General features: G+C 68.6%; 52 protein-coding genes and 2 pseudogenes (2 of these 54 cut by a window edge). 21 read left to right on the top strand and 33 right to left on the bottom strand.

Annotation, left to right across the window (positions count from 1 at the left end):
• The 3 genes in view from C6V83_RS11345 to cobG are tightly spaced (at most 32 nt apart) and all read right to left on the bottom strand, a layout consistent with a single transcriptional unit that may run on beyond the window.
• A protein-coding gene (locus C6V83_RS11345) for a precorrin-2 C(20)-methyltransferase (RefSeq protein ID WP_105942485.1) crosses the window boundary here: on the bottom strand, positions 1-26 show its beginning. The gene continues 1648 nt to the left of window position 1, outside the view; the window shows 26 of its 1674 coding nt (coding positions 1-26); its start codon is at positions 24-26; its stop codon lies beyond the left edge, outside the window.
• A gap of 4 nt (positions 27-30) precedes the next feature.
• A complete protein-coding gene (locus tag C6V83_RS11340) occupies positions 31-654 on the bottom strand; it encodes a precorrin-8X methylmutase (RefSeq protein WP_105942484.1) in 624 nt (207 codons plus the stop codon).
• 32 nt (positions 655-686) lie between these two features.
• The gene (gene cobG, locus C6V83_RS11335) at positions 687-1814 is read right to left on the bottom strand and encodes a precorrin-3B synthase (protein ID WP_105942483.1); all 1128 of its coding nucleotides are present in this window, start codon (positions 1812-1814) and stop codon (positions 687-689) included.
• 44 nt (positions 1815-1858) lie between these two features.
• On the opposite strand from cobG, the gene C6V83_RS11330 reads away from it, so the two are divergent.
• Entirely contained in the window at positions 1859-2140 is a 282-nt protein-coding gene (locus C6V83_RS11330; protein ID WP_105942482.1) for a hypothetical protein, read from the top strand.
• Positions 2141-2234: 94 nt separating this feature from the next.
• Complete coding sequence (locus tag C6V83_RS11325; protein ID WP_105942481.1) at positions 2235-3164, top strand: hypothetical protein; 930 nt, start codon at positions 2235-2237, stop codon at positions 3162-3164.
• A gap of 77 nt (positions 3165-3241) precedes the next feature.
• Here the strand turns inward: C6V83_RS11325 and C6V83_RS11320 are convergent, their stop codons facing one another.
• Positions 3242-5143 carry an HNH endonuclease signature motif containing protein gene (locus C6V83_RS11320; RefSeq protein WP_159067505.1) on the bottom strand — a complete coding sequence of 634 codons (1902 nt, stop codon included), beginning with the start codon at positions 5141-5143 and terminating at the stop codon, positions 3242-3244.
• A gap of 366 nt (positions 5144-5509) precedes the next feature.
• Positions 5510-5857, bottom strand: a complete 348-nt coding sequence (locus C6V83_RS11315; protein ID WP_267893988.1) for an SRPBCC family protein — start codon at positions 5855-5857, stop codon at positions 5510-5512.
• Between the two features lie 294 nt (positions 5858-6151).
• Here C6V83_RS11315 and cobN point away from each other — a divergent pair, with 294 nt between their 5' ends.
• The 6 genes from cobN (at position 6152) to C6V83_RS11285 (ending at position 15574) form a co-directional block, all read left to right on the top strand.
• Positions 6152-9955: a cobaltochelatase subunit CobN gene (cobN, locus tag C6V83_RS11310; protein WP_105942479.1), complete on the top strand. Its 3804-nt coding sequence runs from the start codon at positions 6152-6154 to the stop codon at positions 9953-9955.
• Between the two features lie 100 nt (positions 9956-10055).
• A complete protein-coding gene (locus C6V83_RS11305; protein ID WP_105942478.1) occupies positions 10056-10616 on the top strand; it encodes an FxsA family protein in 561 nt (186 codons plus the stop codon).
• Positions 10617-10701: 85 nt separating this feature from the next.
• The gene (locus tag C6V83_RS11300) at positions 10702-11448 is read left to right on the top strand and encodes an SMP-30/gluconolactonase/LRE family protein (RefSeq protein WP_105942477.1); all 747 of its coding nucleotides are present in this window, start codon (positions 10702-10704) and stop codon (positions 11446-11448) included.
• A 49-nt stretch (positions 11449-11497) separates the two neighbouring features.
• Complete coding sequence (locus tag C6V83_RS11295; protein WP_105942476.1) at positions 11498-13123, top strand: amidohydrolase; 1626 nt, start codon at positions 11498-11500, stop codon at positions 13121-13123.
• A 92-nt stretch (positions 13124-13215) separates the two neighbouring features.
• A complete protein-coding gene (lnt, locus tag C6V83_RS11290) occupies positions 13216-14808 on the top strand; it encodes an apolipoprotein N-acyltransferase (protein WP_105943884.1) in 1593 nt (530 codons plus the stop codon).
• The gene (locus C6V83_RS11285) at positions 14798-15574 is read left to right on the top strand and encodes a polyprenol monophosphomannose synthase (protein ID WP_105942475.1); all 777 of its coding nucleotides are present in this window, start codon (positions 14798-14800) and stop codon (positions 15572-15574) included. Before lnt ends, C6V83_RS11285 begins: the two co-directional genes overlap by 11 nt.
• Positions 15575-15664: 90 nt before the next feature.
• On the opposite strand, the gene C6V83_RS11280 is transcribed toward C6V83_RS11285, so the two are convergent.
• Positions 15665-16009 (bottom strand): RNA polymerase-binding protein RbpA, encoded by a 345-nt coding sequence (locus C6V83_RS11280; protein WP_105942474.1) that lies wholly within the window; start codon positions 16007-16009, stop codon positions 15665-15667.
• A gap of 188 nt (positions 16010-16197) precedes the next feature.
• On the opposite strand from C6V83_RS11280, the gene C6V83_RS11275 reads away from it, so the two are divergent.
• The 4 genes from C6V83_RS11275 (at position 16198) to C6V83_RS11260 (ending at position 18774) form a co-directional block, all read left to right on the top strand.
• On the top strand, positions 16198-16479 hold the full coding sequence (locus C6V83_RS11275) for a hypothetical protein (RefSeq protein ID WP_105942473.1): 282 nt from the start codon (positions 16198-16200) through the stop codon (positions 16477-16479).
• Entirely contained in the window at positions 16479-17627 is a 1149-nt protein-coding gene (locus tag C6V83_RS11270; protein ID WP_105942472.1) for a DUF475 domain-containing protein, read from the top strand. Before C6V83_RS11275 ends, C6V83_RS11270 begins: the two co-directional genes overlap by 1 nt.
• A 71-nt stretch (positions 17628-17698) precedes the next feature.
• Positions 17699-18502, top strand: coding sequence for an adenylate/guanylate cyclase domain-containing protein (locus tag C6V83_RS11265; RefSeq protein WP_105943883.1), 804 nt, complete (start codon positions 17699-17701; stop codon positions 18500-18502).
• Positions 18499-18774: a hypothetical protein gene (locus C6V83_RS11260; protein ID WP_105942471.1), complete on the top strand. Its 276-nt coding sequence runs from the start codon at positions 18499-18501 to the stop codon at positions 18772-18774. The genes C6V83_RS11265 and C6V83_RS11260 overlap by 4 nt, the downstream gene beginning before the upstream one ends.
• A 95-nt stretch (positions 18775-18869) precedes the next feature.
• On the opposite strand, the gene C6V83_RS18355 is transcribed toward C6V83_RS11260, so the two are convergent.
• The 8 genes from C6V83_RS18355 to C6V83_RS11225 form a co-directional block, all read right to left on the bottom strand.
• Positions 18870-19025, bottom strand: coding sequence for a hypothetical protein (locus C6V83_RS18355; RefSeq protein ID WP_159067504.1), 156 nt, complete (start codon positions 19023-19025; stop codon positions 18870-18872).
• Between the two features lie 84 nt (positions 19026-19109).
• Positions 19110-19961 (bottom strand): ABC transporter ATP-binding protein, encoded by an 852-nt coding sequence (locus C6V83_RS11255; RefSeq protein WP_105942470.1) that lies wholly within the window; start codon positions 19959-19961, stop codon positions 19110-19112.
• A gap of 25 nt (positions 19962-19986) precedes the next feature.
• Complete coding sequence (locus tag C6V83_RS11250; RefSeq protein ID WP_199832498.1) at positions 19987-21066, bottom strand: FecCD family ABC transporter permease; 1080 nt, start codon at positions 21064-21066, stop codon at positions 19987-19989.
• On the bottom strand, positions 21063-22262 hold the full coding sequence (locus tag C6V83_RS11245; protein WP_105942469.1) for an ABC transporter substrate-binding protein: 1200 nt from the start codon (positions 22260-22262) through the stop codon (positions 21063-21065). The genes C6V83_RS11250 and C6V83_RS11245 overlap by 4 nt, the downstream gene beginning before the upstream one ends.
• Positions 22259-23296, bottom strand: coding sequence for an LLM class F420-dependent oxidoreductase (locus C6V83_RS11240; RefSeq protein ID WP_105942468.1), 1038 nt, complete (start codon positions 23294-23296; stop codon positions 22259-22261). Before C6V83_RS11240 ends, C6V83_RS11245 begins: the two co-directional genes overlap by 4 nt.
• Positions 23297-23406: 110 nt before the next feature.
• Complete coding sequence (gene katG, locus C6V83_RS11235) at positions 23407-25641, bottom strand: catalase/peroxidase HPI (protein ID WP_199832497.1); 2235 nt, start codon at positions 25639-25641, stop codon at positions 23407-23409.
• Between the two features lie 83 nt (positions 25642-25724).
• A complete protein-coding gene (locus C6V83_RS11230; protein ID WP_105942467.1) occupies positions 25725-26207 on the bottom strand; it encodes a Fur family transcriptional regulator in 483 nt (160 codons plus the stop codon).
• A gap of 14 nt (positions 26208-26221) precedes the next feature.
• Positions 26222-27256 (bottom strand): phosphotriesterase family protein, encoded by a 1035-nt coding sequence (locus C6V83_RS11225; RefSeq protein ID WP_105942466.1) that lies wholly within the window; start codon positions 27254-27256, stop codon positions 26222-26224.
• Positions 27257-27381: 125 nt separating this feature from the next.
• Here C6V83_RS11225 and C6V83_RS18350 point away from each other — a divergent pair, with 125 nt between their 5' ends.
• Positions 27382-29274: a serine/threonine-protein kinase gene (locus C6V83_RS18350; RefSeq protein ID WP_159067503.1), complete on the top strand. Its 1893-nt coding sequence runs from the start codon at positions 27382-27384 to the stop codon at positions 29272-29274.
• Here the strand turns inward: C6V83_RS18350 and C6V83_RS11205 are convergent.
• Positions 29243-30148 (bottom strand): hypothetical protein, encoded by a 906-nt coding sequence (locus tag C6V83_RS11205; protein ID WP_105942463.1) that lies wholly within the window; start codon positions 30146-30148, stop codon positions 29243-29245. The genes C6V83_RS18350 and C6V83_RS11205 overlap by 32 nt on opposite strands.
• A 54-nt stretch (positions 30149-30202) precedes the next feature.
• Here C6V83_RS11205 and C6V83_RS11200 point away from each other — a divergent pair, with 54 nt between their 5' ends.
• The gene (locus C6V83_RS11200; protein ID WP_105943880.1) at positions 30203-32581 is read left to right on the top strand and encodes an ATP-binding cassette domain-containing protein; all 2379 of its coding nucleotides are present in this window, start codon (positions 30203-30205) and stop codon (positions 32579-32581) included.
• A gap of 36 nt (positions 32582-32617) precedes the next feature.
• Here C6V83_RS11200 and C6V83_RS11195 read toward each other — a convergent pair whose 3' ends face one another.
• Positions 32618-33307, bottom strand: coding sequence for a DUF6629 family protein (locus C6V83_RS11195; protein WP_105942462.1), 690 nt, complete (start codon positions 33305-33307; stop codon positions 32618-32620).
• A 126-nt stretch (positions 33308-33433) separates the two neighbouring features.
• Between C6V83_RS11195 and C6V83_RS11190 the strand changes: the two genes are divergently transcribed.
• Together C6V83_RS11190 and C6V83_RS11185 are read left to right on the top strand one after the other, a co-directional pair.
• Positions 33434-34459 carry a bile acid:sodium symporter gene (locus C6V83_RS11190; RefSeq protein ID WP_325027314.1) on the top strand — a complete coding sequence of 342 codons (1026 nt, stop codon included), beginning with the start codon at positions 33434-33436 and terminating at the stop codon, positions 34457-34459.
• 37 nt (positions 34460-34496) lie between these two features.
• The gene (locus C6V83_RS11185) at positions 34497-34889 is read left to right on the top strand and encodes a tautomerase family protein (protein ID WP_105942460.1); all 393 of its coding nucleotides are present in this window, start codon (positions 34497-34499) and stop codon (positions 34887-34889) included.
• A 42-nt stretch (positions 34890-34931) separates the two neighbouring features.
• Here the strand turns inward: C6V83_RS11185 and C6V83_RS11180 are convergent, their stop codons facing one another.
• Positions 34932-36380: a catalase gene (locus tag C6V83_RS11180; RefSeq protein WP_105942459.1), complete on the bottom strand. Its 1449-nt coding sequence runs from the start codon at positions 36378-36380 to the stop codon at positions 34932-34934.
• A 247-nt stretch (positions 36381-36627) separates the two neighbouring features.
• Here C6V83_RS11180 and C6V83_RS11175 point away from each other — a divergent pair, with 247 nt between their 5' ends.
• Positions 36628-37290, top strand: a complete 663-nt coding sequence (locus tag C6V83_RS11175) for a hypothetical protein (RefSeq protein ID WP_105942458.1) — start codon at positions 36628-36630, stop codon at positions 37288-37290.
• Positions 37291-37296: 6 nt separating this feature from the next.
• Here the strand turns inward: C6V83_RS11175 and C6V83_RS11170 are convergent, their stop codons facing one another.
• Entirely contained in the window at positions 37297-38568 is a 1272-nt protein-coding gene (locus C6V83_RS11170; RefSeq protein ID WP_105942457.1) for a competence/damage-inducible protein A, read from the bottom strand.
• 225 nt (positions 38569-38793) lie between these two features.
• Here C6V83_RS11170 and C6V83_RS11165 point away from each other — a divergent pair, with 225 nt between their 5' ends.
• Entirely contained in the window at positions 38794-39651 is an 858-nt protein-coding gene (locus C6V83_RS11165; protein WP_105942456.1) for a universal stress protein, read from the top strand.
• A gap of 15 nt (positions 39652-39666) precedes the next feature.
• Here C6V83_RS11165 and urtE read toward each other — a convergent pair whose 3' ends face one another.
• The 11 genes and pseudogenes from urtE to C6V83_RS11110 all read right to left on the bottom strand — a co-directional run bounded on the left by urtE (position 39667) and on the right by C6V83_RS11110 (position 49141).
• A complete protein-coding gene (gene urtE / locus C6V83_RS11160; protein ID WP_105942455.1) occupies positions 39667-40359 on the bottom strand; it encodes an urea ABC transporter ATP-binding subunit UrtE in 693 nt (230 codons plus the stop codon).
• Positions 40360-40361: 2 nt separating this feature from the next.
• Complete coding sequence (urtD, locus tag C6V83_RS11155) at positions 40362-41219, bottom strand: urea ABC transporter ATP-binding protein UrtD (RefSeq protein WP_234353692.1); 858 nt, start codon at positions 41217-41219, stop codon at positions 40362-40364.
• Positions 41216-42349: an urea ABC transporter permease subunit UrtC gene (gene urtC / locus C6V83_RS11150; protein WP_105942454.1), complete on the bottom strand. Its 1134-nt coding sequence runs from the start codon at positions 42347-42349 to the stop codon at positions 41216-41218. The genes urtD and urtC overlap by 4 nt, the downstream gene beginning before the upstream one ends.
• Positions 42346-43233 carry an urea ABC transporter permease subunit UrtB gene (urtB, locus tag C6V83_RS11145; RefSeq protein ID WP_105942453.1) on the bottom strand — a complete coding sequence of 296 codons (888 nt, stop codon included), beginning with the start codon at positions 43231-43233 and terminating at the stop codon, positions 42346-42348. The genes urtC and urtB overlap by 4 nt, the downstream gene beginning before the upstream one ends.
• A 167-nt stretch (positions 43234-43400) precedes the next feature.
• Positions 43401-44666, bottom strand: a complete 1266-nt coding sequence (gene urtA, locus C6V83_RS11140) for an urea ABC transporter substrate-binding protein (RefSeq protein ID WP_105942452.1) — start codon at positions 44664-44666, stop codon at positions 43401-43403.
• Between the two features lie 143 nt (positions 44667-44809).
• Positions 44810-45674, bottom strand: a pseudogene (locus tag C6V83_RS11135) (SDR family NAD(P)-dependent oxidoreductase).
• Positions 45675-45739: 65 nt separating this feature from the next.
• A complete protein-coding gene (locus C6V83_RS18740) occupies positions 45740-46246 on the bottom strand; it encodes a glycoside hydrolase family 16 protein (RefSeq protein ID WP_234353691.1) in 507 nt (168 codons plus the stop codon).
• A gap of 510 nt (positions 46247-46756) precedes the next feature.
• Positions 46757-47158: an arsenate-mycothiol transferase ArsC gene (locus tag C6V83_RS11125; protein WP_105942450.1), complete on the bottom strand. Its 402-nt coding sequence runs from the start codon at positions 47156-47158 to the stop codon at positions 46757-46759.
• Positions 47155-48246, bottom strand: coding sequence for an ACR3 family arsenite efflux transporter (gene arsB, locus C6V83_RS11120; RefSeq protein ID WP_105942449.1), 1092 nt, complete (start codon positions 48244-48246; stop codon positions 47155-47157). The genes C6V83_RS11125 and arsB overlap by 4 nt, the downstream gene beginning before the upstream one ends.
• Positions 48243-48605, bottom strand: coding sequence for an ArsR/SmtB family transcription factor (locus tag C6V83_RS11115; RefSeq protein ID WP_105942448.1), 363 nt, complete (start codon positions 48603-48605; stop codon positions 48243-48245). Before C6V83_RS11115 ends, arsB begins: the two co-directional genes overlap by 4 nt.
• A 63-nt stretch (positions 48606-48668) precedes the next feature.
• Positions 48669-49141 (bottom strand): annotated as a pseudogene (locus C6V83_RS11110) (ArsI/CadI family heavy metal resistance metalloenzyme).
• A 97-nt stretch (positions 49142-49238) separates the two neighbouring features.
• Between C6V83_RS11110 and C6V83_RS11105 the strand changes: the two are divergent.
• Positions 49239-49592: an Rv2640c family ArsR-like transcriptional regulator gene (locus C6V83_RS11105; protein ID WP_105942447.1), complete on the top strand. Its 354-nt coding sequence runs from the start codon at positions 49239-49241 to the stop codon at positions 49590-49592.
• Between the two features lie 416 nt (positions 49593-50008).
• Here C6V83_RS11105 and C6V83_RS11100 read toward each other — a convergent pair whose 3' ends face one another.
• Together C6V83_RS11100 and C6V83_RS11090 are read right to left on the bottom strand one after the other, a co-directional pair.
• Entirely contained in the window at positions 50009-50908 is a 900-nt protein-coding gene (locus C6V83_RS11100) for a DUF6414 family protein (protein WP_105942446.1), read from the bottom strand.
• Between the two features lie 555 nt (positions 50909-51463).
• A protein-coding gene (locus tag C6V83_RS11090) for an IS3 family transposase (RefSeq protein ID WP_105942444.1) occupies positions 51464-52641 on the bottom strand; the annotation gives its coding sequence in 2 pieces (ribosomal slippage) (positions 51464-52345 and positions 52348-52641; 1176 coding nt in all).
• Between the two features lie 637 nt (positions 52642-53278).
• Here C6V83_RS11090 and C6V83_RS11085 point away from each other — a divergent pair.
• Together C6V83_RS11085 and C6V83_RS11080 are read left to right on the top strand one after the other, a co-directional pair.
• On the top strand, positions 53279-53983 hold the full coding sequence (locus C6V83_RS11085; protein WP_325027302.1) for a TlpA family protein disulfide reductase: 705 nt from the start codon (positions 53279-53281) through the stop codon (positions 53981-53983).
• Positions 53983-54786 carry a cytochrome c biogenesis CcdA family protein gene (locus C6V83_RS11080; RefSeq protein WP_105942443.1) on the top strand — a complete coding sequence of 268 codons (804 nt, stop codon included), beginning with the start codon at positions 53983-53985 and terminating at the stop codon, positions 54784-54786. The genes C6V83_RS11085 and C6V83_RS11080 overlap by 1 nt, the downstream gene beginning before the upstream one ends.
• A gap of 103 nt (positions 54787-54889) precedes the next feature.
• Here C6V83_RS11080 and C6V83_RS11075 read toward each other — a convergent pair whose 3' ends face one another.
• Both C6V83_RS11075 and C6V83_RS11070 read right to left on the bottom strand, forming a co-directional pair.
• Complete coding sequence (locus C6V83_RS11075) at positions 54890-56968, bottom strand: cytochrome c oxidase assembly protein (protein ID WP_105942442.1); 2079 nt, start codon at positions 56966-56968, stop codon at positions 54890-54892.
• Between the two features lie 167 nt (positions 56969-57135).
• A protein-coding gene (locus tag C6V83_RS11070; protein WP_199832496.1) for a copper resistance CopC family protein crosses the window boundary here: on the bottom strand, positions 57136-57157 show its final stretch. The gene runs 521 nt beyond the window's last position; only the last 22 of its 543 coding nucleotides appear in the window; its start codon lies off the right edge, out of view — the gene reads right to left on this strand; it ends in the stop codon at positions 57136-57138.

Raw genomic sequence — 57157 nt, 5'->3', positions numbered from 1 at the left:
TTGCCCGCTCTCGCGTTTTCGGTCACGTGATCACTCCATCGGGCTCGCGAGCGCGTTGACCGCTGCCGCGGTGATCGCGGAACCGCCACGGCGGCCGGTCACGGTGATGAACTCGAGGTCGTTTCGCTCGGCCAGCGCCGCGCACGACTCGGCGGCGCCGACGAATCCGACCGGAGCGCCGATGATCGCGGCGGGGCGGGGCCACCCGTCGTCGATCAGGTCGAGCAAAGCGAATAGGGCGGTCGGGGCGTTCCCGATGGCGACCACCGAACGGGCCAGATCGTCGCGCCAGAACTGCAGCGCCGCCGCCGTTCTCGTGGTTCCGAATCGTTCGGCGAGTTCGGCGAGGCCGGGCTCGCCCAGATGGCAGCGGACGGGATTGTCGGCGGGCAGCCGTTTGCGGGTGATTCCCGAGGCGACCATGTTCGCGTCGCAGAGGATCGGACCGCCGGCAGCGAGTGCGGCACGCGCGGCGGCCACGACTCCCGGAGTGGCGACGACGTCCCGTGTCAGATCGGTCTGGCCGCTCGCGTGGATCATGCGGACCACGACGGGTTCGAGGTCGGCGGGGAAGGCAGCGAGGTCGGACTCGGCCCGGATGGTGGCAAAGGACTGGCGGTAGATGGCCGCACCGTCACGCAGATAGTCGCTCATGGCGTGCCCCAGCCTACTGCGGCCGCCGGCCGCTACCGCGACTGGTCGTCCGGGAGCGGAGCGATGCGGACCACGTTGTCCGGGCCGGCGCCGCACGACCGCTCGCATCCGACCCAGTGCTCGTGGCCGTCGAACTCCGCGCCGGCTTCGACGTGCTCGACGAGCAGGCGCCGGACGTCCGCGCGGCTCTTGGCGCAACCAGGCGAGCCGGTGCAGGCGCTGACTCGCGTCCACGGCGAGGTCGCATCGAAGACGAAGCCCATCGGGGCCAGGACACGCACGACGGTTTCCGCGACGCCCTCGGTCAGATCGGTGATGAGAAGTTCCCGGTCGGGCGTCACGATCAGCGGTGAGCCGATCGCCGCAGCGAATTGCGCCTGACGCGCCGACAGTCGGCCGAACGGCGTCACGGTGCCGAGCAGCACTCGGCCGTCATCCTGCTCGAACCAACCCACTCGAGGCCCAGTCGCCGGTTCTGCGGCCCCCGGCGCTGAGCCGGACGCGCCGACGGCGGAGAGTCCGTCGCGCAGACGCTCCTGCGCGTCGACCGGCAGGTCGGCGATGCGCCACTCGTCGCGGCGTTGCGCCAGGAACCTGCGTGCGACGTCGAGCAGCGCTCCGGGCACTGCGTCCAATGGAACGACGCGGCCGGTCCGGTGTCCGCCGACGACCAGCTCGGCGGCGTCGTCGCCGGTCCACACGCCCACCACGTCGGGCGTGCGGGACAAGACGTCTCCGCGGCCGTCGTCGAGTCCGAACCAGAATCGGCCAGACAGCTCTCCGGCCCAGTCGGCCTCGGTGAGCGCGGCGTGCAGCCGGTCGGCGACGTCCCACAGTGCGTCGGTCCCGCCGATCCGGCCGGTCAACGGCGAGACGACGACGTTGCGAACGCGGTCGTGCGTCCGGGCGCGTGCCAGCCCGGCCGTGACCATCCGGTCGGCGAACTCCGGCACCGCTTCGGGACCGATTCCGCGGACCTGAACGTTGGCCCGGCTGGTGAACTCGAGGTGGCCGTCGCCCAGTTCCTCGGCGGCGGCGGCGAGCGCGTCGAGCTGCGCGGGTTCAATCCGCCCGCCGGGCAACCGGAGCCGCGCGAGCCGGCCGTCGGCGGCCTCATGGGTCGCGAAGACGCCCGGGCATCTGTCGGCGGGTCTGCTCACGTTCTCCAGGGTAGAGACCGGCGACGTGGCCTACCCTCAAGCCCGTGGAAGCAGCGGCGACGAGCCTCGATCCGGCTGCGGCGCGTCCTCGCGTCGACGCGCTCGCGGACCTGGCCGTCGCGCTGATCGGCTCGGGGTTCGGCAGCGGCGAAGCCTTCTACCTCGTCGAGCTCGCCGCGCAGGGATTGGGCATCGGCGACGCGGCCGTCCTCGACTTCGGGACCGCGGTCTCGATCGAGTACGTGGCCTCGGACGGATCGTCGATCGCCCGGACCCGGACCACCGGCCGCGTCGGCACCATCGACTGCCGCGCGATGAAACTCTGAGTCAGGTCGCCGAAGGTGCGGCGGCGGGAGTGGTCGATGCGGACGGCGTGCGGTCCGCGGTTGCGGCGATCCGGGCTCAGGGCGGACCTCGGGTGTGGGTCACCACTGCGGGGATGTCGTTGCGGGCTTTCGCATCGCTCTACAGGTCGGGATCGGCTGGCTGCCCGCGTTGGTCGCCGCTGCGGCTCAGGTCGTGGTGACGCTCTTCGCCGCGCTGCTGGGCAGGTTCGGCGTTCACCGCTTGTTCGCGTGCGCCGGTCAGGCCGTGCTTGCCGCAGCCCTCATCGGGGCGGCGCACTGGGCCGGTCTCATCCGGGGCATCGATGCCGCGGCTTCTCTCGGCGTGCCCTGGTTGCTCGCGATTCCGTTGCCGGTGCTCATCGCGATGGTCGTCGACGTCGTCTACGAACACCCCGCGGGAGCGATGGCGCGCTGCTTCGTGGTGCTACTCGGCGGAGGCGGGGTTGCGCTGGGAGCGTACGCGGTGCTGAGCGTCCTGGCCGCCCTCGATCCGCCAGAGCACCGGGACATCGTGTTGCCCAGCCTGCCGATCTGGTTGGGGCTGATCGCCGCGGTCGTCGGCGCGGTCGCGAATGCGATGGCCAACGGCGGCGGGCCGGATCTGCTGGCACCCGCCGCACTGATCGGTCTGTTCACCGCCGGAGTCAACCAGGCCCTGCTGCACGCAGCGCACGTACCGGCGTCGTGGGCGACATTCGGCGCTTCGGTGGTGCTGTGCTATGCGTGTGCGTTCTGGTCGCGTCGCAGTCCCTACCCGGTGAGCGTCCTGGCGCTGATGGGCATCACCGGTGCGATCATCCCCGGCCTGACGGTGTACGTGGGGGTGGCCGAGACCGTCTTCGGGCAATCGGGTACCGGTGCGTTCTCGCAGGCGGTCCTGACCGGCACCGGAATCGGCGTGGGGGTGGCCGCCGGGGTACTGCTGGCGACTCGTCGCCTGCGCGGACGCCGGCGGCACCGGATCGGCCGTGGCCGAGCGCGTCTGCTGTTTGCGGATCGCTGATCCGGTGACGGTGGGGACGACGTCGGCGGGTGGCGAGTCTCGGGCAGCCCCGGGCGGCCTGGCCGCGGGTGGTGCGGTCAGGATGCCTGTGCCAGGAGCCGGGTGAGGATCTGTTCGGCTCCCGAGGGCGGGTCCGGCGGGCCGTGTCCAGTCAGCGGGGACGGTCGGTGCACGACGATCATCGTCGGTCTCGGGCCGCTCGGCTCGTCGCCGGGTGGTCCGGTGTCGCCAAGTGACCCGGCGTCATCGGATGACCCGGTGTCGCCAAGTAGCGCGGCGTCGGGTGGCCCGAGATCGCCAAGTGGCTCGGCGTCGCCGGGTGGTCCGGTGTCGCCATATGGCCCGAGGGTTTCGGGTGGTCCGAGGTCGCCGTGCGGCCCGGCGTCGCCGGGTGGTCCGGGGTCTTCCGGTCCGGCTGCTGTGGTCGGGTGGCTGTGCCCGGGGTCGGGTGCGAGGCGTTCGGGGTGGAACAGGATGTTGCTCTGCCACCGACTGTCGCGCCCGACCGGGCGCCAGCCGACGCGTCCGGCGTCGGGACCGAAGGTGAGGACCGTCGACTCCCAATGCCCGGCAGTCTTGCCGTTCATCCGGTTATGACGTCCGCACGCCCCACCCAACCGGTCGATATCGGTCTGTCCGTTGTCGGTCCAGTCGGGCATATGGTGGGCTTGGGTGCGGATGAACGGCACGGTGCAGCCCGGCGCGGTGCAACCCCGGTCGCGGGCGAACAACGCCAACCGCTGTGCGGCCGTGGCGAAGCGGCTGGCCCGCCCCAAATACAAGACTTGTCCGGTGGCTTGAGAGAACACCGCCAGATACGGGACCGTATCCGCGGCGAACTGCACCAGATCCGTGACCGGGATGCGGGTGCCGGTCGCGGTCCAGGCGATCCCGGCCTGCCGCGCCAAATCCTCATCGGTCACGGTGACCACGGTCTGCGACGGAATCCGCGTCGGGGCGGGTTGGCCGGCCAGCGCTGACGCCCAGTCGCACAGGGCTTCGAGGGCGTCGTGTTGACGCTGCCCGAGCGTGCGGGTGTCCCGCTCGGCCGCGGCGGCCAGGACGGCGGGGTCGAGGCCGGGCTGGTCGGCGGCCCCGCGTGGGGAGTCCGGGTCGGCGGGATTGTTCATCCCCGCCGCAGCCCACTGATGCAAGACCACCTCCAGCTTGGCCCGCAGGACGGGGGTGAGCAGGGCCCGGACTTTGCTCATCAACTGCCGGTTCTGCGGCTGCAGATTGAACGTACGCCGCCGGGCCCGGTCGTGGTCGTCGGCCAGGGTGCCGTCGGGGTCGAGCCACGCCAGGATCCGGTTACCCACCACCGTCACCGCGGCAGGGTCCAGACGCCGCGCCGCATCAGCGAGCATGGCTTCGGCTTTCACCCGGTCATCGTGGGTGACCGCCGAGGGCAGCTTGTCCATGATCTCGGTGACCGCGGCCGCGTGGGCGGCGCCGGCCTCGCCGTCGGCGACCGCGGTGGCGGTGGCGGTCAGGTGTGGTTGGAGGCGTTCACCGGTCAGGGTGCCCATGGCGGCGATGCCTTCGGCGGTGATCCGGCGGCGGCGGGCCTCCCCGGGCCCCAGTCGCACCCCGTAGGCGTACAGCTGGTGGACCGAGATGTGTCCGGCGGTGCGGTACACGCCCCGATCGGAGATCTCCACGTACAGGGCGGCATCGAACACTTCGGCGCGGCGGCGGCACTGCTCACGCGCATCGAGCAACCCCAACAAACCGTCCTCGGACTCGGCAGCCAACAGAGAGGTCGCCTCCGTGGTGAGGCGCTTCTCGGCGGCGGTCTGCACCGCCAGCAGGTCCGCGGGCGACAGGTTCGCGACGAGCGCGGCCGGATCGAAACCAGCAGGATCGGCGCCACCACGATCGGCGCTGGCAGGGTCAGCACCGGCCGGAGCAGCCACCGAGCCATCGCGCGCACCCGCGGCAGCAGCGTCGTCGTCGTACGAGATGCTGTTGACGGCCACGATGTTCACCTCCCCCGAAGTTGCTGTTCCCGCTGGTAGAACCAGTGATTCTGGTTCTCTGTGTGTCTGACGTCACTTTACGACAGGGGTGTGACAAAACTAGTTCTCGACCACATGGTCGAGGGTCAACCGGAGAGAACGGTGGTGATCTCGACTCGTGGTTCCTGAGCCCGTCGAAGGGTGGTTCCTGAGCCCGTCGAAGGGTGGTTCCTGAGCCGTCGAAGGGTGGTTCGTGAGCTTGTCGAAGGGTGGTTCGTGAGCTTGTCGAAGGGCTGCGCTCGCTCAAACTCCGATGAGGTGTTCGCCCAGTCGGAGAGGAGGCTCGCTCAAACATCGATGCGACGCTCGCTCAATCGGCGTTGCTCGTTACGAATTCTCGGCGGCCCGCACGAGGTCGTCGAGGTCGGCGCGCATCATCTTCCGGGCGACCGCCGCACCCAGAGGCGCCGTCACCTTCCCGAGGAGCGCTTTGAATCCGGTGGCGGTCGAGTCGCCGGCGAATCGCATGGTGATCGTGGTGCTGGCCGGCGACACCGAGGTGAGCGTGAACTCGGTGCGGTAAGCGACTCCGCGCGAGAGCGAGGTGATGACGGTGCGGTGCGGAGCGTCGACCTCGGCGACGGTCATCTCCTCGGTCTCCTCGGCGCCCATGACGGTCCGCGTCTCTCGCCACACGACGCCGGGTGCGTACCCCTCGCCCTCGACGCGTTCGATCCGGGCGACGCCCTACAGCACGTCGGCGGCGGCGTCGAGGTCGGTGAGGACGGCCCAGACCCGTTCGACGGGAGCGGCGGCGGTGCGTTCGACGATGACGGTCTTCACCCGACTAGAGTGGCATCCGATTCGATGAGGCGGAAGCCGGTGTGAGGCCGGCACGGTCGCGCCACTGTGTGGCCCGGGTTCCCGGGCCGAGTCAGACCCGCCTCGTCGTCCGGCGTCCCGCCCCCTTTCGGGCCGCCGCACCGTCGACGCCGGGCGCGCCACCCGGCAGGGAGTAGGCATCTGCCCGTGATCACACTGCTGTCCACCTCGGACACCGACCTTCGCACCGCCGCCACCTGCGGCGCCGACTACACCGTCGCCAATCCGTCGCGACTGCTGCTCGACGAGGTGCCGGCGCTGATCGAGCACGCCGACCTGGTGGTGGTGCGGCTGCTCGGCGGCCGTCGCGCATGGGAGGAGGGGCTCGACGCGGTGCTCGCCGGCGCGGCGCCGGTGGTGGTGCTGTCCGGTGAGCTCAACCCCGATCCTGATCTGATGTCGCTGTCGACGGTCCCGGCCGGTGTCGCTGCACAGGCGCACAGCTATTTCGTCGCCGGCGGGCGGGAGAACTTCGCGCAGGTCCACCACTTCCTCTCCGACACCGTGCTGCTGACCGGGCTGGGCTTCGATCCGCCGGTCGAGACGCCGAACTGGGGTGCGCTGGAGCGGCCGGGGACCTTTCGACAAGCTCAAGGGGCGGCGGGTGCTCAAGGGGCGGCGGGGGTGCCCGAGCGGCCGGGGACCTTTCGACAAGCTCAAGGGGCGGCGGGTGCTCAAGGGGCGGCGGGTGCTCAAGGGGCGGCGGGTGCTCAAGGGGCGATGGGGGCGGGGGGTGCTCAGGGGGCGGCTGGGGCGGAGGCGCGAGACCGCGGACCGCGTCCCCGGATCGGGGTGCTGTACTACCGCGCCCAGCACCTCGCTGGCAACACCGAGTACATCGACGCGCTGTGCACGGCGCTGGAAGAGCGCGGGGCCGATGCCGAAGGCATCTTCTGCGCCTCGCTGCGCGCCGCCCCGGACGATCTGATCGCGCACCTCGGCACGTTCGACGCCCTCGTGGTGACCGTCCTGGCAGCCGGCGGAACCACCCCGGCCACGGCGAGCGCCGGTGGCGACGACGAGGCATGGAACGTCGAACGTCTTGCCGCCCTGGACATCCCGATTCTGCAAGGCCTGTGCCTCACCTCGTCGCGAGCCGACTGGGTGGACAGCGACGACGGCATGTCGCCACTGGACGTGGCGAGCCAGGTGGCTGTGCCCGAGTTCGACGGACGCATCATCACCGTGCCGTTCTCGTTCAAGGAGTTCGACGACAACGGGCTCCCGTACTACGCGCCGGACGCCGAGCGCTGCGCCCGCGTCGCGGGCATCGCGATCGCGCACGCGCGACTGCGGCACGTGGCCGCTCCCGACAAGCACGTCGCGCTGCTGCTCTCGGCGTACCCGACCAAGCACGCCCGCATCGGCAACGCTGTCGGCCTGGACACCCCCCGCTCGCTCATCCATCTCCTGCGGGCCCTCGGCGCCGCCGGCTACGACCTCGGTGACGGCTCGATTCCGGGCCTGGGATCCACGCCGGACGACGACGATCCCGACGCCCTGATGCATGCGCTGATCGACCAGGGCGGCCAGGACTCGGACTGGCTCACCGAGGAGGCGCTGGCCGCGAACCCGATCCGGGTGAGCGCGGCCGACTACACCGCGTGGTTCGACCGGCTCCCCGAGGGTCTGCGCGCCGACGTCGTCGAACACTGGGGCCCGCCGCCCGGCGAGTTGTTCGTGGACCGCAGTGCCGACCCCGCCGGGGAGATCGTGATCGCGGCGATGACGTTCGGCAAGATCGTGCTGCTGGTGCAGCCGCCCCGCGGATTCGGCGAGAACCCGGTCGCGATCTACCACGATCCGGATCTGCCGCCGAGCCACCACTACCTGGCGAGCTACCGCTGGCTGGCGTCCCGGTCCGGCGACGACGGCTGGGGTTTCGGCGCGGACGCGATCGTGCACATCGGCAAGCACGGCAACCTCGAGTGGTTGCCGGGTAAGACGATCGCGATGTCCGCGGAGTGCGGCACCGACGCCGCGCTCGGCGATCTGCCGCTGATCTACCCGTTCCTGGTGAACGATCCGGGCGAGGGCACGCAGGCCAAGCGCCGGGCGCACGCCGTGCTGGTGGACCATCTGATTCCGCCGATGGCCCGGGCCGAGACCTACGGCGACATCAACCGGCTGGAGCAGCTGCTCGACGAGCACGCCAGCATCTCGGCGCTCGACCCCGCCAAGCTGCCGGCCATCCGGCAGCAGATCTGGACGCTGCTGACGGCGGCCAAGATGGACCAGGATCTGGGCCTGACTGACCGGCCCGAGGAGGACGTGTTCGACGACATGCTCCTGCACGTCGACGGCTGGCTCTGCGAGATCAAAGACGCCGCCATCCGCGACGGGCTGCACGTGCTGGGTCAGGCACCGGATGCGGAGATGGAGATCGACCTGGTTCTCGCGATGCTCCGCGCACGACAGCTCTGGGGCGGCAGCCGCACGCTCCCCGGCCTGCGCGAGGCGCTCGGTCTCGATGAGGAGTCGACCGAGCGACGGGAGGTGGACCGGGTCGAGGCGGTCGCCCGGGAGCTGGTGACCGCCTGCGCGGCAGGCGACTGGTCGCCCGAGACGGTCGACGCGGCGGCTCAGGGACACCCGGAGGCAGTCGGGGAGATCCTGCACTTCGCCGGCGACGAGGTGTTGCCGCGACTGCGGGCGACGTCGTGCGAGATCGATCGCGTGCTGCACGCCCTGAACGGCGGCTTCATCCCGGCCGGCCCGAGCGGCTCGCCGCTGCGCGGCCTCATCAACGTGCTGCCCACCGGGCGCAACTTCTACTCGGTCGATCCGAAGGCGGTGCCGTCGCAGCTCGCCGCCGAGACCGGCCGGGCGCTGGCCGACTCGCTGGTGGAGCGTTACCTCACCGACCACGGCGAGTATCCGAAGTCGGTCGGCCTGTCGGTCTGGGGAACCAGCGCCATGCGGACCTCCGGCGACGACGTCGGCGAGGTGCTCGCGCTGCTGGGCGTGACTCCGGTCTGGGACGAGGCCTCGCGCCGCGTCACCGGCCTGGAACTGATTCCGCCGGGCGAGCTCGGCCGCCCGCGCATCGACGTGACGATCCGGATCTCCGGCTTCTTCCGGGATGCGTTCGCGCACGTCGTCACGATGCTCGACGACGCCGTGGCCCTGGCTGCGAACGCCGACGAGCCGGACGAACAGAACTACGTCGCCGCCCACGCCCGCGCGGCGCTCGCCGAGCACGGCGACGCCCGGCGCGCGACGACCCGGGTGTTCGGTTCCCGGCCGGGCACTTACGGCGCCGGCCTGCTGCAGCTGATCGACTCGCGTCAGTGGCGCACCGACGAGGACCTCGCGGCGGTCTACACCGAGTGGGGCGGCTACGCCTACGGGCGCGGTCTGGACGGCGTCCCCGCCGTCGACGACATGCGTGCGGCCTACCGCCGGATCGCCGTCGCCGCCAAGAACACCGACACCCGCGAGCACGACATCGCCGACTCCGACGACTACTTCCAGTTCCACGGCGGCATGGTGGCCACCGTCCGGGCGCTGACCGGCGAATCCCCCGAGGCCTACATCGGCGACTCGTCCCGCCCGGACACCGTGCGGACCCGGACGCTGTCGGAGGAGACCGCCCGGGTGTTCCGGGCGCGAGTGGTGAACCCGCGTTGGCTGGCAGCGATGCGCAAGCACGGGTACAAGGGCGCGTTCGAGATGGCGGCCACCGTCGACTACCTCTTCGGTTACGACGCCACCACCGACGTCGTCGCCGACTGGATGTACGAGAAGCTCACCGAGCAGTACGTGTTGGACGAGACCAACCGCGAGTTTCTGGAGAAGTCGAATCCGTGGGCGCTGCACGGCATCGCCGAGCGCCTGCTGGAGGCGAACGAGCGGGACATGTGGCAGGCGCCGCCGCCGGAACTGCTCGCCCAGCTGCGCCGGGTGTACGTCGAGGCCGAGGGCGAGATCGAGGGGCGCCGCGAAGAGTAGGGGCGCCGCGAAGAGTGGGGCCGGGAACGGAATCGCGCCGTCGTGCGTTCTACCGATAGGTAAGTCGCACACACGCCGCTCGGCGTGGGAAGGTCGGAAAATGAAGCGCTGGATCTTCGTCGGATATCTCGCGGTGGAGATCGCCGCCTTCTGGGCGATGGTGCATTTCCTCGGCTGGGCGTGGGCGTTCGTCATCACCATCGCTGCCGCGGCCGTCGGGTTCGCGGTGCTCGGCCGCCGGGCGCGCGACATCTTCGCTGGGGCCCGGAGCCCGGGCGCAGATCGCTCGTCCCCGCGCCAGGCGTTCACCGATTCAGCCCTCTTCGCCGGGGCGTCGGTCCTCACCGTGCTGCCGGGTGTGGTGAGCACCGTGGTCGGCCTGATCTTGCTGTCGCGTCCGGTCCGCCGTCGCCTGGAGCCGGTGGTCGCAGCCGCGGCGACCCGTAAGGTCTCGGCGCTCGCCGATCGGATCACCGTGGTCGGCATGACCCCGAACGGCTACGTCGACGGCACCGTCGTCGCCGAAGGCCGCGCCGAGGGCAGCGTGATCGTCGAGACCACGATCCGCAATCCGGACGGCAGCATCTTCTCCGAGCAGGCGGCCCTGCCCACGGTGATCGACGGCGAGACCACGGCAGAGCGATCCGACCGCCGGCGCTGAACTGTTCTCCGCCGTTCAGGCTTCCGTTCGGCAGATCGCCGCGTATCCGCCCCTGGAGAACCTGGGTTTCGACGGCCACGGCCGGATGCTGCTGTCCCAGCAGACGCCCGACGGAACCGGTGGTGCGATCGTCACCCGGTCACCGTCCGGCCGCACGGGCGTCCTGGCCCGCGATGTCGACGGCCCCGGGGGCATCGCCTCCTCCGGTGGGCACGTCTATTTCACGACCGGCAATTCACTGGTGTCCGGCCTGGTCGGTCGTACCGACGGTACCGTCTTCTCCGTCGATCCGGAGACCGGGTCGAGCCGGGTCGTCGCGCGCGGACTCACCCAGCCCAACGGGCTGGCGGTGCTTCCGGACGGCGACCTGGTCGTCAGTCGTGACGCCGGTGAGTACACCGGTCTCACGCTGGTGCGCACCAACGGGACCCGCGCACGCATCGCGCCCGGACTGACGTCGACCAACGGACTCTGGTGGGACGCCGTGCGGCAGCGTCTGCTGGTCACCACCACGTTCGATACGGTCACCCGGATCGCCGCGGTGGATCCCGCACGTCCCGAGCGCTGGCGCACGGTCGTCGCCCTCGACGGCTTCGGTCCGCTCAATGCGGCAGACGATCTCACGACCGATGCCGACGGGCACGTCTACGCGGCGCTCAACGCGTCCGCGAATGTGGTTCGGATCGATGCGAAGAACCGCGCCCGCTGCGTCATCGCAGACCGCGTGCCGTTGGTGTCCTCGGTGCGGTTCGGAGCGGGACCCGGCTGGGACTCGACGTCGCTGTACGCCACCAGCCTGCTCGGCGGCCTGTACCGGCTCTCGCCCCGCTGACTTGCGAGCCGCGGAGTCCGGGCGAACAGGACTCTGAGACACTGTCAGAGTGACCACGCAGCTCCTTCTCGGCGGCCTCGTCTACTCGTCTCCCGCAGTACCGGACGCTACGGCGTTCGCGGTCACCGACGGTGTCGTGGTCTGGGTCGGCTCCGACGAGGTCGGTCGCGCGCTGCACCCGGATGCGGAGATCGTCGATCTGCGCGGCCGCTTCGTCAGTCCGGCGTTCGTCGACTCCCATGTGCATCTGACCGACACCGGACTGGCCCTGGGCGGGCTGGATCTGTCGCGGACCACCAGCCGCACCGAGTGCCTGCGTGAGTTGGCGGCATATGTGGCGGCCCACCCCGATGAGGACGTGATCTGGGGGATGGGCTGGGACTCCTCGGCCTGGGTCGGCGCCGAGCAGGGCGATCGGCTGGCCCCCTCCACCGAGGACCTTGACGCCGTCGCCGGTGCCCGGCCGGTCTACCTGGCCCGCATCGACGAGCACTCGGCCGCGGCCTCGACCGCACTGCGCGAGCGCGTCGACGGTCTCGCCGGCGCGCAAGGGTACGACGCCCAGGCCCCGCTGTTCGCCGAGGCGCACCACCGGGTACGGGCTCACGCCCGCAGCCTCATCACTCCGGAGGGCCGTCGCCGGGCCCAGCTCCGTGCGCTCGATCACGCTGCGGCTCACGGGGTGGCGGCGGTGCACGAGAACGGTGGACCGGAGATCAGCGGCATCGACGACTTTCGGTCGATCGCCGACCTGGACCACGGAGTGCAGGTCCGCCGCTACTGGGGACAGTGTGTGTCTTCGGCCGACGAGGCGCGCACCGTCGTCGCCGAGACCGGCGCGCACGCGATCGGCGGCGACCTCTTCGTCGACGGCGCGTTCGGTTCGCACACCGCGCTGCTGACCGCGCCCTACAGCGATCGGCCGGGCACCCGGGGCGTCGCCTACTTGACACCGGAGCAGATCCGCGCGCACCTCCGGGCGACCACTGAGGCCGGAATCCAGGCGGGCTTCCATGTGATCGGCGACGCGGCCGCTGCGATGGTGGCCGAGGCCGTCGCCGAGCTCGCGGAAGAACTCGGAACCCCGGCCCTGGCACGGTGCGTGCACCGGCTGGAACACGCCGAGATGATCACCCCGGAGCAGGCCGCTCTGTTCGCGCGCTGCGGTGTGGTCGCCAGCATGCAGCCCCTGTTCGACGCGGCTTGGGGCGGATCCGATCAGTTGTACGCGCAGCGCCTGGGGGAGCGGGCGCACACGCTCAACGACTTCAGCGGTCTGGCGAAGGCGGGGGTCGCCCTCGCCTTCTCCAGCGACGCCCCGGTCTGCCCGATCGACCCGTGGGCGACGGTGCAGGCGGCCGCGCACCATCACAACCCGACCAGCGCCATCTCGCCGCGCGCGGCGTTCGCCGCGGCCACCCGGGGAGGCTGGCGGGCCGCAGGCGTCAACGACGGCGTCACCGGCACCCTGGTGCCCGGTGCGCCGGCGCACTACGCGATCTGGGAGATCTCCGACCTCGTCGTCGCCGCGTCACACGAGGGGGTGCAGCGCTGGTCCACCGACCCCCGGTCCCGGGTCCCGGCCCTGCCCGACGTGGCCCCCGGGGTCCGGTTGCCGCAGTGCGTGACCACGGCGGTGGCCGGTGAGGTGATCTACTCCCGGGATACGCAGTGACCGCGGGAGCTGCGCCGACCGTCGACCTCGGTCCTCTCACGCTGCCGCAGGCGGTGGTGCGCCTGCTGGCCGCGGCCGTCGCCGGGGTCTTGATGTATCTGGCGTTCCCGCCGATCGGTCTGTGGCTGCTGGCCCCGGTGTCTCTGGGCATCCTGTACGCGTGCCTCGCGCTCGGACGCCCGAGGGCCCGCAGTGCGGCGCTCACCGGCTTCGTCTTCGGCGTGGCGTTCTTCCTGCCGCTCCTGCCGTGGATCGGGGAGTTCGTGGGGGCCCTGCCGTGGATCGCGTTGTCGGTGGCGCTCTCGGCCTACCTGGCCCTCTTCGGCGCGATGGCGGCGGTGACGATGCGGCTCGCCCCGCCCGCCGCCGCACCGTTGTGGTTCGCCCTCTGCTGGGTGGTGATCGAATGGTTGCGGTCGTCGTTCCCGTTCGGCGGCTTCCCCTGGGGCGCAGCCGCATTCAGTCAGACCGAGGGGATCTTCTTGCCGATCGCGGGCTGGTTCGGGGTCCCCGGACTGAGCTTCGCGCTCGCCCTCGTCGGCGCAGGTGCGGCGGCGCTGCTCATCGTGCTGGCCAGATCCGCGGCGGAGGGATCCGGGAACAGGCGTTCACGGGACGAGTACCTGGCCCTCGTTGCCGCGGCGGCCTGCGTCGTCGTGCCGACGGGGCTGGCCGGGACGGCGCTGGGTACCGCGCCGTCGCCCACCGGCGGTCCGACACTGGCTGTGGCGGCCGTGCAGGGCAACGTGCCGCGGATGGGACTGGACTTCAACGCACAACGGCGCGCCGTGCTCGACAACCACTTCCGGGAGACCGTCCGGCTGGCCGAGGACGTCGACAGCGGCAAGCGGAAGCGGCCGCAGGTGGTGCTGTGGCCGGAGAACGCCTCGGACATCTCCCCGCTGGACAACGTAGACGCGGCCCGGGTGATCCAGGCCGCCGTCAACGCCACCGGCGTCCCGGTGGTCTTCGGCACCCTCCTGGCGGGCGAGCGCCCCGTGACCGGCGACGACGGGCCGACCAACACCGTGCTGGTCTGGGAGACCGAGAACGGTCTGGCCGCACCCGCACCGTCGGCCCGGTACGACAAGCACATCATCCAGCCGTTCGGCGAGTACCTGCCCTGGCGCAGCTTCTTCTCCGTCTTCTCGTCGTATGCCGACCGGGCCGGCAACTTCCGCGCAGGCACCGGACCGGCGGTGGTGCCGGTGAACACCGGAGAGGGCTCCGTGCTGCTCGGGGTCTCGACCTGCTGGGAGGTCGCCTTCGACCGCTCGCCCCGGCAGGCGGTGCGCGACGGGGCGCAACTGCTCTTCGTTCCCACCAACAACGCGACCTTCGGCCACACCGACATGACCTACCAGCAACTCGCCATGTCGCAGGTCCGGGCGGTCGAGACCGGACGCAGCGTCGCGGTGGTCGCCACCAGCGGCGTCAGCGCGCTCATCACCCCGGACGGGAAGATGCTCTCGAACAGCGAGATCTTCACCCCGGCGATCCTGACCGCCGACCTGCCGCTGCGTACCGGGAACACGCTCGCAGTGACGCTCGGACCGTGGCCCCAAGTGCTTATGGTGATCGCCGGAATCGGCGGATTTTTGGTCGCGGTGGCGCGACATACTAGGTTCGATACGTTCGGCGGACGCCGGGCGGGAGTAGACGAGGGGTCAGAGCATGACGGGTAGTCGACAGGGAGCCGAGCAGGTCGTCGGGCCGCAGGGCGCCGGTGGACTCGTTGTGATCCCCACGTTCAACGAGCGCGAGAACCTGCCGGTGATCATCGGCAGGCTCCTGGAGTCGCTGAGCGACATTCACGTGCTCGTGGTCGACGACTCCAGCCCCGACGGCACCGGCGACGTCGCCGAAGAACTCGCCGCGGCCGACGCGGCCCAGCGCATCCACGTGATGCATCGCACCGTCAAGGACGGTCTGGGCAAGGCCTACCTGGCCGGCTTCGCCTGGGGTCTGGAGCGGGACTACCCGGTCATCGTCGAGATGGACGCCGACGGCAGTCACGCGCCGGAGCAACTGCATCGACTTCTCGAGGGCATCAACGACGGCGCGGACCTGGTGATCGGGTCGCGCTACGTCCCGGGCGGGCGATTGGTGAATTGGCCCAAGCGCCGCGAGATCCTGTCCAAGGGCGCGAACACCTATGCGCGGCTCGCGCTCGGCACCGGCATCCGCGACATCACGGCCGGTTACCGCGCCTACCGCGCTCCGGTTCTGCGGGCGATCGGGCTCGACGACGTCGAGTCGGCCGGCTACTGTTTCCAGATCGACCTCGCCTGGCGCACACTCCAGCGCGGTTTCACGGTCAGAGAGGTGCCGATCACCTTCACCGAGCGCGAGATCGGCGAGTCCAAGATGGACGGCGGGGTGATCGCCGAGTCGTTCTTCAACGTCGCCCGCTGGGGCTGGCAGGGCCGGACCGCCCGCTTCCGCACGTAGCGACGCCGAGACGGCTCGATCAGAAGGCCGAAAGCGCCCGGACCGTATCGGTCCGGGCGCATCGTCGTCGGTCGAGCGGAGTCGCGACCCTCAGGCGGTGCCGCCGCGGCGGCGCTTCTGCAGCAGCGCCATTCGCTCCTTCAGGAGCTCCTCGAGCTCCTCCTCGGAGCGGCGCTCCAGCAGCATGTCCCAGTGGGTGCGCGGGGGCTTGACCTTCTTCTCGTCGGGCTCGGCGCCCTCCAGGATGGTGCCCTCCATGCCGTTCTTGCACGGCCACTTCGACGGGACCTCGGCGTCGTCGGCGAACGGGATGTCGAAGATCTCGCCGTTGTCCGTGCGGTACTGCACGATCCGGCGTGGCGCGAGGTCGTGATCGCGGTCGGTCTCGTAGCTCACCGCACCCATACGGCTTCCACGGAGTACTCGATCAGCCATGTAGCCCCTTTTCTCTCATCGTCAGGGTTTCCCTCACTTCAGGTCAACAGAACCATCGTACGCTCCGCGCCGGTGGGGGTCACCCGAGCGCCGCGTCCGGAACACGCCGGTGGGCGAGTAACGTCTCCCGTGTGCCCGAAACGACGACCCGAAGGCGCTCGTACTCCTGTGCGTGGTGCGGACGCGAGATGGTCGACTCCGACCGCGGACGCCGCCGCAAGTACTGCAAGCGCTCGTGCCGGCAACGCGCGTACGAACAGAGAACGCTCACCGAGGGCACCGGTATTCCCGCCGACGCGCTGATCCTCTCCCCGGAGGAGGCCGGCGCGCTCGGCGACCGGATGTTCGCATTGCGGTGCGCGGCGGAGGACCTGCACACCGCGTTGGCCGAGGGGGAGGACCGCGACGCCCTCGCCGAGATGGCGACCGACCTGATCGCGCTGGCCCGGGAGGCGGAGCGGCTGCGATGATGGCGGTCCGGACCTTCGCGCTCTCGGTGATCATCACCCTCGCCTCGCTGATCGTCGCGTATCTCTACGGCGGCCCGAGCGCCTTTCTGCTCTGCGCCATCCTCGGTGTTCTGGAGGTGTCACTCTCCTTCGACAACGCCGTGATGAACGCGACGATCCTGCAGCGGATGAGTCTGTTCTGGCAGCGGATGTTCCTGACCGTCGGCGTCCTGATCGCCGTGTTCGGGATGCGGGTGCTGTTTCCGCTCGTGATCGTATGGGCGACGGCGGGGCTGGCTCCGGCCGCCGCCCTGGAACTGGCGCTCAATCCGCCCGCACACGAGACGCCCGACAATCCCAGCTACGAGACCATCCTCACTGCTGCGCATCCGCAGATCGCTGCGCTGGGCGGCATGTTCCTGCTGATGATCTTCCTCGACTACCTGTTCGACGGCGATCGCGAGTTCTGGGGCCGGTTCGTCGAATACCGGCTCGCCCGGATCGGTCGCATCCGGCACGCCGCGGTGGTGGTCGCGTTGCTCGCGCTCCTGGGCGGCGCGGGGCTCGTCGGTCCCCACGAGCGGGCCACCGTGCTCACCGCAGGCCTCATCGGCATGCTGCTCTATCTGGTGATCCAGGGCTTGACCAGTCTCTTCGCCGAGGCGGGACAACAATCGACGGTCGGCGAGGAGACCGAGGTGTGGCCTGCCGCCGACGGCGGTGAGGAGCGTTCGCATCCGCGGCCCACGCCCGTTCCAGTGGCCGGCAAGGCCGCCTTCTTCCTGTTCCTCTACCTGGAGGTGCTGGATGCGTCGTTCTCCTTCGACGGCGTGATCGGCGCCTTCGCGATCACCTCCGATCCGATCATCATCGCGCTCGGCCTGGGATTCATCGGCGCGATGTTCGTTCGGTCGATCACGGTCTATTTGGTGCGCGCCGGCACGCTGGCCGAATACCGGTACCTGGCCAACGGTGCGCACTGGGCGATCGGGGCGCTGGCCACCATCCTCCTGGTCAGCCTGAAGTTCGAGGTGAACGAGGTGATCACCGGCCTGGTAGGGGTCACCTTCATCGGCGCCGCGATGATCTCCAGCGTTCGTGCGAACCGTGCCGAGGCCCGGGCACACACGGTCGCTTCGCATGAGTCGCGGGCCGGGGCCTCGGACTAGACTCTCTGTTCGTGAGGGCATCCGGTGAAGACGACGACGGCAGGGCTGCACGGACCGGTGCCGTGACGCCGATGACGCCCGACCTCGAGGCGCCGTCGCCGCTGCAGCGGGCCGGCGCACTGCTCGCGCGGACCGATGCCAGCGCGCCGATCGTGCGGGCCGCACAATTCGCCCGCCGCCTCGCCCCCGCCGAGCCGGTCACCGGGCGGATGACCTCGCTTGACCGCCTCTCCAGGGCGATCGAGGACGTCAACGGCGACCGACCGAGCGCGGTGCGGGAACTGGGCCTCGCGACCGTCGGGGTCTGGCGGTCGCTGACCGGGCGAAAGGCGCCGGATCCGTCGGAGCCCACCCCGGTGACGATCCTGTTCACCGATCTCGTCGACTTCTCGCGGTGGGCCCTGCGCGTGGGCGACGACCGCGTGCTCGAACTGATGCACGCCGTGAACGACGCGTGCGAACGGGTGATCACCGACCGTGGGGGACAGGTGGTCAAGACTCTCGGGGACGGGATGATGGCGGTCTTCGCCGACGGCGCCGAAGCGATCGCGGCCGCCCACGAAGCCACCGGAGCGGTGAGTGCGATCCGGGTGGACGCCTACCGGCCGGCCCTGCGCGCGGGGGTGCACACCGGGGCGCCGCGTGCCGTCGGCGACGACTTCCTCGGGATCGACGTGAACATCGCGGCGCGCGTGTGTGCGGCGGCCGGCGCCGGCGAGGTGTACGTGAGCGGTCCGACGCTCGAGCTGGCCGGACCCGAGGCGTATTCGGCGAAGCACAAGCGCTTCCGGGCCAAGGGCGTTCCCAAAGAGCTGAAGGTCTATCGGGTCGTTCCGCGGTACGAGGACGGCGGCGAGGGAATCGCGAGCGGATGAGCTCCGGGTTCGACGATGACGAACTCGAGGCCTACTACCGGATGATCGAGGCGCGGTCGGACGCACGGGAGCGCCGGCGCCGCCGGAACACGCCCGCGATCAGCTACGACGAGCCGGTGTGTCCGACCCCGGAGAAGATCGCCTATCCGACCCTCGCCGCGGTCACCGGCGCGATCCTGGCGGTAGGGCGCTCCTCGAGGAAGCCGCCGACGCTGCGCTGCTACGAATGCCGCTGCGGTGCGTGGCATCTGACCTCGTCACGGCGGATCTGACGACGCGCGAGGTTCCCGAGACCACGACGAAGGCCCCCGGTCGGTGACCGGGGGCCTTCGGTGATTCTCTCGGCGCTCAGCCGCGACGACGCAGTTCAGCCGCGACGACGTGGGGCGCCGAGCACAGCGACTGGCGTGTGCGCCACCTGCAGCTGCAAGCGGTCGGTGGCGCTCAGATGGAACCGGGCATTCAGGCGGCGGGAGTACCCGCGGACCTTCGACACGAGATCGGAACCGGTGCGATGCGGCATGCCGTCCTCCTCCTTCGATCATTTGTTGTCCACCTAGAGGTAACCAAAATAACGTGCGCAAGTCAAGTTCAGTTGCCCGCGTGTTCACTTTCCGTTTACCTTTCCCGGCCGAGTCTGCGCGCCAAGGGTGAACTGCAGAGAGGCCGCGTCGAACCGAAGTCTCCCCCGGTCGAAGACCGTGCCGATCTGCGGGGCGATCGCCTCGGGAGGGCCGGTCAGCAACCGGCCGCGCACCTCCGCCGGCACGTCCGGCGAGCAGCCCGGTAGCAGCCACACCTCGTCGGCCAGCCGCAACGCCAGCTCCAGCTCATGCGTGGACACGAGCACCGCGAGATCCTCCTCCCGCGCCAGCCGGGCCAGCATGTCGAGCAACTCCACCCGGGACGGCACGTCCAGGAACGACGTCGGCTCGTCCAGAATCAGCAGCCGCGGCTGCTGGGCGAGTGCGCGCGCGGCCATCACCCGCTGACGCTGGCCGTCAGACAGTTCGCCGCCGAGCCGTCCGGCCAGGCCAGCGGTGCCGGTCACCTCCAGCGCCCAGTCGACGACGCGGTGATCGCCGGCGCTCATGCGCGCCGAGACCCCCAGATGGGGGGTCCGCCCCAGAGCCACCACCTCGCGCACGCTGAGAAAGCCCGTCTCGACGCGCTCGGTCAACACCACGGCGACCGATCTGGCCAGGTCGGCGGTGCTCGTGCCGGCCACCTCGCGCCCGTCGATCAGGACCCGTCCGGCCAGCGCGGGTTGCAGCCCGCAGAGGGTGCGCAGCAGGGTCGACTTGCCCGAACCGTTCGGTCCGAGCAGCGCGGTGAGCCGGCCGGGACCCGCGGTCGCCGACAGGTGCGCGGCGAGGATCGTCGCCGCCCCGCGCACCCGCATCCCCGACCGCTTGGGCGGATAGCCGATGGTCAGATCGTCCAGGACCATGCCGGTCATCCGCCCACCCCGCTGGGCCGCGGCGTCATATGCCCACTCCACTCAACCGCCCGCGGCTCGCGCGGATCAGCACCACGATCACCATCGGCGCGCCGAACAGCGCGGTGATGGCGCCCAGCGGAAGCACCCGCCCGGTGCCCGGCAACTCGGCGATCACGCCGCAGATCAGCGCGAGGAGAGCACCCACGAGCAGGGTCGCCGGCATCACCTTGCGGTGATCGGAACTGCCGACCGCGAACCGGGCGAGGTGCGGCACCACCAGCCCGAGGAAGCCGATCGGCCCGCAGAAGGCCGTCGTGACCCCGGCCAGGATCGCCGCCGAGACGATGATCCGGATCCGGGTCGGGCCGATGCGGATGCCCATCGACCGGGCGTAACCCTCGCCGAGGAGCAGCGCGTTGAGCGGCCGGATGGTCAGTGCGGCGATCAGCACCCCGACGAGCACCAGCGGCACCATCAGCCAGAGGTCCTGGTAGGTCGAAGCCCGGAACGTGCCCATGCCCCATTCCAGGAACTGTTGCGCGAGTTGCGGTCTGGTCATCGTCAGCAGCACAGAGACCGCCGCGGTGCTGACCGAAGCCAGCATCACGCCGACCAGCAGCAACGACACCGAGGAACGGACCCACCGGGACAGCACCGCAATGATCCCCAGCACCAGGCCGGCGCCGGCGGCGGCGGCGATCACCATCCCGTTGCGGCCCATCGCGGTCAGGCCGCTGGTGAAGGCCCCCGCGGACGTGCCGCCGAGCAGCACCACGAGGGCCACGCCCAGGGAGGCGCCCGAGCTCGCTCCCAAGATGTAGGGGTCGGCCAGCGGATTCCGGAAGAGGGTCTGCATCTGCATGCCGGCCAGCCCGAGCGCAGCGCCCACGACCAGCGCGGTGACGGTCCGCGGAACCCGGAAGTCGATCACCACCGACGCGAACGGATTCGAGCGGTCGCCGAGCACCACCGCGGCGGTGTCGCCGACAGGTACGGTCACCGATCCGACGAACACCGACAGGACGACGCCCAAAAGAACGGCCAGCGACAGCAGGACGAGTACCGGCCAGGTCCGGCGGTCGCTGCCTTCCGGCGCCGGAGCGGGCGCCGACGGCGCGGTCACCGCCCTAATCGGCGGTAGTAGACGAACGTGTGATCCGGGAGCAGCTCGGGGTGCAGGATCGCCACGGTGTCGGCGAGCACCAGGTCGGGCCGGGCGCTGCCCGATTCGAAGAAGTCGTTGCCGCCGGTCGGCCCCATGGCCAGGTTCGCGTTCCATACCTGACCGGTGGCCACCGCTGCGAGATTGCGGTACCTCGGGTCCACCTTCTCCACGTCGGCGACGGTGGTCCACTGGTTGTCCGAGACCAGCCAGATCGGCACGTCACCGGCCCGGGTGACCACCTCCTCGAAACTCAGGTGCACCGACGTGCCCGACCGGTCGCTCCACGGCCAGTCGCCGCCGGCATCGCGAATCATGGTTCCGGCGGAGCTGTCGGCACCCGGCACCGTCCAGGTGCCCTGGAAGTCGGCGCCGTAGAGAATTCTGGTCGCGGGGACGCCGCGGGCCTTCTCGGCGAGCGCTCGGTACCGCTGCGCTATGCCGCCGAACACCTCCTGGGCTTTCGCGGTGGTCCCGGTGAGCACGCCGAGCACTTTGATCCACTCGGCAGTCGCCAGCGGACCCGCCTCGAGCCAGTCGGCGATCGCGATCACGGGGATGCCGGCGCGGCGCAGGACCGCGTAGGCCGGGTTCTCCGTGCCGTCGGTCAGCAGCACGTCGGGGCGCCCGGCGAGGACGCGTTCGGTGTCGACGGTGGCGCCCGTCGCATACTGGGTCACCTTGCCCTCGTCGACGCGGGCACGTACCTGCTCGCTGGTGATCATCGAGGTGTCGGCGGCGCCGGTGAGCGCGTCCAGCACACCGAGCTCGGTGAACCAGGGCAACTGCGTGGTCGATCCCGAGTAGACGGTTCGCACGGGGATCTCGACCGTCTGAGCGCCGGCCAGGTCGCCGGTCGGATCCGGCGCGGGCGTCCCGCACCGGACCAGGACGTAGCGCTGCGGCGGGCCGCCCGGGAACGGCTGCTTGACGGTGAGCACCGCGTAGTTCGGGTGGTAGGCGAGGGTGAAGTTCTTCGCGTACTCCACTGTCGCCTTGTCCGGGAAGTAGTCCCGTGCGGCGTCGTAGTCGGTGACACAGTCACGTGAGCGACCGGCGTCGTCGGTGCTCGTGGTGCACCCGCTGAGCAGCAGTGCCAGTGACGACAGCGTGGCGACCAGGACTCCGAGACAGGTTCTGCGCCTCGGGATGCTCACCCCTGTACCAGCTCTGCCAGCCGTCGCACCTCGTCGACCGAACGCGGAGAGACGAGCATCGTCGTCACGCCGGCCGCCGCCCAGACCGCGATCTGCTCGCGCACATGGTCTTCGTCGCCCACGATCGCCGAGTCGTCGACCACCGCGTCCGGAATCACCTGCGCTGCCTCGTCCTTGCGCCCGGAGCGGAAGAGAGCGGTCACCTCGTCGACCACCTCGCCGTGGCCCATCCGCCGATACACCTCGGCGTGGAAGTTGGTGTCTTCACTGCCCATCCCGCCCATGTAGAGGGCCAGCGCCGGCTTGATCCGGGCGTACACCGCGGGAGCATCGTCGGTGATCACGATCTGCGCGGTCGCGCAGATCTCGAAGGTCTCGCGGCTGTGTCGCGCGCCGGGCCTGGCGAAGCCCTCGTCGAGCCAGGAATTGTAGGTGTCGGCCATCCGCGGGGTGTAGAAGAGCGGGAGCCATCCGTCGGCGATCTCCGCGGCCAGGGCGATGTTCTTGGGCCCTTCCGCGCCGAGGAACACCGGGATGTCGGCCCGGCGCGGGTGGACGATCGGCTTGAGAGGCTTCCCCAGACCGGTGGCATTCACTCCGGCATAGGGCAGCGGGTAGTGCGGGCCGTCGCTGGTGACGGGGGCCTCCCGGGCCCAGACCTTGCGCATGATGTCGACGTACTCGCGGGTGCGGCCGAGCGGTCGCGCGAACGACTGGCCGTACCAACCTTCGACCACCTGTGGGCCGGACACGCCCAGGCCCACGATGTGGCGGCCCTCGGAGAGGTGGTCGAGGGTCAGCGCCGCCATCGCGCAGGCCGTCGGCGTGCGCGCCGACATCTGGAGGACCGACGTGCCCAGGCGCAGACGCCGTGTACGCGAGCCCCACCACGCCAGCGGCGTGTAGGCGTCCGAGCCCCAGGCTTCGGCGGTGAAGATCGCGTCGAAGCCGTAGGTCTCGGCCGCGTCGACCAGTTCGGCGTGATTGTCCGGGGGCTGTGCGCCCCAATATCCGAGTTGCAGACCGAGTTTCATGAAATTCAACCTATCCCGTGGAGTTCGTCCCGGGCGGGGAGAATCCCGGACGCGCTCGAAAGCACACGGCGCCCCGGGCCGCGAGACCCGGGGCGCCGTGCGCGGCGTCGTCAGCGTCGCAGATCGAACCGGTCGGCGTCCATCACCTTGCTCCACGCGGCGACGAAATCGTCCACGAACTTGCCGCGGGCGTCATCGGCGCCGTACACCTCGGCGAGCGCGCGCAGCTGCGCGTTGGACGCGAACACCAGGTCGACCCGGCTGGCGGTCCACTTGGGTTCGCCGGTCTCGCGGTCGACGCCGGTGTAGCCGCCGTCCGGGGCCGGCGACCACTGGACGTCCATGTCGAGGACGTTGGTGAAGAAGTCCGTCGACAGGGTGTCCTGCAGATCGGTCAGCACGCCCTGCTGCGAGCCCCCGTGGTTGGCGCCGAGCACCCGCAGACCGCCGATGAGTGCGGTCATCTCGGGCGCGGTCAACGTGAGCAGCTGTGCGCGGTCGATCAGCAGCGCCTCGGCCGGCACCTGAACGCCGTCGGCGACGTAGTTCCGGAAGCCGTCCCACCGCGGTTCCATCGCGTGGAAGGACTCGATGTCGGTGTCCTCCTGGGCGGCATCCGTGCGCCCCGGGGTGAACGGCACCGTGATGTCGAAGCCGGCGTTGCGTGCCGCCTGCTCCACCGCGGCCGCGCCGCCGAGCACGACGACGTCGGCGAACGAGATCTTCTTGTCACCGCGGCGCAGGTGCGCGAGCCGGCCCTTCGGATTGTTGTACGACTCGACGATGTCCTCCAGGACGGGGATCACCTGGGCCAGTTCTGTCGGCTCGTTGACCGCCCAGCTGCGCTGCGGTTCCAGCCGCAGCCGTCCGCCGTTGGCGCCGCCGCGCTTGTCGCTGCCGCGGAACGACGCCGCCGCGGCCCAGGCCGTCTTGATCAGCTGAGAGACGGTCAGTCCCGACTTGAGGATCTCCTTTTTCAGATCCGCGATGTCGCCCTCGTCGACCAGCGCGTGGTCGACCGGCGGCACCGGGTCCTGCCAGATCAGAGTCTCCTCGGGGACCAGGGCGCCGCGGTAGCGCGAGACCGGACCCATGTCGCGGTGGGTCAGCTTGAACCAGGCGCGGGCGTAGGCCTCCTCGAACTCCTTGGGCTTCTCCAAGAAGCGCCGGGAGATCTTCTCGTAGACCGGATCGAAGCGCAGCGCCAGGTCGGTGGTCAGCATCATCGGCTGGTGCTTCTTCTCCGGATCAGCGGGGTCCGGAACACTGGTCGCGCCGGCGTTGTCCTTCGGCCGCCACTGCTGCGCGCCGGCCGGGCTCTTCGTGAGCTCCCACTCGTACCCGAACAGCGTCCAGAAGAAGTTGTTGTCCCAGGTGGTCGGGGTGCTGTTCCAGGCGCCTTCCAGGCCCGAGCTCACCGCGTCGACGCCGACCCCGGTGCGGGTCGGGTTCTTCCAGCCCAGGCCCACCTGCTCCAGCGGTGCGGCCTCCGGCTCGGGTCCCAGCACGGCGGCGTCGCCGTTGCCGTGCGTCTTGCCGAACGTGTGGCCGCCGGCGATGAGGGCGACGGTCTCCTCGTCGTTCATCGCCATGCGCCCGAAGGTCTCCCGGATGTCCTTGGCCGCCTTGAGCGGGTCCGGCTCGCCGTTGGGGCCTTCGGGATTGACGTAGATCAGGCCCATCTGGACCGCGGCGAGGGGGTTCTCCAGGTCGCGGTCTCCGGTGTAGCGGTTGTCGCCGAGCCACTCGGTCTCGGGTCCCCACCAGATCTCCTCGGGCTCCCATTTGTCGGTGCGGCCGCCCGCGAAACCGAACATGGTCATCCCCATCTCCTCCATGGCGTACGTGCCCGCGAACACGAGCAGGTCCGCCCAGGAGAGGTTGGCGCCGTGCTTCTGCTTGATCGGCCACAGCAGGCGGCGGGCCTTGTCCAGGCCGGCGTTGTCGGGCCAGCTGTTGAGCGGGGCGAACCGCTGCATCCCGTGCCCGGCGCCGCCGCGGCCGTCGCTGATGCGGTAGGTGCCGGCGGCGTGCCACGACATCCGGATGAACAGGGGACCGTAGTTGCCGTAGTCGGCGGGCCACCACGGCTTGGAGTCGTACATCACCGCCTTGAGGTCGGCCTTGAGCTCGTCGAGATCGACGGTCTCGAAGGCGGCGCCGTAATCGAAGTCCGGGTAGGGATCGCCTTCGGCCGGATTCTCCGCGAGGAGCTTCAGATTCAGCTGATTGGGCCACCAGTCGCGATTGCCGCCGCCCTCGGCGGGCGGCTTGATCGCATCGTGCATGGGGCAGCCGGTGGCGCTCGAGTCGTCTACTTCGGCGAGGGGCTGTTCGTCGGACACTTGGGTTTTCCTTTCGATCCGCCGGTGGTCCGGCTGATTGCTGGGGTGGGCTGTGTGGGTCGGTGGGTTCCGGTCGGCGTGGGTCAGTCGTCGGGAAGCGCGGCGTCGCGGGCCGGTCGTGCCGCGCAGTCGGGACAACGGCCCCAATAGAGCACTTCGGCCTCGTCGATGGCGAAGCCGTGCGTCTGCGCCGCTTCCAGACACGGGGCCTGACCTACGGCGCAGTCGACGTCTCGCACGGCACCGCAGTCCCGGCAGATCACGTGGTGGTGGTTGTCGCCGATCCGGGTCTCGTAGCGCGCCGCGTGGCCGGTCGGCTGGATCCGCCGGAGGAGACCGGTTTCGGTGAGGGCGCGCAGCACGTCGTACACGGCCTGCCTGGAGACCTCGGGCAGATCGGCCCGCACGGAGGCGAGCACGGTGTCGGTCACCGCATGCGGGTGACGCTCCACCGCGGCCAGCACCGCCAGGCGCGGTCGGGTCACCCGCAGCCCGACACCACGGATCGCCGCGGTGAGCTCGTGCTCGGGGCGTTCCCGCTGGGTGCCGGGTGCGGTGCTGGACATGACACCAGTGTGCCCTAGTTTTCTGGACTTGGTCCAGAATTCACGGAAATCGGGGCCGGAAGTCCCGCATCGGCGGTCCGCGTGTCCCAGGTCAGCAACCGCTTCGGGACAGCGACCAGCATGGTGTCGATGACGTCGTCGCCGACGCCGTGTGCCCGCAGTTCCGGAATCACCCGCTCACTGATCTGCCGGTAATTCCAGTTCGGCGTCACCTGTGCCCGCTTCACGGGGTCGAACCAGTCCGAGTAGCAGAAGGCGCTCTGAGAGAGCGCGATCCGGTCGGCGTACCCGGCCTCCAGAAGCGCCAGCAGCGTCGCCATCCGCGTCTCGTGCGGCAGCAGCAGTTCGACGCCGAAGCGATCGAGTCCAAGCGTCGAACCGGCGTCGGCCAGGTGCTGGAGATAGTCGAGGTCGCCGGTATCGCCCGAATGCGCGATCAGCAGGCGGCCCGGATCGACGCCCTCTTCGCCCAGAATGCGCTGCGCGACCAGACCCGACCGCGTGTGCGGGTTGGTGTGCACCACGACGGGGGCGCCGGTGGCGGCGGCGGCTTGGCCGGTCGCGCGCATGATGCGTTCCACCCCGGGAGTCAGGCCCTCAGCCTCGATCACGCAGACGAGGACGGCGGCCTTGATCCCTCCCGAGTTCGGGATCCCCTCGGTCAGGTCACGGATGAACGCCTCGGCCAGCGGTTCGGGGGAGTCGTACCCGAGGCCGGGTCCGGTGTAATGGAACTGCAGCGGCAAGTCGTTGTAGGTGAAGAAGCCGGTGGATACCAGCACGTTGAGATCCACCTGTTCGGCCACGCGCCGCACCCGCCCGACGTTGCGGCCCATGCCCGGTACGGAGACGTCGACCAGACTGTCGATCCCGAGGGCGGCGAGCTCGCTGAGCCGGGCGACCGCGCGGTCGACCTGCTCGTCCTCGTTCCAGTCCGGCAGAAAGTTGAGCCGGTAGTCTTCGTTCAGCACGAACACGTGCTCGTGGGTCAGGACTGCACCCAATTCCACGGCGGCGATGGGCCCCGTGGCGGTGTTGATCGTCTGCATGGCACCTTTCAACTCACCCCGTGGAGGACCAGAGTAGGGCGGGAGAGCGGTGCGCAGGGGCCGAATCAGCGCACTGTGCCGCACTGCCCGGCGCGGGGGCGGCGGGGAGCCGTTAGGCTGACGCCATGCTTCGTACGGGACAAACTTTCGCGGGTCTGCGCGTCGTCGGAACCCTCAACGTCAACGAGTCCGGAGAGATCTACCTGGTGAAGGCCGCGCAAGCCGCCCAGGAGGACATCCTGCTGCTGATCCCGGAGTCGCGAGGCAAGGACCCCGCCTATCGGCAGGCCTTCACTCAGACCGCGACCGCCGCCGCCGGGCTCGATCATCCGGGGATCGTCCCGGTGCGGGCGCACGGCGAGGAGAACGGCCGCTTGTGGCTGCTGTCCGGCTATGTCCCGGCGCCGAGTGCCGACGCCGTAGTACGCCAGTCGGGACCGCTCGCGCCGCGCGAGGCCGCCGCCGCGGTCACCGCCGTCGCCGCCGCTCTCGACGCCGCTCGCGCGGGTGGAGTGCCGGTGGGCGAGCTGACCCCGGCGCAGATCCTGGTCGACGACCAGGGCGGGACCCGGTCCTATCTGGTCTCGGGGCTGGGAGTTCCGCCGCGGAGCGGGCGGATACCGAAGCCGGAGGATCGCGCCGACCAAGCCGAACTGGGCGAACTGGCGGCCTTCCTGCTGACCGGCGGCACCTCGATCGGCGCCCGGGTCACCACCCTGCGCCCCGAACTGCCGGCCGACGTGGACGCCGTCCTCAGCCGGGTCCGGCAGCCGGCGGCGCAGCGGTACACCTCGTGCGGGGAGTTCGCGGGTGCACTGGCCACGGCGCTGGTCGGCGCGGAGGAAGCCGCTGCCGTCAAGAGCGAGGCGGACGCGGCGGCGGCCGCGGCCGCAGCGGCGAAGGCGAATCAGCCGACCTCGGCGTACCCGACGACCGGACAGGGCGGCTCGGGCAGCAGCCCGGGGACCACGGTCCCCGGGGCCACCGTGCCGGGAGCCACCGTGCCGGGAGCGACGACACCCGGCGCCGTCCCGCCGGGGGGACCGGTGCCGCCGACCAACGTCTACGGTGCTCCCGCACAGTCCGGCACCACCCCGGCCGGCGCACCGTACGCCGGGCCGGGCAGCGGATCCTTCCCTCCCCAGCAGACGCCGTACGGCGCGGTCCCGCCGGGGGCCGGCTATCCGGGCGGCTACCAGCAGCAGCCCTACGGCGCCATGGGCGGCTACCCGGGCGGCCCCGGGATGCCTCCGGTGCAGAGCGGTGGGAAACCGGGCGGCAACAAGAAGGCCGTGTACGGCGCGCTGATCGGTGTGGGCGTGCTGATCGTGGTGATCGCACTGGTGCTCGTGTTCGTTCTCGGTGGCGACGACGACCCCTCGACCGTCGCCGCGTCCAGTTCGAAGAGCAGCAGCGCCACCACGTCGTCGACGACGACGAGTTCGACGCCGAACGCCAACGTGGTCGCCGGGGTGCCCACGTCGTGCGCTCCGGGCAGCCCGACGTTCCGCACGTCGTCGCCGAACCTGGAGGTCGGGCCGATCCGCATCCCGCAGTCGGCGCTGCCTGCGGGCTGGAATCCCGACCGGGGGAGTCAGCTTCCGTTCCTGGTGCTCTCCGACGGCATCGTCGTCTCGCGTCCGCCCGGGCAGAACTGGCAGGCCCAGCTGCTCGTCGGCACCCTGCCCGGCACGTTCACCGGCGACCTGGAGGCCGTCGGCGCCAAGTTCCTCGAGTGCCTGGCGCAGATGCCCGGGTTCGCCAACACCAACGTCCGGACGCCGGTGATCGAGACCCGGCGCAAGTCCACGCTGGACAACAGCCCCACCGAGCTGGTGCTGTTCCGCGGGCGCGTCCCGGTCTCGCGCGGTCCGATCGACGCCGACGAGTTCACCATGGTGATCGCCGACACGCAGCCGCGCAGCCTCGCCATCGGCCTGTCGGCGAACATCGATCCGCAGAGCAAGGGCGAGATCGACGAAGCGATCAAGGAGACGCTGTTCCGGACCCGGCGGTGACCTGGACCGGCGCCTCGGCGTCGTGGTCGTGGGCATTGGGGTGGTCGGTGCCGGGGTGGTGGGCGCCCGGCGTGCTGCGGGTGCGCACGGTGCGGGCGACGACTACCGCGGCGACCACCAGCCAGGCGTAGACGAACAGCCAGCTGATCACCGAGAAGACCACGCCGAGCGTGCCGAACCGGACCTCGGCGCCGTGCAGGATCGGCCCGAAAGCGAGTTCGGTGGACAGGAAGAACACTGCCACGACGACGCCCGCCGCTGCGCCGGTGAGGAGCACGTCGTCGCGGCGGACCCGGCCCGCCGTGAGCAAGCGGGTGACGTACGCCCAGACCAGTGCCCAGAGCACGCAGCTGACCAGGGTGGCCGCGACCATCGATTGCCCGATGGCGCTGCCGCGGATGCCGAAAACCTCCGCGGTGATGCCGAGGACGAAGGCGGCGATCACCAGCGGCCAGCGCCACCAGCCGGCCACACCGAGTTTGGGCGTGCCCCAGACCTCGGCGTACATCCGGTCCAGTGCGCGGGAGAACGACGTCGCGCCGACGATCGTCATGAACGCGCCGACGACGCCGAACGACGCGGCGCCGGGGGTCGAGCCGATCGGTGAGGCCGGCTCCAACTGCAACCACTGGGTACCGATCCGCGTCATCGCGCGATCGATCGGTCCGTTGGTCGAGAGACTGGTGATCAGGATCATCACCGGCAGAATCGACGTGAACGCCTGACCGGCGAGGGTCATCGCCCGGTCGGTGATGTTGGCCCGGCCCAGGTTCACCAGGATCGCGAACGGCAACGTCTCGCTCATCCGGACGGCGGCGGCGACGACGCGGATGCGGATCCGCTCCAGCCGTGCATCGGCGCGTAGTTCTCTCACCGTGCCAGTATCCCCCGGCGGCATCCGCGGCCGGTATGGGTCACAATGTTCGGCATGCCCACCGCTGCCTCCACCGCTTCCGCCGCGCCGCTTCCGGCCGACTCACACGACCTGATCCGCGTGCGCGGAGCCCGGGTGAACAACCTGAAGAACGTCGACGTCGATCTGCCCAAGCGGCGCCTGACCGTGTTCACCGGACTGTCCGGTTCGGGTAAGAGCTCCCTGGTCTTCGGCACGGTGGCCGCGGAGAGCCAGCGGCTGATCAACGAGACCTACAGCGCCTTCGTCCAGGGCTTCATGCCCTCGCTCGGCAGGCCGGACGTCGATCTGCTCGACGGCCTCACCACCGCGATCATCGTCGACCAGGAGCGGATCGGCGGGAATCCGCGGTCGACGGTCGGCACCGTCACCGATGCGAACGCGATGCTGCGGATCCTGTTCAGCCGGCTCTCCACCCCGCACATCGGCCCGTCGAACGCCTTCTCGTTCAACGTGCCCTCGGTGGAGGGTGCCGGGGTGGCGGTGGCCGACGTCGGCGACGGCAAGAAGACCGAGAAGTCCTTCAGCACCCTCGGGGGCATGTGCCCACGGTGCGAGGGGATGGGCACAGTCGCGGACATGGACCTGCACCAGCTCTACGACGAGGACAAGTCGCTGCGCGAGGGGGCGGTGACCGTCCCCGGCTACACCGCCGACGGATGGTACCTGAGGACCTTCGTCAGCTCCGGCTTCTTCGATCCGGACAAGCCGATCAAGGACTTCACCGACGAGGAACTCCGCGATCTGCTGTATCGGGAGCCCACCAAGGTCAAGGTCGACGGCATCAACATCACCTACGAGGGGCTGGTGCCGCGCATCCAGAAGTCGATGCTGAGCAAAGACGTCGATTCGGTGCAGCCGCACATCCGGGCGTTCCTGGAGCGGGCCGTGACCCAGACGGCTTGTCCCGAGTGCGACGGGACCCGGCTCGCCGAACCGGCCCGGACCGCGACCATCGACGGGGTGAGCATCGCCGACGTGTGCCGGATGCAGATCACCGACGTCGCGCAATGGCTGCGCACCGTCGACGATCCGTCGGTCGCGCCGCTGCTGGAGAACCTCCGCGGCACCATCGACTCGTTCGTCGAGATCGGTCTCGGATATCTCTCGCTGGAGCGCCCGACCGGCAGTCTCTCCGGCGGAGAAGCACAGCGCACCAAGATGATCCGACACTTGGGGTCGTCGTTGACCGACATCACCTATGTGTTCGACGAGCCGACGGTCGGCCTGCACCCGCACGACATCTCGCGGATGAACGACCTGCTGCTCCGCCTCCGGGACAAGGGGAACACGGTGCTGGTGGTGGAGCACAAGCCCGAGGTGATCGCCATCGCCGACCACGTCGTGGACCTCGGGCCGCGGGCCGGCAGCCACGGCGGCGAGATCTGCTACGAGGGCGACGTCGCCGGCCTGGAGCGGGCCGACACCCTCACCGGCCGGCACCTGCACGACCGGGCCGTCCTCAAGGAGCAGGTGCGCGCGCCGTCCGGCGTGCTCGAAGTCCGGGGCGCATCGTCGAACAACCTGCAGAACGTCGACGTCGACGTGCCGCTCGGGGTGCTGGTGGCGGTGACCGGGGTGGCCGGGTCGGGCAAGAGCTCGCTGATCCACGGATCGATCGCGGGGCGCGACGAGGTGGTGGCCATCGACCAGGGCGCCATCCGCGGTTCACGGCGCAGCAACCCCGCCACGTACACCGGGCTGCTGGACCCGGTGCGCAAGGCATTCGCCAAGGAGAATGGCGTCAAACCCGCGTTGTTCAGCGCCAATTCGGCGGGCGCGTGCCCGTCGTGCAAGGGGAACGGGGTGATCTACACGGATCTGGTGACGATGGCAGGGGTCGCCACGCCGTGCGAGGATTGCGGCGGCAAGCGCTTCTCGGCCGACGTGCTGGAGTACCGCCTGGGCGGCAAGGACATCAGCGAGGTGCTGAGCATGTCGGTCGACGAGGCGGGTGAGCATTTCGCCGAGGGTCCCGCACGTACCCCCGCGGCGGCCAAGATCCTCGGGCGGCTCGCCGACGTCGGCCTGGGCTATCTGACCCTCGGCCAACCCCTCACCACACTGTCCGGCGGCGAGCGGCAGCGGTTGAAGCTCGCGAGCGCGATGGCCGACAAGGCCGAGGTCTACGTCCTGGACGAGCCGACCACCGGTCTGCACCTGGCCGACGTCGACCAGTTGCTCGGCATGCTCGACCGGCTGGTCGACGCGGGCAAGTCGGTGATCGTCATCGAGCATCACCAAGCGGTCATGGCGCACGCCGACTGGATCATCGACCTGGGACCGGGCGCCGGACAGGACGGCGGGCGCGTGGTGTTCGAGGGCACTCCGCGCGATCTGGTCGCCGCACGGTCGACGGTGACCGGCGAGCATCTGACCGCGTACGTCGGCTGAGCCCCTCGACCATGCCCGGGAACCGGGCAGCGGAGATCAACCCGGCTGTGCGGCCGGACTGCCGGAGCCGACCGGGCGGCCGACGAATCGGCCGGTGTACTGGGAGAGGTAGTGGCCGAAGACGATCAGGCTCAGGAACGCCGCCAGGGTGCACCAGATCGACGAATAGTCCGCGGCTTTGATGACGGCGGCGATCGTCATCGCGATCAGGTTGCCGACGCCGAGGGCGATGACCCAGCGATAGGAGCTCATCATCGGCGCGAAGCACGTGGCGAACACATACGGAACCGCGAGCCACGCCCCGCTGAACGGCACGCCGAGTTCGTAGGCCAGGTTGCGGGCGATCACCTGCACACCGATCTCGGGTTGCACCGAAAGATAGAGCATGAAGACCGCCAGCAGCCCGCCGACCACCATGGGGACGTTCAGCCAGGTGCGGCGCCGGGGGTCCTTCTCCATCAGCCAGACCGCCCAGGGCACGTAGATCGGCAGTATCGCCCAGGCGAAGAGCACCCACATGTGCACGCCGGGGCCGGTGAGGTGCGCGTCGGCGGCGCCGTCGAGCTCGAGCCAGGTCCATCCTTCCAGCGCTTGGTGGATGGCGAACAGCAAGGGCAGTGCGGCGAAAGGCAATTGGTGTTTGTCCCGCACCAGGGCGAGGGTGGCCACGCCGGCCGCTCCGATCACGCCGGCGCCTACGAAACTCGCTGTCGCACTGAAGCACATGCCAGGAATTCTGGCACGCGGCGACGACGATCACAGTGCGTTGACGCGGTCCGGCCGTTCGGCACGGCACAGGTCGCGCTGCGGCCGTGCGGTGGGGCGACCGATTCGGGAGACTCGTGGACTACCGTGGTTCGGGTGACGGGACCGGAGCCGAGACCTCAGCGGCTCGTCGCAGCCGCCGAGCGGCACCAAGTGGCGTGCTACCTCTGCGCAATCGCCGCAGCAGTGGTTGCGGGAGTGATTGCGCCGCACGTGTTCTCAACTCTGAGCTGGTTGATCACTCCGCTGCTCGGGCTGCTCCTCTTCGTCACCTTTCTCCAGGTCCCGGTCGCCGAGCTTGCCAGTGCACTCCGGAACGGCCGCTTCCTCGGAGCGGTCGTGCTGGTGAACTTCGTGGTGGTTCCGCTGGTCGTCGCCCTGTTGTTTCCGTTGCTGCCGCCCGATCGCGCGGTCCAGGTCGGGGTGCTGTTGGTGCTGCTGTGTCCGTGCGTCGATTACGTCATCGTGTTCAGCGGACTCGCCGGCGGCGACGGCCGGAAGCTGCTGGCGGCGACCCCGGTGCTCCTGATCCTGCAGATGGCGTTGTTGCCGTTCTATCTGTGGGCATTCCTCGGGCCGGAACTCGCCGAGGCGGTTGACGTCCGGCCGTTCGTGGAGGCCTTCGCGGCGCTGATCGTCGTTCCTCTGCTGCTGGCCTGGGCGGTGCAGTGGTGGTCCAGAAGGGCGAGGCCCGGACGGCGGTTCTCCGACGGAGCGACGACGACGATGGTGCCGCTGATGATGCTGGTGCTCTTCGTCGTCGCGGCGTCGCAGGTGCCGCAGCTCGACGGTCGACTGAGCCGGTTCGGCGCAGTGGCCGGGGTGTACGCGGCGTTCGCCGCGGTGATGGTCCCGTTGGGTATCGCCGTCGGACGCGCGCTCGGGCTGGGGACGCCGGAACGACGTGCGGTGCTCTTCTCCGGGGTCACCCGGAACGCGCTCGTGGTGCTGCCGCTGGCGCTGGCGCTGCCCGCTGCGCTCGCGGCGACGGCTGCCGCGGTAGTGGTGCTTCAGACGCTCGTCGAGCTCGTCACGATGGTGCTGCTGGTCCGGCTGGTGCCGTGGCTGGTTCCGCACACGGCTTCATGTCTGGACATACGGACATTAAGGTGACAAGCTAGGGGTGCCCGATGGAAAGGAACCCACCGCCATGCCGCTGGTCATGATTCACGTCGTCGAAGGCCGCCGGGACGACGAGGCGCTGCGCGCCCTCGCCGACACCGTGCACCAGGTGGTGCTCGAGCACTTCGACGCGCCGGCCGGTGATCGATACCAGATCATCACCGAGCACCGCCGCGGACTGATCATCGCCGAAGACACCGGCCTGGGCTTTGAGCGGACCGACGACCTGGTGGTCCTGCGCCTGGTTCAACAGGGCAGGACCACCGAGCGCAAACAGGACTTCTACCGCGAGGTCGCCCGACGGCTGCAGCAGGAGACCGGTCTGGCTCCGACCGACCTGATCGTCTCTGTCGTGGCCAACGAGCCGGAGGACTGGTCCTTCGGACTCGGCGAAGCACAGTTTCTCACCGGAGCGCTCTGACCCGGCGGTCCGCGCCGCGGATGCCGGGCCGGCGCGCCGCGGTCAGCCGGCTTTGACGGCGGCCTCGATCCGGGCGCCCAGGTCGGGGTCCACGTTGCGCCAGTAGGCGAAGGCACGCTCGAGCACCGGCTCGGAGACACCGTCGAGCAGATGGCCCGCGGCGTTCGAGACCAACCGTTCGCGGGCATCGTCGTCGAGCACGTCGCGGACCAGGGTGCCGGCCTGGCCCCAGTCGTCGTCCTCGGGATGCAGCGTGTAGGCGCTGCGGACGATCTCGCCGTCGGCTGCCCACTGCGGCTCGGCCTGCCCGGGGTAGGTCGCGGCCGGGCCGCCCTTGGAATTCGGCGCGTAGACGGGGTCGCTCGCCAGATCGATCCGCATGGCGCCGTCCTTAGAGTAGCTGTGCACCGGAGTGCGCGGCCTGTTCACCGGGATCTGCATGAAGTTGGCGCCGAGCCGGGCGCGATGGGCGTCCGGATACGAGAACACCCGGCCCAGCAGCATCTTGTCCGGACTGAAGCCGATACCGGGGACCACGTGGCTGGGTGCGAACGCGGCCTGCTCGATCTGCGAGTGGTAGTCGGTCGGATTGGTGTGCAGCGTCATCGTGCCGACCTCGTGCAGCGGGTAGTCCCCGTGCGGCCACACCTTGGTCAGGTCGAACGGATTGAAGCGATAGCCGGCGGCGTCGTCGTACGGCATCAGCTGCACCTTCAGCGTCCAACTCGGGTGGTCCCCGCGCTCGACGGCCTGGAACAGATCCTTGGTGTGGTAGTCCGACTCCTCGCCGGCCATGCGGTCGGCTTCGTCCTGGGTGAAGAATTCGATGCCCTGGTCGGTGATGAAGTGGTACTTGACCCAGTGCTTGACGCCGTCGGCGTTGACCCACAGGTAGGTGTGCGAGCTGTACCCGTTCATGTTCCGCCAGGTACGCGGGATTCCGCGGTCGCCCATCAGCCAGGTGACCTGGTGGGCGCTCTCGGGCGAGAGGGTCCAGAAGTCCCATTGCATGTCGTGGTCGCGCAGGTTGCTGTCGGCCCGGCGCTTCTGGGACCGGATGAAGTGCTGGAACTTGAGCGGATCGCGGAGGAAGAAGATCGGCGTGTTGTTGCCGACCATGTCGTAGACGCCCTCGTCGGTGTAGAACTTCAGGGCGAAGCCGCGCGGATCGCGCCAGGTGTCGGGGCTGCCGCGCTCACCGGCGACCGTGGAGAACCGCGCCAGCATCTCCGTCTTGACCCCGGGCTGAAACAGGGATGCACAGGTGTAGGCGGAGACGTCGTGCGTGGTCTCGAAGGTGCCGAAGGCGCCGCCGCCCTTGGCATGCGGCTGCCGCTCGGGAATCCGCTCGCGGTTGAACTGCGCCATCTGCTCGATCAGATAATGGTCGTGCAGGACGATCGGGCCGTTCGGGCCGACGGTGAGCGAGTGCTCGTCGCTGCCGGCGGGTGCGCCGGAGTCGGTGGTGGTGTAGGGGACGTGCTCAGACATGTCTAGCGCCTCCTAGCGCACGGCTCGGTGGGCTGAATACAGAAGCCCGGAGCCGTACGGGCTTCCTGATCCGGATCGTACGCTGATCCGCGGTGCGGGCGCGCGCCGATTCCATGCCCGCCGCAGAATAGGCCCAGCGGCGTTGGCGCGCAGCGGATTCGGAATCGTCCACAGGACGGATCGGTGAGCGGTCGGGCTGTGGACGGCGCGGTGGAGCTCTGCGCCGGTCCACACCTACGGTCAGGGCATGAACCACAACGGGGGAACTGATCATGAGGTACAAGACACGCCGGGCCGCCGCCGATCCCGGATCGGCCGGCCGTGGGGCCCGGACCAGGCGGAGTCGATCCGCGCCGAACTGCTGGCCGCTTATCGCCTGACTCTGCGACGGCTGACCGTGGCGGACGGTATACCCAGTGCGGGGGTCTCGACGATGCGGGTGGTGGTCGAGGCCGCCGAAGATGCGGTCGAATCCTCCGAACCGGTGTGGCTGAGCACGGACCAGGTGGACGGCTACCTCGCCGCCGGAAGCCGGCCCGTCTCGACCGGGCACCTCGTCGGGGCCGGCCCGACGGGACTGCTCCTGTTCGACAAACCGATCGCGCAGGCGCTGCTGCCCGGCTCGGCACAGGGCACCGCACCGGTGCTGGGCGCACTGTGGTGGTCGTCGTACTTCGACGGCGAGACCTTCGACGTCGACGCCGACGAGCCGAACCTGGTCACCGTGCACGAACTCTCCACACAGGTCAGCCCGGGCTTCCCGTGGTGCGACGTGTGGGACGACTCCACACTCAGTGACCTCGGCTTCTTCTCGGTGGGCCTCGGCGGTGAGACAGTCCGGGACGAGGACGAGGATCTGTTGCCACCGCTGCTGCGACTGCTGATGTGCTACGGCGCCGTGCCCCGGTAGCCGCCGTCAGCGGAGCGCGTCCAGCACCAGGTGGAGCGCGAAGGTCGTGGCCAGCGTCCGCACCGTCGCGCGGTCGCCGGGGAACATCCGGGTGACGGTCCGGGTGGGCCGGCCGGCGATCGCGAGACCGAAGCACACGGTGCCGACCGGCTTGCCGGGGACCGCGCCGCCGGGTCCGGCGATGCCACTGGTCGATACGGCTACGTCTGCCCCGGTCACGTGACGGGCGCCGTCGGCCATCGCGGCGGCCACCGGCTCGCTGACCGCGCCGAGTTCGGCGATCAGCGTCTCCGGGACGCCGAGCGCACCGCTCTTGACCTCGTTCGCATACGACACGATTCCGCCGAGCACGTACGACGACGACCCCGCCCGGTCGGTCAGGCGCGCGGCGACCAAGCCGCCTGTGCACGACTCCGCGGTGGCGATCGTGCGACCGGTGAGCACCGCAGCGAGCGCGTCGTCGAGGGTGCTGCCGTCCAGGGCGAACAGCTGCGGCTCGTGCTCTTGCCGCAGAAGTGTCTCCAGTGCCCGGTACGCGGGGCCGGCGCTGCGCGGGAACCGGGTGTCGATCACCACCTCGCCGCCGCGCATGCACGTGGTGATCTCCAACTCGCCGAACCCGGGCAGCTCGGCCTCCGCGCGCCGCAGGGTCACCGCGAGCTCGGCCTCGGTCAGGCCGTACGCGCGGACGGTCCGGTGCTCCACATCGTCGCGGTCTGCCAGGGCGGCGGTGACGGCGGCCGTGTCGAGTGCCTGCGGCCACATCGCGCGCAGTTCGCGCGGCGGTCCGGGGAGGATCAGGACGGCCGGCCGGCCGTCGGTCGCGGGGATCGCCATTCCGGGTGCGGTGCCGGTCGGCGAGATCGGCTCCGCACCCTCGGGCACCGCGGCCTGTTTGCTGATCGCCGCGGTCAAAGCATCGGGCAGCGGATCGCCGTCGGCGTACCTCCGCCAACGGCGGATGATGCCGGTGATCTCCTGCGTCAGAACGGGATCCACGTGCAGGGGCCGATCGCAGAAGTCGGCGACGGTGGCCACCGTGAGGTCGTCGGCGGTCGGGCCCAGGCCGCCGGTGGTGACGATCAGATCGACCCGCTGATCGGTCAGGAAGTCCAGCTGGGCGAGCAGATCGGCGGGCCGGTCGCCGCAGATCGTCAGGTGGTCGACCGCGACGCCCGACTCGAGCAGCCGGGAGGCGACCCACGGACCGTTCTCATCGGGGATCTGTCCGCTGAGCACTTCGGTTCCGGTGACGATGATTCCTGCGCGCGCACTCACATGGCTGAGCCTAGGACACCGGTGTCCCGGCTGCCGCCTGGTGTCCGACGACGCACGAGCCGAGGCCGAGTGCTCTGCGCCGCAGTTCTGCGGCGAAGCTGTGCGTCGAGCGCCGCCGACCGGAATCATGGAGTCCATCGGCCCCGGATCGTCGCCAGAGCGGGGTCACTGAGACACCGAGGCTCAGCGCCGACCATGCGCCGCTGGGCGCCACGAGGAGCCGCCATGAGAATCTACGTCGCCTACCTGGCCACCGACGGGGGCGCCGATGCGGTCGCCATGGGCGTCCGGCTGGCCCGCACGTTGTCTGCCGCACTGGACATCGGCATGGTGCTGCCGCCGGACGTGCAGGCGCCGCTGCCGTCCGGCGAGGTCGGCCAGGCGCTGAGCGAGCAGGCCGGCCGGTGGCTCGCCGAAGCGCGGGACTCCGTGCCCGACGACGTCGACGTCGAGACGCACCTCGCGGTCTCCGAGTCCGCCGCCGAGGGCATCCTCGCCGAAGCCGAACGGGTGGGGGCGGCGGCGATCGTCGTCGGCGGCTCCGGCGGAGGTCTCGTCGGCGGTCACACCCTCGGGTCCGTCGTGAACGAGCTCGTGCACTCCTCGCCCCTCCCGCTGGTTCTCTCGCCGCGCGGTCTGCGGCGATCCAAAGTCGAACGGGTCCGAGAGATCACCTGCGCGCTGGGCCGTCGGGCCGGAGCACCGCACCTGTTCGACACCGCGATCCGGGCCGCGGAGCGCTCCGGGTGCCCATTGCGGGTGGTCTCACTGATCGCGCTCGACCACGCCTCGACCGGCACCGCACCCGACGATCAGGTGATCGCGGAGGCGACCGCGCACGCACAGGCTTCGTTCGACTCCGCGCGCGACCGCCTCTCCGCGAACACCGATGTGAGCTGGACCATCGTGTCCGGGCCGACCGTCGAAGACGCGGTGAACAAGCTCGACTGGCACGACGGCGACCTCATCATGGTCGGCTCCAGCAGACTGGCGGTGCAGCGGCGCCTGTTCCTGGGCTCCACCGCGGCGAAGATGCTCCGCGTCCTGCAGGTGCCGATGGTGATCGTCCCGAGAGCGTCGTAGCGGATACCGGCGGCGTCAGATCGCCATCGCAGCGCGGACGATCGACTCGGCGGCGGCGCCGCCGGCACCGGTGGAGGTGACCCGGCCGCTCTCCAGGATGTAGTAGCGCTCGGCCGCCTCCAGAGCGAAGCCGATGTGCTGCTCCACCAGGAGCACGCCGAGACCGCCGCGCCCGGTCAGCTCGGTGATGGTGCTCTCGATCTCGGCCACCACCGACGGCTGAATGCCCTCCGTCGGTTCGTCCAGGATCAGCATCTTCGGCTCCGTGATGAGGGCGCGGGCGATCGCGAGCTGCTGCCGCTGGCCGCCTGAGAGCAGTCCGGCCGGACGGTCGAGCAATTCGGTGAGCGCGGGGAAGAGGTCGAGCATCTCCGCGATCAGTTCCTTGCCGCGTTTGCGTCCGTCCGCCACCACCTGGAGGTTCTCCGCCGTGGTGAGCTGCGGAAAACTCTGCTGGCCCTGCGGAACGTAGGCGATGCCCTTGGCCACCCGCTTGCTCGGGCGGGTGCCGGTGAGGTCCTCACCGTCGAATCTGACGGTGCCGCCCGTGGTCTTCAACAGCCCGATCGCCGCGCGCAGCAGCGTGGTCTTGCCCGCCCCGTTGTGCCCCATGATCGCCACGACGCCGTCGCTCGGCACCGTCAGATCCACGCCGTGAATCACCTCGGTCCGGCCGTAACCGGCTCGGACGTCGTTCAGTTCGAGCATGATCAGCTCTCCTTCTCTGCCGCGGTCGGGGCGGCTGCGTCGGGGACCGCCTTCGCGGTTCCGAGGTACACCTCCTGGACCTTCGGGTCGGCCTGCACTTCGGCGACGGTGCCTTCGGCGAGAACCTTGCCCCGGGCCAGCACCGTGACCGAGGTCGCGAAGGCCCGCATGAACTCCATGTCGTGCTCGACGACGACCACCGTCCGCTCGCCGCCGATCCGGCGCAGCAGATCTCCGGTCTCCTCGCGCTCCTCGCCGCTCATCCCGGCGACCGGCTCGTCGAGCAGCAGCACCGAGGCGTTCTGCACCAGCAGCATGCCGATCTCCAGCCACTGTTTCTGGCCGTGCGCGAGTACGCCCGCGGGCTTGCCCCGGAGATCCTGCAGGCCGATGGTCTCCAGTGCTTCCTCGATGGCCTCGGGCACCTCCTTCGGGCGCCGCCTGAGCATCGTGCGGACGGATCGTCCCGCGCCGCATGCGATGTCGAGATTCTGCAGGACGCTCAGCTCCTCGAACACGCTCGCCGTCTGGAACGTCCGGCCGACGCCGAGCCGCGCGATCTGATGAACCTTCTTGCCGACCAGCTCCACCCCCGACTTCTCGATGGAGCCGCTCGCCGGAACCAGTCCGGTGATCGCGTCGATGATCGTCGTCTTGCCCGCCCCGTTCGGACCGATGAGGAACCGGAGATCACCCTGCAGCAGGGTCAGATCGACGTCGGAGACCGCCTTGAAGCCGCCGAACGAGACCGACAGTCCGCGCACCTGGAGGTAGTCGCTCGACATGCCGGCGTTTCCGCCCGGTCGGGGCTGATGCATGGCGTCGTCGACCATGGAGGCCAGATCCGTGCGCTTGGTCATGAGGTCGCTCCAATCGGCGTGGGGCTGGTGGGTACGGCGTCGTCGTCGGCGTCGGTCTTCGGTGGCTCACCGGGCTCGCCGGCGTGCCTGCGGCGGCGCGCTTTGAGCGCGGCGTAGATCCCGGCGAAACCGGCGGGGAAGAACCCGACGACGATGATGAACAGCAGGCCCTGGGCGTAGGTCCAGCCGGACGGGAAGCTCTCCGAGAGGCTGGTCTGCGCCCACGCGACGGCGACCGCGCCGACGACGGGACCGAGCAGGGTGGACCGGCCGCCGATCGCGACGCCGATCAGGAAGGCGATCGACGGGATGATCCCGACGTCGGCGGGGGAGATGATGCCGACGATCGGCACGAACAACGCGCCCGCGATCGAGGCGAACAGCGCGGCGACGGCGAAGGCGGCCACCTTGACGTTGGCCGGATCGTAGCCGAGGAAGCGGACGCGCTCCTCCTGGTCGCGCACGGCGACGAGGAGCTCCCCGTAGCGGCTGTACATCAGTTGCCGGACGATCGCGACGAGGATCAACAGGGTCGCCGCGGCGATGAAGAACAGCAGGCGGCGGTTCACCGGGTCGTTCAGCGCGAGGCCGAAGAAGCCGCGGAATCGGTTGAGACCGTTGCTGCCTCCAGTCGACTGCTGGCCGATCAGCAGGATGGCGAAGGCGGCGGCGAGCGCCTGCGAGAGGATCGCGAAGTACGCCCCCTTGACCTTGCGCTTGAACACGCCGAGGCCCAGCAGCACCGCGAGCAGGGTCGGGATCACCAGGATTCCGAGGATGGTCACGACGGGCGACGCGAACGGCTTCCAGTACGCCGGCAGTTCCTGGATCCCGGCGATCTGCATGAAGTCGGGGACGTCGTCGCCGCGATAGGTGGCGTCGGCGATCTTGAGGTGCATCGCCATGATGTACGCCCCGAGACCGAAGAACACGCCCTGGCCCAGGGTGAGCATGCCGCCGCGGCCCCAGGCGAGGCCGATGCCGACCGCGACCATGCCGAAGCACAGGAACTTGGCGAGCAGGTTCAGGCGGAAGTCGGACAGGACGGCGGGCGCCACCGCGAAGAGAAGCACCGCGGCGAGAGCGAAACCGCCCCAGACCTTCCAGTTGTCAGCGAAGTAGTTCCTCATACCAGGCTCCTCGATTGGACCGTGAAGAGTCCCTGCGGGCGGACCTGCAGGAAGACGATGATGAGCACGAAGACGATCACCTTCGCGACCGAGGCCGTGGTGCTGTACTCGATGAAGGAGTTGAGCAGGCCGAGGGCGACCGCCGCGATGACCGTGCCCTTGATGTGGCCGAGTCCGCCGATCACCACCACGAGGAAGGCGTCGATCAGGTACGACGTCCCCGTGTTCGAGCTGGTGGAGCCGATCAGGGTGAGGGCGACACCGGCGACCCCGGCCAATCCCGAGCCGATGAAGAACGTCGTCAGATCGGTTCGGCGACTGGAGATTCCGCTCGTCTCGGCGAGATCGCGGTGCTGCACGACGGCGCGGGTCCGTCGTCCCATCGCGGTGTACTTCATCATCGCCGCGAGTGCGACGACGCACACGATCGCCAGGATCATGATGAAGATGCGGGTCTTGGGGACCACGGCGCCGAAGAGCTCGATGCCGCCGCTGAGCCAGTCGGGTGTCACCACACGGACGGCGGGTGCGCCGAAGATGTCGCGGGCCACCTGCTGGAGGATCAGCCCGACGCCGAAGGTCACCAGCAGGGTGTCCAGCGGCCGGTGGTACATGCGCTGGATCAGGGTCACCTCCAACAGGACGCCGATCGGGCCGCCGACTCCGAAGCCGATGAAGAGCGAAGCGATGAAGGCGACTCCGGTGTCGGCGATCAGGTAGTGCTGCACCGTGTAGGCGGTGTACGAGCCGGCCATGATGAAGGATCCGTGCGCCATGTTGATGACGCCCATCTGGCCGAATGTCAGTGCCAGGCCGAGGGCGGCCAGGAGCAGGATGGATCCCAGACTCAGGCCGGTGAAGAGTTGTCCGATGAATACGTCCACGACAGGTCTCGTTCCTTGTCGGTCACGAAAGTGAGAAGTGTGGGGGAGACCCGTCGCTCGAAGCGGGGGTCGAGGTCCCGGCGGTCCGGTTCCGCGTCGTGGAGGCGCGGAACCGGACCGTCCGTGGGACCGAGGGGTCGACGGCGGAGTGAGCCGTCGTCAGGCGGTCAGCCGCTCAGACCCTTGGCCCAGGGGTAACCCTTGAGGTACGGGTCCGGCACGATCGGGGTGCCGGAATCCCAGACGGTGTAGATCAGGCCGTCGGAGCGGATCTCGCCGATCCGGGCCGTCTTGGAGACGTGGTTGTTCTCACCGTCGATGGTGACCAGACCCTCCGGAGCTTCGTAGCTGACGCCTCCCGCCGCCTGCTGGATGTCCGGCACGGCGAACGAGTTCGCCTTCTCGACGGTGTTCTTCCACAGGTACACCGAGGTGTAGGCGGCCTCCATCGGGTCCGAGGTCACCTTGTCCTGCCCGAACTTCGCCTTGTACGCGGCGACGAACTTCTTGTTCACCGGGGTGTCGATGGTCTGGTAGTAGTTCCAGGCGGTGAGCTGCCCCTCGATGTTCTGGACGCCGATGCCGCCGACTTCCTCCTCGGCGATGGACACCGAGATCACCGGCATGTCCTGGGCGGTCAGACCGACGTTCTTGTACTCGCGGAAGAACGCGACGTTCGAATCACCGTTGAGGGTGTTGAACACGGCGTCGGCGTCCGCGCTGCGCACCTTGTTGACGATGGTCGAGAAGTCGGTGGACCCGAGGGGCGTGTAGTCTTCGCCCTTGATCTCCATGCCGTTGGCGGCCGCGTACGCCTTGATCACCCGGTTCGCGGTCTGCGGGAACACGTAGTCGCTGCCGACCAGGTAGAGCGACTTGACGCCCTTCTCCTTCAGGTAGTCGAGCGCGGGCACGATCTGCTGATTGGTCGTCGCGCCGGTGTAGAAGATGTTCTTGGAGTCTTCCAGGCCCTCGTACTGCACGGGGTAGTAGAGCAGCGAGTTCCGGTCTTCGAAGACCGGGAGCATGGCCTTGCGGCTCGACGACGTCCAGCCGCCGAACACTGCGGCGACGCAGTCGCTGCTGATGAGTTTCTCGGCCTTCTCGGCGAACACGGTCGGCTCGGACGCACCGTCCTCGCCGATGATCTTGACCTGCTTGCCGAGCACGCCGCCGGCGCCGTTGATCTCCTCGACGGCGAGCTGGATAGCATTGCGCACCGTCACCTCGGAGATGGCCATGGTGCCCGAGAGCGAATTCAGCGAGCCGATCTTGATCTCCGGTCCCGAGGTGTCCACGCACGACTCGGCGTTCGAACCGGCATCGTCGTTCACCGAACTGCCGCAGGCCGAGAGCGCGACGGCGGCCGCGGTGAGAAGAGCCGGGAACAGAAGGCCTTTCCGGAGCCTGCCGGTACGGATGTCTTGATTCATCTGACGGACGCTTCTTTCAATCATGCCCGCGCACAAGGTGATTCCCCACAGATTCGGAATCGGTGCGCCGACGAGTGACTTTGACGCGTACGACGCTGTACACGTGAGAAAAGCTATCGCGGTGGAGTTTCGCCACCGTCTCCTCAGATGAACGGTAGGTGTCCGGGCCGGCGGTTCGACCGGCCTCTCCGTAACCGGGACGTCATAAGCCCAGTTGCGTGCGTCTGACAGAAGGCTCCGCGGCCCGCCCTTCCGGTGTGCGGAGTGCTCAGGCCGCGGGCAGGCCGGTGAGGGCCGGCGTCGCCGCGCGCGAGGCGGACAAGGGGAGCGGCGCCCCGTTCGGGCGTGAGGGCGAAGAGCCGCTTTATCGGTGTCCGGTAGCCGAGGTCGACGAGGAACGAGTCGCGGCCGAAGCTGGTGGCGACCACTCCCGGATGAACTGCGGCGGAGGCGATTCCGTCGTCGTTCCAGCGCTCGGCGATCCCGCGGGTGAAGAGGATGTTCATCAGCTTGCTGGTGCCGTAGGCCTGCAGCGAAATGACTCGTCGTCGTCGGTAGTCGAGATCGTCGAGATCGACTCGGCCCCAGCGGTTCCCAAGACTGGAGGTGTTGATCACCCGTGCGCTGTCCGAGGCGGCCAGCCGCTCACGTAGGAGGTTGGTCAGCAGGAACGGGGCGAGGTGGTTGATCTGGAAGTTCGGCTCGTGGCCGTCGGCGGTGGGCGTCTTCGGGTCAAAGGTCCCTCCGGCGTTGTTGACGAGGACGTCGATCCGGTCGACCTTCTCGCCGATCCGACCGGCGAGCTCGTGAACATCGTCGAGCCTTGGCGAAGTCCGCCGTCATCGCAATGGCGCCGGTCTCGGCAGCGACTGCGGCGGTCTTGGCTGCGGATCTGCCGACGAGGACCAGGTTCACGTCGGGGCCGGCGAGCGCGCGGGCGGCTGCCGCGCCGATTCCGTCGCTGGCGCCCGTGATGACGATGGTGTCGGTCCGTGCAGGAGTGGCCATGATCGCTCTCTGGGGTCGATGGACGGCGCCGGACCGGGCGCCCGCGGAGCGGACTGGCGACGGCGCTACGGTGTGTAGCGTATCCAGTCGACTGTCACCGTGGCGGAGTCGGTGGTGTTTCCGTCCGGTGCGCCCGGCCAGTCGCCGCCGACGGCGAGGTTGAGGATCACGTAGACGGGTTTGTCGAACACCCAGCGCTGACCGGCGCTCGGTGACGACTTGCTGATCGAGTAGAACTCCGCGCCGTCGAACAGGAAGCCCAGCTTCTCCCCGGTCTTGGTGACTCCGTAGGTGTGGAACTGTGACGGGTCGATGCCGGTCTTGTCCGATCCGAGCGTGTACCGGCCGGCCAAGGGGGCGAAGATCCCGCCGAGTGCGCTCAGGTCGAGTGATCCGGTACCCAGTCCGCCGGTCGACGTCGGACCGTGGATGCCCACGTGCACGAAGTTCGACCCGTTGATGTGCTCGGCGATGTCGACCTCGCCGCTCTCGGGAAATCCGGCGCTGTAGATGTCGGTGCCGAGGAGCCAGAACCCGCCCAGGCCTCGTTCGGGACGTTGCCGACCCGACACTCGAGCCCGGGTGCCCGTCTCGCGAGATTGACGGATTCGTGTCGACTCGACGGACGGGTGGTCCGTTAATTCGACACAGTGACGAATCAACGGCCGCTGGGGGCGCGCCTGTTGAGAAAGCGCGAATTGCGGCGGGGCTGCGGCCGGAGGTCGAGTCGCCGACGAGTCAAATCTCGGGCATGCTGCCGGATTCGCGTCCCGCTGCGCGGTGTGATTCCCGCTGCCTGATTCGGCGGCATGAATTGAATCGGGCAGCTGCGACTCGACCGGGGCTCCGACTCGACCGGGGGCCTCGATGTGCGGGATGTTGCGGCTGCCACGCGTGCGGCATGCGGAACTGGTAATGAGACGTGTTCAAGTAGGACGAGTTGCTGAGAGCGACGGCCTCGATTCGATCGATCAACGAATCTTCGGTGGCTAGTGGAACACCCTGCATATCGAATCCGTGCGTATGGCGGGCCCAGATCTGCACCGAGTCGACGTTGCTTCTGTCGCCTATTGAGCAGCGGCCTACTGTTTGAGTTCAGTGCTGAGGTTTCGGACGCGGGCGGTGATGTCGTCGCGGACCAGGCGCATGCGTTCGATGCCGTCGATACCGCGTTCGGAGGGCTCGTCGGTGTCCCAGTTGATGACGTTGACGCCGGGGGCGTCGACGACGGCTTCGCGGCCCAAGGTGATGACTTTGTCGACGCGGGCGAGCAGGGCTGGGTCGATGCCCACCGGGACGTGTCCGGTGATGTCGACGCCGACTTCGGCGAGGGCTTCGGCGGAGAGTGCGTTGACGGCGGTGCCGGGGCGGGTGCCGGCCGAGTGGACCTCGATCGCATCGCCGGCGGCTTGGCGCAGGAGGCCTTCGGCCATCACGGACTTGCCGCCGTTCTTGACGCAGACGAACAGCACGGATGGTGTCATGGCAGGCCCCTTTCGGTGGGCTGAGAAGTGTTGGGGGTGAACCGGTTGCGGAGGGCGAGGGAGACGTAGACCAGGGCGACCAGGACGGGGACCTCGATGAGTGGTCCGACGACGCCGGCGAGGGCTTGGCCGGAGGTGGCGCCGTAGGTGCCGATCGCGACGGCGATCGCGAGTTCGAAGTTGTTGCCCGCTGCTGTGAACGCGAGTGTGGTGGTTCGTTCGTAGCCGAGGCCCAGGAGGGCGCCGAGGAGGTAGCCGCCACCCCACATGATGGCGAAGTAGGCCAGTAGCGGCAGTGCGATGCGGGCGACGTCGGCGGGACGGGAGGTGATCTGGTCGCCTTGCAGACTGAAGAGCAGCACGATCGTGAACAACAGCCCGTAGAGGGCCCACGGCCCGATGCGAGGCAGGAACGACTGTTCGTACCAGTCTCTGCCGCGGCGACGTTCCCCGATCCGTCGACTGAGGTACCCGGCGAGCAGAGGGATGCCGAGGAAGATCAGCACTGACTTGGCGATCTGCCAGGGCGAGGCGTCGATCGTGGTCTGTTCCAGGCCGAGCCAGCCGGGCAGCACCGACAGGTAGAACCACCCCAGAACGGCGAACATCAGGACCTGGAATATCGAGTTGATCGCCACCAGCACGGCCGCGGCCTCGCGGTCGCCGCAGGCGAGGACATTCCAGATGATGACCATTGCGATGCAGCGGGCCAGGCCGACGATGATCAGTCCGGTGCGGTACTCGGGCAGGTCCGGCAGCAACAGCCACGCCAGGGCGAACATCAGTGCCGGGCCGACAACCCAGTTCAGGACCAGCGATCCAATGAGCAGGCGTCGATCGCCGGTGACGGTGCCGAGGCGGTCGTAGCGGACTTTCGCCAGGACCGGGTACATCATGATCAGCAACCCGAGGGCGATCGGCAGGGAGATCCCGTCGAGCTGGATCTTGTCGATGGCGGTGTTTAATCCCGGAATTTGGCGACCGAGCAGCAGTCCGGCGACCATCGCCAACCCGATCCACACCGGAAGGAACCGGTCCAGCGTCGACAACTTCCCGGCGACGCTGCGGCTCGGCGTCTGGACGCTCATGCCAGGGCCTTCCCGGTCAGCGGTGCCACGATGCCGGCGACGACGTCGAGGGCGGCCGGCACCACCCGATAGTGCACCCACGATCCGCGACGCTCGGACTCCAGGAGCCCAGCGGTCCGCAGGACCTTCAAGTGGTGGGAGACCGTCGGCTGCGAGACATCGACCGCCGGCGAGATGTCGCACACGCACGCCTGACCGCCGTCGTGGCTGGCGATCAGGCTGAACAACTGCAACCGCACCGGATCGGCGAGCGCCTTGAACACCGCGGCCGCCTGCACCGCCTGCTCGGGCGTCAACGGCTCACGCACCAGCGGCGAACACCGCACCGGCGAGCCTTCAATCCTCAACGACTTCGACATGTATCAATATTGACAGCTATCGATACTGTCTGCAACACGAAGGGCGGCGCGGTGAATGCAGCTTCAGCAGCACGAAGAGGCTGGTGTGCAGCACTCTGACGAGTCGGGCGAGGCCTGCGTCAGGCCCAGGTCCGAACCCTCCGAGGCGAGGTCGGGCGCTTCACCGAAGGTGTCCGAGTCGGCCAGGACGGTGTAGACCTCCCAGCGTTCCCCGTCAGGAGCGCCGACCCACACCTTGTCCTGGGTGGCGAAGCAGCAGGTGGTGTTGATCTGCTCCTCGGTGAACAATCCTTCGCCGGCGAGGCGGGCGATCTCGCCGTGAACGGTGTCGCTGGAGTCCACTTCGACACCGAGATGGTTGATGGTGCCGCCATCGCCGCGATTCTCCAGCAGAACCAGCTTCAGTGCGGGTTCGGCGATCGCGAAGTTCGCGTACCCGGGCTTAACCTTCGCGGGGCGGTGTTGAACAGCTTGCTGTAGAACGCGATCGACGCTTCCAGATCGTCAACATTAAGGGCGAGTTGCACGCGAGACATGAGAACCTCCAAGGCTTTGATGGATGTCGAAGTATCCGACTATTCCGTTATATCCCAGTACTTTGATACATGTCAAAGGGTTAGGTAGATTGGACCCATGCCCAAGTCACTGCCTGTTGTCGACGTCAGCGCTCCGATCTGCTGCGCTCCTTTGGCTGCCGGCCCGATGTCGACCGACAACGCTCTGGAACTCGCGCTGCGGCTCAAGGCTCTCGCCGACCCGATCCGCATCCAGATGATGTCTCTGCTCATGGCCGAGCCGACTCGCGAGAAGACAGCCAGTGACCTCGCGTCCGCGGTCGGCGTCTCCGGCGGCACCGCGACGCATCACCTCAATCAGCTTCGTGGCGCAGGGCTAGTCACCTCGGAACGTCGTGGTGTGAACAATTTCTACCGCGCTGAACCCGCCAATCTCGAAGCGCTTCGTGGGGTCCTCAACACCTGTTGCTGAAGGTGAGTTCCCGTTCAGGGATAGGTGTCTGTGGTACGCCAGGCTAGTTGGCGATTCTGCCAGCTAGTTGGCGAGGGCGACCTGGGGGTTCTTCTCGAACTGCCGATGCCGCTGTGCCAGACTTCTTGGCGAGAAATCCGGGCGCTCGTCCTGTACCTGTCACGCTCTCGACGTCCGGTGGGCTAGTCGAATCGCGTTGCGTCGCCAGGCTTGGACCACACCCATGCCTTCGCTTCAAACTCGTGGCCATCGTCGCACCGGCGCAACTCCGTTTCGCCGGTCTCCAGTTGTCGCACACCAATACTGTCCGAACCGCAGATCGGACAGTCGGAACTGCGGTTCTCCTTGACCCAGTCACCAATGCTGTTGTAAACCATATAAATCTCCAGAAGTTGCGCACAGCTGACAAATTGACGTTATTCGATGTCCAGTGATGGCCTCTGGACTGCTCTGTAGATCGCGAGGGGAACGACCCCAATCGCAGGCCATGATGGTGCGGCTACGAAGCCTGTCGCGGTGAGCATTCCACCAAGGCTGGCTGCCAGTTGGTCCAGCGCTGCTCGATCTATAGCTGATCCTCTTGCTGTAAGCCGATTTATGTGCGGTCTAATCTGCGCAAGAATCTGTTCAGGAGAGAGTTTTTCGCGTTCAGTCGGGATTGCCGCGACCTGCAATAGCGTAGTCATCTCGCTTGGTTCGGATCCAACTTGAGAAAGTAGTAGCTCCCGGCGCATTGGACCGAACTCGTGTGCGTGCGGTATCTCGCCCATGAAGCCGACCTCGTAGTCGTCGGCGACGGCGGTGCGTACAGACACCGTGATTGAATCGCCGTATAGTGCTTCGATCGTACCTAGCAATCCTTCCAACTCTGAGGGAGAATCAGATAGTGCGGTGCTGAGACGGCGAAAAGCCCCGGCAATACTTGCGACATCACTCAATTGAGTCGGAGCCGTCACGCGGAGGAGCATCCCCGGGCTGATCGAGTCTCTCACTTTGCCTCGAAGCCAGAACTTTCGCTTACTCATTTTGTCGGAGACATCAGCGAGCAGGCCCAGGGCTGTAGCTGACTCTTCCAGCTGTGACACATGCAGGTCGGCCAGTGCGAGCGTCTGCGAACTATTCTCGCCGATCTCCTTGCCAATCGACGCGACGCGTCGTAGACCTGCGGCAATACTGAGCGAGCGAGACTTGGCCTCACTTCGCTCTTCTGGAAGTCCATCACTCAGCTGTGCGAGCAGACTGCCCGTTCGCTCGCGATCGATATACAGGTAATCGCGCACGTCGAACTCGGACGACTCTGGCAGCATGTTCGGCATCCGAGGACCTCAACTTCGTTTGTTCGTACGGTTCCCAGCCTACCTCCCGACCACTGGTCGCGCCTGTCGCTACAGGTCAGAACCTCCACCGAAACGTGACGATCGACTGGTTTCGTCCTACCGATTTGTGGAAGGCTGTGGTCAGGGCGCGGTGTCGCCGCGACAACTCCTCGTTGTCGACCATGAGAGTGTCTACTTCGTCAGTGGGGCCCCCGGTGTAGGAGTAGATTGCGGTCGACAGAGATTCTTTATGTAGCTGAGCGACGTCTCTGGCCGCCCCCGCAAGATCTGCGTCTATCAAGGCAAGACGTTCCACTAGGACAGTCATCATTGTCACTGAATGAATCGGGTGTGGAGCACCGGTCGTTTCCGCGTCGAACGGGTCGGAAGCCCCACCTCCGAGATTTACCATAGTTTCGTATGCCTGAGCGAGAATTGCTTGTCGTCCGTACGATAGTCGCGCTAATCCGCTCGTAGAGCGCAGCAGCTCGGCCCGTTTCCAAGCGGCAATCTCCCGCCGTGGGGTCTGCTGCACGGATAGGTGACAGTGGTTAGTCACGCCGCGAGGGCGACGTCCTTGGTCATGATGGTCTCGAACTCGATGGGCGTCAAACGGCCCAGGCGGGCCTGTCTCCGGCGGCGGTGGTAGGTCCGCTCGATCCAGGTGACGATCGCGGTGCGCAACTGTTCCCGGGTGGTCCAGGAACGGCGGTTAAGGACGTTCTTCTGCAACAGGCTGAAGAACGATTCCATGGCCGCGTTGTCGCCGGCAGCGCCGACTCTGCCCATCGATCCGACCATGCGGTGGCGGTTGATCTCGTGCAGGAACTTCCGGCTGCGAAATTGACTGCCTCTATCGCTGTGGATCACGCAACCGGCGACCTGGCCGCGCAGGGCGACGGCGTTGCGCAGCGCGTTCACCGCCAGGCGCGACTTCATCCTGGAGTCGATGGAGTAGCCGACGATCTTGTTGCTGAACACGTCCTTGATCGCGCAGAGGTAGAGCTTGCCCTCGGCGGTGCGGTGCTCGGTGATGTCGGTCAGCCAGAGCCGGTTCGGAGCGTCCGCAGTGAAGTCGCGGCCCACGAGGTCGTCGTGAACGGGCGGGCCGACCTTGCGGCCCTTCCCGCGGGCCTTGCGCTTGCCGAACACCGACCACCAGCCGTTCGCCGAGGTGATCTTCCACGCAGTCCGGTCGGCCATCGGCTCCCCGGCGTCGCGGGCTTCGTCGGCCAGCAGCCGGTGCCCGAACTCGGGGTCGTCGCGGTGCGCATCGAACAGCGCGTTGGCCCGATACGCCTCCATCAGTTCGGCGTTCGTGATCGGCTGTCGCAACCACCGGTAGTACGGGGCGCGGGAGAGCTTGAGGACCCGGCACGTCACCGTGACGGGGATCCCGTCACCAGCGAGCTCTCTCACGAGCGGGTAGAGCCTTTTCCCGGCAGATGCGCCTGCGACAGATACGCCGCCGCCCGCCGCAGCACCTCCACCTCCTGCTCCAGCAGCCGGTTGCGCTGCCGCAACTCACGAAGCTCGGCGTCGCGGTCGTCGGGTAAGACCGAGCCGGTCTCGGCGGCGATCTCTGCAGCGCGGGAGCGGGCGAGCCACTTCGTCAACGTCATCGGGTGAACCCCGAAATCTTTCGCGATCTGCTCGACCGTCACCCCGGGTTCACGGTTCTCCGCGACACGCACCACGTCGTCGCGGAACTCCTTCGGGTAGGGCTTGGGCACGATGGCATCCTTCCAGGCCCACCCTCCCGGGCAAGCCAGATCAGATGTCACCTATCCGTGCAGCAGACCCAGGGAGGGTTTGGATGATGTCCCATCAGCGTTGGCAGTCCGGAATGCAGGTGCCGGTTGAACTGTGGTTGGCCGCGTCGGGACCAACTGCCTCGCAGGAAGGCGACCCCGGTGTTGCAGGCTGGGCGTTCGTCCTTGAGTCCGGGCCGCACTCGAGAGTCGAGGCACAGGCAGTGCTCGCTCGTTCGGCGCACCGTGCAGCTCTGCTCGGACTGGGTGCTGCAGTGGAAGTCCTTCGTCGTCCGAGTCTTCTGACCGTGCACTGTGCTCAGCAGAGCATTGTCGACTCCATCAATCGGGATCTTGCGCGAATACGGCGTGGAGAGTTTCGGAAGAAGCAGAAGAACACAGATGTTTGGAGGCACGTGCTCCTGGCTGCTGATCGGCAAGGCCACCACTTTGGTGTGGCGGTATGTGCCGCGGGAGCCGATGGGCGTTTCGATGATCTCTTAGCCCGGGCGCGACGGGCGAGAAGAGAGGGGCCATCCTCGTCTGGAGCCAGCGACGGCTAGCGTGAGCACACACCTGGGTCGTCGGCCCTCGCTCGGTTTCTGGAACACTGGGTGTCGTGGCCGCTTCCCCTCGTGTCTCCGGTCTGGGAGCACCATCCGGTGCCAGCTTCTTCTCTCGGGTCGCCCTGTCGAGGCTGTATGGATTCGAGGCGTCGGTACGGGTGCGTGTGTTTCGGCTAGCGGCGGTGGTTCTGGCCGGCGTGGTGGCGTTGATGACTCTTGCTGGTTGCAGCGGAGGTGACGACGCCGTGGTTCAGGGGCAGGGAAACCAGATCGTCGCTCCGGGGGGTAAGACCGTCATCGAGTACCCGCTGGCTGACCGTAAACCGATCGGTGCGGTGTCAGGGCCGAACATCTTCCCCGACGAGGGCGAGGTGAATCTTGCCGATTACCGGGGCAAGGTGGTGGTGGTGAACGTGTGGGCGTCGTGGTGTCCGCCGTGCCGCGTGGAAGCAACGGAGCTTGAGAAGGTCTTCAATGCCACGAAGTCGCGTGGGGTTCAGGTTGTCGGGATCGATTTCCGTGACAACCGTGGCGCGGCGCAGGATTTCGCCCGGGATCGCGCTCTGACCTACCCGTCGCTGTATGACTACGGCGGGCGCACGCTCAAGGCGCTCGGCGTGCCGGTCGGCGCGGTGCCGACCACCGTGGTCCTGGACCGCCAGTTGCGTCCGGCGGTGGTCTACCTGAAGGCGATCAACGAGGAAGAACTGACCGGGGCTGTCGAGCGTGTGCTGGCCGAGAGCGACGCAGAGGGGTGATGTCCACGTCGTTGGCCAGTGTCGCCGAGACCTTCGCCAATACCGCTGCGTCGGGGCCGTTGGTGCTTGCGATCGGGGTGTGTGTGCTGGTCGGGTTGGTGTCGTTCGCGTCGCCGTGTGTGATTCCGCTGGTGCCGGGTTACCTCTCTTATCTGGCGGGCCTGGTCGGCGCGGAGGCTCCGGCCGCGACGCCGGACGAGCCGCGGAAGAAGGGCCGACTGCGGGTGGTCGGTGCCGCGCTGCTGTTCGTCCTGGGCTTCACGGTGGTCTACACGCTGTTCACGGTGGCCTTCTTCGGCCTGACCGGCGCGTTGTACGACGAGAGCCGCATGCTGCTGTTGCAGCGTATCGGCGGTGTCGTGGTGATCGTGATGGGCCTGGTGTTCATCGGGACGATCAGGACCAAGGATCATCGTCTACCTATGCCGGTGAAGCTCTCGAACTGGTTCGGAGCACCGATTCTGGGGGCGGTGTTCGCCGTCGGCTGGATCCCGTGCACCAGCGCGACGCTGTCGGTGGTGTTGGTCACCGCGAGCGGCACGGACGGGATGGATGCCTTCCGCGGCACGGTGCTGGTGGTGGCGTACTGCCTGGGTCTGGGGCTGCCCTTTGTGATTCTTGCTTTCTCCTCGGCATGGGCGGTCCGCGGCCTGGCTTTCCTGCGCCGCAATGCCCGCGTGATTCAGGTGATCGGCGGGATCGCGATGATCGCGGTCGGCGTGCTCCTGCTTTTCGGCTGGTGGAACGAACTCGTCGACTGGATCCGGATCACATTCATGTTCGACGTGGTGCTACCGATATGAGTGCCCCGGCTGTTGCGATCACGTGCCGCGCACCGGATCGGCGAGGTGGCCGGTCGCCGTCGATCACGCCGGCTCGTCTGATCGGGCCACCCCCCACGCCTGGTCAGTGAGAGTCGTCTCCGGGGCGGGGTCGTTCGGCTCGCATTTGGGTGAGCATGGCGTTGTAGCTGGCCAGTTCGGCGTCCTGGTCGCGGTCTTCTTTGCGGTCGAATCGTGCGGCTGCTCGGGTGCCCGACCGTTGCCATTGGATCAGCAGGGCGAGCATGACGACGATGAGGGGGAATTCGCCGGTGGCCCATGCGATGCCGCCGTCGACTTGCTGATCGGCGTAGAGGTCGTGTCCTGGCCAGCCGAGTCCGAGGGAGCGGTACCAGTCGCCGGCGATCAGGGCGGTGGTCATCATGAGCGCGACGCCGAAGAAGGCGTGGAAGGGGAGCGATCCCCACACGATGCCGAGTTTGGCGACGGGGGAGAGTTGACGCGGTGCGGGGTCGATTCCGATGACGATCCAGTAGAAGAGGTAGCCGCTGATCAGGAAGTGCAGATTCATCGCCAGGTGCGCGGAGTGGTTCTCGACAATCGCCTCGAAGACGCCGCCCAGATATAGGATGTAGAAGCTGCCGACGAACACGGTCACCGCGATCAGCGGGTGGGTGACGAAACGCGAGTACTTGCTGTGGATGCCGGAGAGGATCCATTCGCGCGGGCCGGGCGGGTTGTCACGGCCGGCCGGCGGGATCGCCCGCAACGCGAGGGTGACCGGTGCGCCGAGCACCATCAGGACCGGCACCATCATCGACAGCATCATATGGCTCATCATGTGCACGCTGAACACCGCGGGCGCGTACTTGCCCAGCCCTGACGAGGTCGCGATGAGCAGCGCCGCGCAACCGAGCAGCCAGGCGATGGTCCGGCCGACCGGCCAGGGGTCACCCCGCTTACGCAACCGAACCACGCCGAGTACATAGACGACAGCCGCGACGATCGCGAAGGTGCCGAAGATCAGATCGAAGCGCCAGTCGAAGGCGAGTTGTGCCAGCGACGGGGCCTGGTCGAGCCGGTAGCCGAGCTTCTCCTCGGTTACATTCACTTCGGCGGTCTCCAGGACCGGTGGTGGAGTTCGGGACAGTCCAGCGGCCAGGCCGAAGGCGGTAGCGAACACCAATGCCTCGACTGCGGCGAGCCGTACGAACAGCGAGGTGCGCGGTTCATCGGTCTGTTCGAGCTCGGCGATCGTCCGGCGACGGTGCACCAGGCCCAGCACGCCGGCGATCAGCAGCGCGGCGAGTTTGGCGAGCACCACCAGCCCGTAGGTGCTGGTGAACACCTGGCCGATACTGACGCGCAGGAGGGCGTTGACCACACCGCTGAACGCGACCACGATCAGACACCAGAACGCGACCCGCGAATAGCGGCGCAGCGCGAGGTTACGCCAGCGTCCCTTGCCGAAGCAGTACGCGAGGACGACCACGAGCCCGCCCGTCCATGCGGCGGCGGCGACGATGTGCAGGATCAGGCTGTTGGTGCCCAGGTCGTGATTGCCCCCGGCCGAGGAATGCCCGGACAGCGCCGGCGGCATGAGCGAGAGGAACCCCAGGATGATCACCAGCAGCGTCCAGCCCCACTTCAGGGCGGCACGCGCGATCACCGCGGCGGCGATCGCGAAGATCGCCGACCACAGCAGGTACGTCGACTGCGGGTTGACCCCGCAGACCCCGAGCACCTCACTCGGACCGATGGTCTCGGCGCATCGGGTGATCGTGGTCGCCAGACCCCACCCGGAGAAGTTGGCCATCGAGACCGGGATCAGGGCCAGCGAGATCATGCTCCAGCACGCGAACGCGGCCGAGGACCAACGCAGGGCCCGGTAGCCGCCGACGTCGAGTTGACCGTCGCTCTGCGGTGGCACGAAGAACGCCGCGAAGATGGCCCCGCCGAAACCGATCGCGGCGAACAGCTGTCCGGTGGCGGTCAGCACCGGCTGGCCGTACACCGCGGCCCAGCCCGGATCAGGAAGACCGGTGAGTCGCACCGCGGTCGCCGCGCTTATCGCGGTGACGACCACCGCCGCCATCGCCGCGACGAGCCCCATCGCCAGAATCAGCCGGCGGCGAGGGCTCGACGGATCCCGCAGGCTGTCACGGTCAGCACCGGCCTGCGCGCGCGGAGTGGTCGTGCTCATGACGCGGTACTCATGGCTCCACTCTAAGGCCGACAAACCGGCGTGCTGAAAACGAGCAGCACCCACGCTCGGGCGCAGCTCACGACAAACCCGGGCCCGGACGCCTCTTGGCGACCGGCGCTATCACGCAGGTCACCGCAGGCCGCGTCGAATAGGGGCGGGGAGACTCAGGACCGGCGGTGCCGGAGC

The organism is Gordonia iterans (genome assembly GCF_002993285.1).
Classification (GTDB): Bacteria; Actinomycetota; Actinomycetes; order Mycobacteriales; family Mycobacteriaceae; genus Gordonia; species Gordonia iterans.
This window is presented reverse-complemented; position numbering and strand designations above follow the sequence as displayed.

What these genes read in the sequence shown, in the direction of transcription:
- urtA (WP_105942452.1), bottom strand. Translation starts at nt 44,666, where the DNA reads ATGAATCAAGACATCCGTACCGGCAGGCTCCGGAAAGGCCTTCTGTTC.
- C6V83_RS11175 (WP_105942458.1), top strand. Translation starts at nt 36,628, where the DNA reads ATGAACCACAACGGGGGAACTGATCATGAGGTACAAGACACGCCGGGC.
- C6V83_RS11305 (WP_105942478.1), top strand. Translation starts at nt 10,056, where the DNA reads ATGAAGCGCTGGATCTTCGTCGGATATCTCGCGGTGGAGATCGCCGCC.
- C6V83_RS11185 (WP_105942460.1), top strand. Translation starts at nt 34,497, where the DNA reads ATGCCGCTGGTCATGATTCACGTCGTCGAAGGCCGCCGGGACGACGAG.
- C6V83_RS11230 (WP_105942467.1), bottom strand. Translation starts at nt 26,207, where the DNA reads ATGTCCAGCACCGCACCCGGCACCCAGCGGGAACGCCCCGAGCACGAG.
- C6V83_RS11195 (WP_105942462.1), bottom strand. Translation starts at nt 33,307, where the DNA reads ATGTGCTTCAGTGCGACAGCGAGTTTCGTAGGCGCCGGCGTGATCGGA.
- C6V83_RS11165 (WP_105942456.1), top strand. Translation starts at nt 38,794, where the DNA reads ATGAGAATCTACGTCGCCTACCTGGCCACCGACGGGGGCGCCGATGCG.
- C6V83_RS11285 (WP_105942475.1), top strand. Translation starts at nt 14,798, where the DNA reads ATGACGGGTAGTCGACAGGGAGCCGAGCAGGTCGTCGGGCCGCAGGGC.
- C6V83_RS11270 (WP_105942472.1), top strand. Translation starts at nt 16,479, where the DNA reads ATGGCGGTCCGGACCTTCGCGCTCTCGGTGATCATCACCCTCGCCTCG.
- C6V83_RS11115 (WP_105942448.1), bottom strand. Translation starts at nt 48,605, where the DNA reads ATGTCGAAGTCGTTGAGGATTGAAGGCTCGCCGGTGCGGTGTTCGCCG.
- C6V83_RS11180 (WP_105942459.1), bottom strand. Translation starts at nt 36,380, where the DNA reads ATGTCTGAGCACGTCCCCTACACCACCACCGACTCCGGCGCACCCGCC.
- C6V83_RS11125 (WP_105942450.1), bottom strand. Translation starts at nt 47,158, where the DNA reads ATGACACCATCCGTGCTGTTCGTCTGCGTCAAGAACGGCGGCAAGTCC.
- C6V83_RS11265 (WP_105943883.1), top strand. Translation starts at nt 17,699, where the DNA reads ATGACGCCCGACCTCGAGGCGCCGTCGCCGCTGCAGCGGGCCGGCGCA.
- arsB (WP_105942449.1), bottom strand. Translation starts at nt 48,246, where the DNA reads ATGAGCGTCCAGACGCCGAGCCGCAGCGTCGCCGGGAAGTTGTCGACG.
- C6V83_RS11100 (WP_105942446.1), bottom strand. Translation starts at nt 50,908, where the DNA reads ATGCCGAACATGCTGCCAGAGTCGTCCGAGTTCGACGTGCGCGATTAC.
- C6V83_RS11255 (WP_105942470.1), bottom strand. Translation starts at nt 19,961, where the DNA reads ATGACCGGCATGGTCCTGGACGATCTGACCATCGGCTATCCGCCCAAG.
- C6V83_RS11105 (WP_105942447.1), top strand. Translation starts at nt 49,239, where the DNA reads ATGCCCAAGTCACTGCCTGTTGTCGACGTCAGCGCTCCGATCTGCTGC.
- lnt (WP_105943884.1), top strand. Translation starts at nt 13,216, where the DNA reads ATGTATCTGGCGTTCCCGCCGATCGGTCTGTGGCTGCTGGCCCCGGTG.
- C6V83_RS11280 (WP_105942474.1), bottom strand. Translation starts at nt 16,009, where the DNA reads ATGGCTGATCGAGTACTCCGTGGAAGCCGTATGGGTGCGGTGAGCTAC.
- C6V83_RS11300 (WP_105942477.1), top strand. Translation starts at nt 10,702, where the DNA reads ATGCTGCTGTCCCAGCAGACGCCCGACGGAACCGGTGGTGCGATCGTC.
- C6V83_RS11200 (WP_105943880.1), top strand. Translation starts at nt 30,203, where the DNA reads ATGCCCACCGCTGCCTCCACCGCTTCCGCCGCGCCGCTTCCGGCCGAC.
- C6V83_RS18350 (WP_159067503.1), top strand. Translation starts at nt 27,382, where the DNA reads ATGCTTCGTACGGGACAAACTTTCGCGGGTCTGCGCGTCGTCGGAACC.
- C6V83_RS11075 (WP_105942442.1), bottom strand. Translation starts at nt 56,968, where the DNA reads ATGAGCACGACCACTCCGCGCGCGCAGGCCGGTGCTGACCGTGACAGC.
- C6V83_RS11240 (WP_105942468.1), bottom strand. Translation starts at nt 23,296, where the DNA reads ATGAAACTCGGTCTGCAACTCGGATATTGGGGCGCACAGCCCCCGGAC.
- C6V83_RS18355 (WP_159067504.1), bottom strand. Translation starts at nt 19,025, where the DNA reads ATGCCGCATCGCACCGGTTCCGATCTCGTGTCGAAGGTCCGCGGGTAC.
- urtE (WP_105942455.1), bottom strand. Translation starts at nt 40,359, where the DNA reads ATGCTCGAACTGAACGACGTCCGAGCCGGTTACGGCCGGACCGAGGTG.
- C6V83_RS11275 (WP_105942473.1), top strand. Translation starts at nt 16,198, where the DNA reads ATGGTCGACTCCGACCGCGGACGCCGCCGCAAGTACTGCAAGCGCTCG.
- C6V83_RS11260 (WP_105942471.1), top strand. Translation starts at nt 18,499, where the DNA reads ATGAGCTCCGGGTTCGACGATGACGAACTCGAGGCCTACTACCGGATG.
- urtD (WP_234353692.1), bottom strand. Translation starts at nt 41,219, where the DNA reads ATGACCAAGCGCACGGATCTGGCCTCCATGGTCGACGACGCCATGCAT.
- C6V83_RS11080 (WP_105942443.1), top strand. Translation starts at nt 53,983, where the DNA reads ATGTCCACGTCGTTGGCCAGTGTCGCCGAGACCTTCGCCAATACCGCT.
- C6V83_RS11340 (WP_105942484.1), bottom strand. Translation starts at nt 654, where the DNA reads ATGAGCGACTATCTGCGTGACGGTGCGGCCATCTACCGCCAGTCCTTT.
- urtC (WP_105942454.1), bottom strand. Translation starts at nt 42,349, where the DNA reads ATGAGGAACTACTTCGCTGACAACTGGAAGGTCTGGGGCGGTTTCGCT.
- C6V83_RS11225 (WP_105942466.1), bottom strand. Translation starts at nt 27,256, where the DNA reads ATGCAGACGATCAACACCGCCACGGGGCCCATCGCCGCCGTGGAATTG.